The organism is Streptomyces sp. NPDC004284 (genome assembly GCF_042874035.1).
In the GTDB taxonomy this organism is placed as follows: Bacteria; Actinomycetota; Actinomycetes; order Streptomycetales; family Streptomycetaceae; genus Streptomyces.
Window position 1 is genome coordinate 112,038 of sequence record NZ_JBIAMJ010000018.1, and the last position, 55,623, is coordinate 167,660.

At 70.9% G+C, this 55,623-nt stretch carries 52 protein-coding genes and 5 pseudogenes (2 of these 57 running past the window's edge); 31 read left to right on the plus strand and 26 right to left on the minus strand.

The features are described 5' to 3' along the window. From ACFYUS_RS32905 to ACFYUS_RS32915, 3 genes are all read left to right on the plus strand, one after another. On the plus strand, nt 1-2,603 hold the end of the coding sequence (locus tag ACFYUS_RS32905) for a hypothetical protein (RefSeq protein ID WP_388860509.1). Its footprint begins 21,829 nt before the window's first position; the window shows 2,603 of its 24,432 coding nt (coding positions 21,830-24,432); the start codon falls outside the window, past its left edge; the stop codon is at nt 2,601-2,603. A 56-nt stretch (nt 2,604-2,659) separates the two neighbouring features. Continuing rightward, the gene (locus ACFYUS_RS32910) at nt 2,660-3,583 is read left to right on the plus strand and encodes a type VII secretion system-associated protein (protein WP_388860512.1); all 924 of its coding nucleotides are present in this window, start codon (nt 2,660-2,662) and stop codon (nt 3,581-3,583) included. Nucleotides 3,584-3,792: 209 nt separating this feature from the next. Then, nucleotides 3,793-5,385 carry a ricin-type beta-trefoil lectin domain protein gene (locus tag ACFYUS_RS32915; protein WP_388860515.1) on the plus strand — a complete coding sequence of 531 codons (1,593 nt, stop codon included), beginning with the start codon at nt 3,793-3,795 and terminating at the stop codon, nt 5,383-5,385. Nucleotides 5,386-5,469: 84 nt separating this feature from the next. On the opposite strand, the gene ACFYUS_RS32920 is transcribed toward ACFYUS_RS32915, so the two are convergent. Beyond that, on the minus strand, nt 5,470-5,916 hold the full coding sequence (locus tag ACFYUS_RS32920; RefSeq protein ID WP_388860518.1) for a DUF6924 domain-containing protein: 447 nt from the start codon (nt 5,914-5,916) through the stop codon (nt 5,470-5,472). Between the two features lie 607 nt (nt 5,917-6,523). Here ACFYUS_RS32920 and ACFYUS_RS32925 point away from each other — a divergent pair. Further along, nucleotides 6,524-8,065, plus strand: a complete 1,542-nt coding sequence (locus ACFYUS_RS32925; protein ID WP_388860688.1) for an MDR family MFS transporter — start codon at nt 6,524-6,526, stop codon at nt 8,063-8,065. Between the two features lie 45 nt (nt 8,066-8,110). Here ACFYUS_RS32925 and ACFYUS_RS32930 read toward each other — a convergent pair whose 3' ends face one another. After that, the gene (locus ACFYUS_RS32930) at nt 8,111-8,440 is read right to left on the minus strand and encodes a hypothetical protein (protein ID WP_388860706.1); all 330 of its coding nucleotides are present in this window, start codon (nt 8,438-8,440) and stop codon (nt 8,111-8,113) included. On the opposite strand from ACFYUS_RS32930, the gene ACFYUS_RS32935 reads away from it, so the two are divergent. The 5 genes and pseudogenes from ACFYUS_RS32935 (at nt 8,360) to msrA (ending at nt 11,841) form a co-directional block, all read left to right on the plus strand. Then, complete coding sequence (locus tag ACFYUS_RS32935; protein ID WP_388860521.1) at nt 8,360-8,932, plus strand: response regulator transcription factor; 573 nt, start codon at nt 8,360-8,362, stop codon at nt 8,930-8,932. The two genes, ACFYUS_RS32930 and ACFYUS_RS32935, sit on opposite strands and share 81 nt — an antisense overlap. A 47-nt stretch (nt 8,933-8,979) precedes the next feature. Then, a pseudogene (locus ACFYUS_RS32940) lies at nt 8,980-9,740 on the plus strand (aromatic prenyltransferase); the annotation flags it as partial. A 175-nt stretch (nt 9,741-9,915) separates the two neighbouring features. Next, nucleotides 9,916-10,596 (plus strand): class I SAM-dependent methyltransferase, encoded by a 681-nt coding sequence (locus tag ACFYUS_RS32945; protein ID WP_388860524.1) that lies wholly within the window; start codon nt 9,916-9,918, stop codon nt 10,594-10,596. 89 nt (nt 10,597-10,685) lie between these two features. Beyond that, nucleotides 10,686-11,234, plus strand: a complete 549-nt coding sequence (locus tag ACFYUS_RS32950; RefSeq protein ID WP_388860691.1) for a CGNR zinc finger domain-containing protein — start codon at nt 10,686-10,688, stop codon at nt 11,232-11,234. Nucleotides 11,235-11,328: 94 nt separating this feature from the next. Next, nucleotides 11,329-11,841, plus strand: a complete 513-nt coding sequence (gene msrA, locus ACFYUS_RS32955; protein ID WP_388860527.1) for a peptide-methionine (S)-S-oxide reductase MsrA — start codon at nt 11,329-11,331, stop codon at nt 11,839-11,841. 5 nt (nt 11,842-11,846) lie between these two features. On the opposite strand, the gene ACFYUS_RS32960 is transcribed toward msrA, so the two are convergent. Next, on the minus strand, nt 11,847-12,593 hold the full coding sequence (locus ACFYUS_RS32960) for a hypothetical protein (protein WP_388860530.1): 747 nt from the start codon (nt 12,591-12,593) through the stop codon (nt 11,847-11,849). Between the two features lie 289 nt (nt 12,594-12,882). On the opposite strand from ACFYUS_RS32960, the gene ACFYUS_RS32965 reads away from it, so the two are divergent. Next, a complete protein-coding gene (locus ACFYUS_RS32965) occupies nt 12,883-13,389 on the plus strand; it encodes an SsgA family sporulation/cell division regulator (RefSeq protein ID WP_388860532.1) in 507 nt (168 codons plus the stop codon). 116 nt (nt 13,390-13,505) lie between these two features. On the opposite strand, the gene ACFYUS_RS32970 is transcribed toward ACFYUS_RS32965, so the two are convergent. Further along, nucleotides 13,506-14,282: a GNAT family N-acetyltransferase gene (locus tag ACFYUS_RS32970; RefSeq protein WP_388860535.1), complete on the minus strand. Its 777-nt coding sequence runs from the start codon at nt 14,280-14,282 to the stop codon at nt 13,506-13,508. A 220-nt stretch (nt 14,283-14,502) separates the two neighbouring features. After that, nucleotides 14,503-14,706: a hypothetical protein gene (locus ACFYUS_RS32975; RefSeq protein WP_388860538.1), complete on the minus strand. Its 204-nt coding sequence runs from the start codon at nt 14,704-14,706 to the stop codon at nt 14,503-14,505. Nucleotides 14,707-14,969: 263 nt separating this feature from the next. Here ACFYUS_RS32975 and ACFYUS_RS32980 point away from each other — a divergent pair, with 263 nt between their 5' ends. Then, nucleotides 14,970-15,227 carry a WhiB family transcriptional regulator gene (locus ACFYUS_RS32980; protein ID WP_388860541.1) on the plus strand — a complete coding sequence of 86 codons (258 nt, stop codon included), beginning with the start codon at nt 14,970-14,972 and terminating at the stop codon, nt 15,225-15,227. Nucleotides 15,228-15,411: 184 nt separating this feature from the next. Here the strand turns inward: ACFYUS_RS32980 and ACFYUS_RS32985 are convergent, their stop codons facing one another. From ACFYUS_RS32985 to ACFYUS_RS33000, 4 genes are all read right to left on the minus strand, one after another. Then, complete coding sequence (locus ACFYUS_RS32985; RefSeq protein WP_388860544.1) at nt 15,412-16,344, minus strand: alpha/beta fold hydrolase; 933 nt, start codon at nt 16,342-16,344, stop codon at nt 15,412-15,414. Nucleotides 16,345-16,563: 219 nt separating this feature from the next. Then, complete coding sequence (locus ACFYUS_RS32990) at nt 16,564-18,261, minus strand: amidohydrolase (RefSeq protein ID WP_388860547.1); 1,698 nt, start codon at nt 18,259-18,261, stop codon at nt 16,564-16,566. A gap of 211 nt (nt 18,262-18,472) precedes the next feature. Then, a complete protein-coding gene (locus ACFYUS_RS32995; protein WP_388860549.1) occupies nt 18,473-19,132 on the minus strand; it encodes a hypothetical protein in 660 nt (219 codons plus the stop codon). Nucleotides 19,133-19,424: 292 nt separating this feature from the next. Beyond that, on the minus strand, nt 19,425-19,988 hold the full coding sequence (locus ACFYUS_RS33000) for a CGNR zinc finger domain-containing protein (protein WP_388860552.1): 564 nt from the start codon (nt 19,986-19,988) through the stop codon (nt 19,425-19,427). 132 nt (nt 19,989-20,120) lie between these two features. On the opposite strand from ACFYUS_RS33000, the gene ACFYUS_RS33005 reads away from it, so the two are divergent. From ACFYUS_RS33005 to ACFYUS_RS33015, 3 genes are all read left to right on the plus strand, one after another. After that, nucleotides 20,121-20,843 (plus strand): molybdopterin-dependent oxidoreductase, encoded by a 723-nt coding sequence (locus ACFYUS_RS33005; protein ID WP_388860555.1) that lies wholly within the window; start codon nt 20,121-20,123, stop codon nt 20,841-20,843. Beyond that, nucleotides 20,830-21,456: a cytochrome b/b6 domain-containing protein gene (locus ACFYUS_RS33010; RefSeq protein ID WP_388860558.1), complete on the plus strand. Its 627-nt coding sequence runs from the start codon at nt 20,830-20,832 to the stop codon at nt 21,454-21,456. Before ACFYUS_RS33005 ends, ACFYUS_RS33010 begins: the two co-directional genes overlap by 14 nt. Before the next feature lie 162 nt (nt 21,457-21,618). After that, a complete protein-coding gene (locus tag ACFYUS_RS33015) occupies nt 21,619-23,241 on the plus strand; it encodes a tannase/feruloyl esterase family alpha/beta hydrolase (RefSeq protein ID WP_388860561.1) in 1,623 nt (540 codons plus the stop codon). A gap of 308 nt (nt 23,242-23,549) precedes the next feature. Here ACFYUS_RS33015 and ACFYUS_RS33020 read toward each other — a convergent pair whose 3' ends face one another. Continuing rightward, nucleotides 23,550-24,014 carry an SsgA family sporulation/cell division regulator gene (locus ACFYUS_RS33020; protein ID WP_388860564.1) on the minus strand — a complete coding sequence of 155 codons (465 nt, stop codon included), beginning with the start codon at nt 24,012-24,014 and terminating at the stop codon, nt 23,550-23,552. Between the two features lie 152 nt (nt 24,015-24,166). On the opposite strand from ACFYUS_RS33020, the gene ACFYUS_RS33025 reads away from it, so the two are divergent. After that, nucleotides 24,167-25,525 carry an FAD-binding oxidoreductase gene (locus ACFYUS_RS33025; protein WP_388860567.1) on the plus strand — a complete coding sequence of 453 codons (1,359 nt, stop codon included), beginning with the start codon at nt 24,167-24,169 and terminating at the stop codon, nt 25,523-25,525. Nucleotides 25,526-25,626: 101 nt separating this feature from the next. On the opposite strand, the gene ACFYUS_RS33030 is transcribed toward ACFYUS_RS33025, so the two are convergent. Then, nucleotides 25,627-26,529 carry a TIGR03619 family F420-dependent LLM class oxidoreductase gene (locus tag ACFYUS_RS33030; RefSeq protein ID WP_388860570.1) on the minus strand — a complete coding sequence of 301 codons (903 nt, stop codon included), beginning with the start codon at nt 26,527-26,529 and terminating at the stop codon, nt 25,627-25,629. A 272-nt stretch (nt 26,530-26,801) separates the two neighbouring features. Between ACFYUS_RS33030 and ACFYUS_RS33035 the strand changes: the two genes are divergently transcribed. After that, entirely contained in the window at nt 26,802-27,674 is an 873-nt protein-coding gene (locus ACFYUS_RS33035) for a Bax inhibitor-1/YccA family protein (protein ID WP_388860573.1), read from the plus strand. A 94-nt stretch (nt 27,675-27,768) separates the two neighbouring features. Next, complete coding sequence (locus tag ACFYUS_RS33040; protein ID WP_388860576.1) at nt 27,769-28,719, plus strand: RNA polymerase sigma factor; 951 nt, start codon at nt 27,769-27,771, stop codon at nt 28,717-28,719. A gap of 527 nt (nt 28,720-29,246) precedes the next feature. Here the strand turns inward: ACFYUS_RS33040 and ACFYUS_RS33045 are convergent. After that, nucleotides 29,247-30,149 carry an SGNH/GDSL hydrolase family protein gene (locus ACFYUS_RS33045; protein WP_388860579.1) on the minus strand — a complete coding sequence of 301 codons (903 nt, stop codon included), beginning with the start codon at nt 30,147-30,149 and terminating at the stop codon, nt 29,247-29,249. A 386-nt stretch (nt 30,150-30,535) separates the two neighbouring features. Between ACFYUS_RS33045 and ACFYUS_RS33050 the strand changes: the two genes are divergently transcribed. The 3 genes from ACFYUS_RS33050 to ACFYUS_RS33060 all read left to right on the plus strand — a co-directional run bounded on the left by ACFYUS_RS33050 (nt 30,536) and on the right by ACFYUS_RS33060 (nt 32,971). Continuing rightward, complete coding sequence (locus ACFYUS_RS33050; RefSeq protein ID WP_388860582.1) at nt 30,536-31,426, plus strand: alpha/beta fold hydrolase; 891 nt, start codon at nt 30,536-30,538, stop codon at nt 31,424-31,426. 54 nt (nt 31,427-31,480) lie between these two features. After that, entirely contained in the window at nt 31,481-31,927 is a 447-nt protein-coding gene (locus tag ACFYUS_RS33055; RefSeq protein ID WP_388860585.1) for a VOC family protein, read from the plus strand. A gap of 414 nt (nt 31,928-32,341) precedes the next feature. Next, the gene (locus tag ACFYUS_RS33060) at nt 32,342-32,971 is read left to right on the plus strand and encodes an HAD family hydrolase (RefSeq protein ID WP_388860588.1); all 630 of its coding nucleotides are present in this window, start codon (nt 32,342-32,344) and stop codon (nt 32,969-32,971) included. 168 nt (nt 32,972-33,139) lie between these two features. On the opposite strand, the gene ACFYUS_RS33065 is transcribed toward ACFYUS_RS33060, so the two are convergent. From ACFYUS_RS33065 to ACFYUS_RS33095, 7 genes are all read right to left on the minus strand, one after another. Continuing rightward, entirely contained in the window at nt 33,140-33,511 is a 372-nt protein-coding gene (locus tag ACFYUS_RS33065; RefSeq protein WP_388860591.1) for a S8 family serine peptidase, read from the minus strand. Between the two features lie 1,541 nt (nt 33,512-35,052). Then, on the minus strand, nt 35,053-35,298 hold the full coding sequence (locus tag ACFYUS_RS33070; protein ID WP_388860709.1) for a hypothetical protein: 246 nt from the start codon (nt 35,296-35,298) through the stop codon (nt 35,053-35,055). Further along, entirely contained in the window at nt 35,295-35,999 is a 705-nt protein-coding gene (locus ACFYUS_RS33075; protein WP_388860594.1) for a hypothetical protein, read from the minus strand. Before ACFYUS_RS33075 ends, ACFYUS_RS33070 begins: the two co-directional genes overlap by 4 nt. Then, complete coding sequence (locus tag ACFYUS_RS33080; protein ID WP_388860597.1) at nt 35,996-38,275, minus strand: hypothetical protein; 2,280 nt, start codon at nt 38,273-38,275, stop codon at nt 35,996-35,998. The genes ACFYUS_RS33075 and ACFYUS_RS33080 overlap by 4 nt, the downstream gene beginning before the upstream one ends. Before the next feature lie 73 nt (nt 38,276-38,348). Beyond that, nucleotides 38,349-39,179 carry a hypothetical protein gene (locus tag ACFYUS_RS33085; RefSeq protein WP_388860600.1) on the minus strand — a complete coding sequence of 277 codons (831 nt, stop codon included), beginning with the start codon at nt 39,177-39,179 and terminating at the stop codon, nt 38,349-38,351. Nucleotides 39,180-39,284: 105 nt separating this feature from the next. Next, entirely contained in the window at nt 39,285-39,923 is a 639-nt protein-coding gene (locus ACFYUS_RS33090; protein ID WP_388860603.1) for a Crp/Fnr family transcriptional regulator, read from the minus strand. A gap of 63 nt (nt 39,924-39,986) precedes the next feature. Continuing rightward, on the minus strand, nt 39,987-40,400 hold the full coding sequence (locus tag ACFYUS_RS33095) for a hypothetical protein (protein WP_388860606.1): 414 nt from the start codon (nt 40,398-40,400) through the stop codon (nt 39,987-39,989). Between the two features lie 280 nt (nt 40,401-40,680). Between ACFYUS_RS33095 and ACFYUS_RS33100 the strand changes: the two genes are divergently transcribed. Next, the gene (locus tag ACFYUS_RS33100) at nt 40,681-40,830 is read left to right on the plus strand and encodes a hypothetical protein (protein ID WP_388860712.1); all 150 of its coding nucleotides are present in this window, start codon (nt 40,681-40,683) and stop codon (nt 40,828-40,830) included. A gap of 123 nt (nt 40,831-40,953) precedes the next feature. On the opposite strand, the gene ACFYUS_RS33105 is transcribed toward ACFYUS_RS33100, so the two are convergent. Together ACFYUS_RS33105 and ACFYUS_RS33110 are read right to left on the minus strand one after the other, a co-directional pair. Continuing rightward, the gene (locus ACFYUS_RS33105; RefSeq protein WP_388860609.1) at nt 40,954-42,003 is read right to left on the minus strand and encodes a protein kinase; all 1,050 of its coding nucleotides are present in this window, start codon (nt 42,001-42,003) and stop codon (nt 40,954-40,956) included. A 318-nt stretch (nt 42,004-42,321) separates the two neighbouring features. Next, entirely contained in the window at nt 42,322-42,759 is a 438-nt protein-coding gene (locus ACFYUS_RS33110) for a hypothetical protein (RefSeq protein WP_388860612.1), read from the minus strand. A gap of 1,191 nt (nt 42,760-43,950) precedes the next feature. Between ACFYUS_RS33110 and ACFYUS_RS33115 the strand changes: the two genes are divergently transcribed. Continuing rightward, nucleotides 43,951-44,487, plus strand: coding sequence for a hypothetical protein (locus ACFYUS_RS33115; RefSeq protein ID WP_388860615.1), 537 nt, complete (start codon nt 43,951-43,953; stop codon nt 44,485-44,487). Nucleotides 44,488-45,364: 877 nt separating this feature from the next. Here the strand turns inward: ACFYUS_RS33115 and ACFYUS_RS33120 are convergent. Continuing rightward, the gene (locus ACFYUS_RS33120) at nt 45,365-45,610 is read right to left on the minus strand and encodes a WhiB family transcriptional regulator (RefSeq protein ID WP_388860618.1); all 246 of its coding nucleotides are present in this window, start codon (nt 45,608-45,610) and stop codon (nt 45,365-45,367) included. Between the two features lie 125 nt (nt 45,611-45,735). Further along, a pseudogene (locus ACFYUS_RS33125) lies at nt 45,736-45,840 on the minus strand (GvpL/GvpF family gas vesicle protein); the annotation flags it as partial. Between the two features lie 210 nt (nt 45,841-46,050). On the opposite strand from ACFYUS_RS33125, the gene ACFYUS_RS33130 reads away from it, so the two are divergent. Next, the gene (locus ACFYUS_RS33130; RefSeq protein WP_388860621.1) at nt 46,051-46,200 is read left to right on the plus strand and encodes a hypothetical protein; all 150 of its coding nucleotides are present in this window, start codon (nt 46,051-46,053) and stop codon (nt 46,198-46,200) included. 219 nt (nt 46,201-46,419) lie between these two features. Continuing rightward, nucleotides 46,420-46,893: an SRPBCC family protein gene (locus tag ACFYUS_RS33135; protein ID WP_388860624.1), complete on the plus strand. Its 474-nt coding sequence runs from the start codon at nt 46,420-46,422 to the stop codon at nt 46,891-46,893. Nucleotides 46,894-47,003: 110 nt separating this feature from the next. Here the strand turns inward: ACFYUS_RS33135 and ACFYUS_RS33140 are convergent, their stop codons facing one another. After that, complete coding sequence (locus tag ACFYUS_RS33140; protein WP_388860627.1) at nt 47,004-47,366, minus strand: ROK family protein; 363 nt, start codon at nt 47,364-47,366, stop codon at nt 47,004-47,006. 88 nt (nt 47,367-47,454) lie between these two features. Beyond that, nucleotides 47,455-48,066, minus strand: a pseudogene (locus ACFYUS_RS33145) (transposase family protein); the annotation flags it as partial. 320 nt (nt 48,067-48,386) lie between these two features. On the opposite strand from ACFYUS_RS33145, the gene ACFYUS_RS33150 reads away from it, so the two are divergent. From ACFYUS_RS33150 to ACFYUS_RS33180, 7 genes and pseudogenes are all read left to right on the plus strand, one after another. Further along, entirely contained in the window at nt 48,387-49,331 is a 945-nt protein-coding gene (locus tag ACFYUS_RS33150; protein WP_388860630.1) for an ABC transporter substrate-binding protein, read from the plus strand. A 2-nt stretch (nt 49,332-49,333) separates the two neighbouring features. After that, a complete protein-coding gene (locus ACFYUS_RS33155; RefSeq protein ID WP_388860633.1) occupies nt 49,334-50,296 on the plus strand; it encodes an amino acid ABC transporter permease in 963 nt (320 codons plus the stop codon). 8 nt (nt 50,297-50,304) lie between these two features. Then, nucleotides 50,305-51,057, plus strand: a complete 753-nt coding sequence (locus ACFYUS_RS33160; protein WP_388860695.1) for an amino acid ABC transporter ATP-binding protein — start codon at nt 50,305-50,307, stop codon at nt 51,055-51,057. Further along, complete coding sequence (locus tag ACFYUS_RS33165; RefSeq protein WP_388860636.1) at nt 51,054-52,268, plus strand: M20 family metallopeptidase; 1,215 nt, start codon at nt 51,054-51,056, stop codon at nt 52,266-52,268. Before ACFYUS_RS33160 ends, ACFYUS_RS33165 begins: the two co-directional genes overlap by 4 nt. A gap of 159 nt (nt 52,269-52,427) precedes the next feature. Continuing rightward, complete coding sequence (locus ACFYUS_RS33170) at nt 52,428-53,300, plus strand: MurR/RpiR family transcriptional regulator (RefSeq protein WP_388860638.1); 873 nt, start codon at nt 52,428-52,430, stop codon at nt 53,298-53,300. Nucleotides 53,301-53,575: 275 nt separating this feature from the next. Further along, nucleotides 53,576-54,023, plus strand: a pseudogene (locus ACFYUS_RS33175) (hypothetical protein); the annotation flags it as partial. A gap of 305 nt (nt 54,024-54,328) precedes the next feature. Then, a complete protein-coding gene (locus ACFYUS_RS33180; protein ID WP_388860641.1) occupies nt 54,329-55,180 on the plus strand; it encodes a universal stress protein in 852 nt (283 codons plus the stop codon). A 361-nt stretch (nt 55,181-55,541) separates the two neighbouring features. Here ACFYUS_RS33180 and ACFYUS_RS33185 read toward each other — a convergent pair. After that, a pseudogene (locus ACFYUS_RS33185) lies at nt 55,542-55,623 on the minus strand (transposase) (its annotated part continues 65 nt past the right edge of the window); the annotation flags it as partial.

Here is a 55,623-nt window from a genome sequence, read left to right on the forward strand (position 1 = left end):
TCCTCGTCCAGTTCGAGAACGGTGCCACCCGGAGCCTGTCTCCGCAGGAGTTCGCCGTTCGCGTCGCGGACGCCATCCCGTCCGTCGCCCCGGCCGGGCCCCTTGTCCTGCTCATCCCGCACGGTGGCGCGGGCCACCTGGAGATGCCCCGGCTGCTCGCCGCACGCACCGGACGACGGGTCTGGGCGTTCACGGCGGACCTCGACGTGCTGCGGGACGGCGGACGGACCAAGTACGTGACGGTCTTCCCGAGCGGATCACTCCCGTGGGAGGGCCTGTGGGTACTCAGCGAGCCCGACGACCTCCGAAAGGCCGCGACACGGAACTCCACGCCCGACGTGGTCATCACGGACACGGGCCGCGTGCTGCCGGACGACTATCTGCAGACCACGCCGATCCCCGATGCGGAGACGTTCCGGCCGATCGGACGGACGGCGCTTGCCGGAGACGAGCTGCGGAACGTCGAGCTCCACCAGACGAGGGCGGCCCGGCTCACCACGTTCGGCCTCGACTCGGGACACGGGCAGCCCGCGGGGCCCGCCCACGCACTGCCTTGGGCTCGCATGGACATCCGACGCGCGCCCTACTTCTGGCAGGGGCACGGGGGCGACGACGGCGGGTTCGTGCTGCCGCTTCACGACGATCTCCACGACGATCTCCACGACGACGAAGAGGTGAACCTCGATGCCGGTGAGTTCGGCAGGTACCTACGCCGACGGCCCAGCGCGGAATCCATGAGCGTCGTCCTGGTCGCATGCGACGCCGGCAGGCAGCACGGCGACGGCATGGAACCCGCACAGGCCGTGTCGGACATCATCGGAACCACTGTCTTCGCCCCGAGTTCGCTCGTCGACGTCCACCTGGACCTCGTGAGCCGGGGCGACGGCGGGCGGGCCGAGTGGCTGAGGTTCGCCCCCCGGCCGGACGCGTCCGAGCCGTCCCCGCAGACCCTCCGCGACCTGGTCGACGGCGTGACCGAGAGCGTGTTCCGGGAGCTCCACGAGCAACGTCCCGGAACCGGCGAGCCGCACCTGGAGCTGGGTGCCCGGCTCGGCCTCGACGAAGACGGCCAAGCGGATCTGCGGCTGTGCGTCGCAGTCCAGGAAGCCTTGCAGGACGCATTCCGTCCCGGGCTCCTCCACGGCACGTCCGAAGGCGCCGGGACCACCACGCGCAGCGCGGACGACGCGGACCTCGGCGGCGGTGCGGGGCTGGGCGGCCTGGCACCGCACCACAGCTGGAGCCGCATCACGGAATGGGACGACGTCACCGATGCGCTGGCGCCCGGCGAGATGGGACTGATCGCCTGGCAGCGCCAGGACCGCCCCGGTCACCTCGTCGCGGTGTACCGCCATGCGTCGGCGGGCCTGCTGTGGCTCGACCCCACCGCACCCGCCGGCGAGCGCGTCTCCAGCAGCAGCCCGGTCTGGCACGCGGTCAGGGCACACGCCGTCGTCCTGCGGCCCGGCGGCACCCCGCGCGCCGATGCCCTGCCCCGTACCGTGGAGTCCGCCTCGACCGCTCAGGCCCTCCTCGACGCCCCTGCCGACAGCCGGTACGGCGTTCACTACGCCTACGTCCACCCGACCGACTCGGAACGGATCCGTGAAAGCTCGCCGGACGACATCCTCTGGCGCTTCAGCCCCCTTCCGCCTGAAAAGATCTTCCTCAGAGGATTCGCGGCCCCCAACCCCGAGCTCATCGTCACGCTGAGGCAGTACATGGGGGTGGAGAACGTCGCGCAGTTCATCTCCACGACGCGGGACCGGGACCTCTGGTACAACAACCGCCGGTACCGGTACGAGATCCAGCCCGGCCTGAGTCCGGACCCCGGCGGCAGGACCGGCATCGACACCGGTTCCTTCGAAAGCGAGGTGACCTTCACCCTGCGCATGGAGCCCGAGGTCGTCGTAAGCGTGTACGACCGCGACACGGACCGTACGGGCTTCTGGAATCCCGCGACGCGCCAGGTGGAATGGAGCAGGGGCGACCTCCAGGCAGCCGCGTCGAACCCCTACCGGGCAAGAGGCTCGTCGTCGCAGCACCAGGTGTCCTCGCACCAGGCGTCCTTGCACCAGGCGTCCTCGCACCAGACGTCCGCGCCCCAGCCGTCGTCGCATCAGCCGTTGTCACAGCCCCAGCCGCCGACGTCACACCCCGGTCGTGCCGGAGGCTCTCAGCGCGCCGTGATTCCGCTGGCGATACAGGCCGCTCGTGCCCAGCGGATCTCCCCCTACCAGCAGATGTCTCACAAGCCGCCGGCATCGAGCTTTGGACACGCGACGAACACGACGGCAGGAACGTCCGGCAACGGAACCCGTTTCCCAGGGCTCTACGCCGGAGGAAACCTGTACCAAGGCGGGTACGCGACACCCCCGCGGCAAACCCGTCACCATCAGGCCCTCCCCCAGCAGGTTCCGTCCCTTCAGGCCCCCTTCCAGCAGGTGGCGCCCCCGGCTGTCGACGTGCCGCCGACGGCCGATCCCGCGTCCCAGCAGCCTCCCGCCACGCCCTCCGTCTCTCAGACCCCGGACCCCAACGCGGTCCATGAGGAGAGCAAGAAGAAGAGCCTCATCTCAAAGATCTTCAAGAAGAAGAAGTGACCCCCCTGATGAGCGGACAGGCGCGAACCATCTCATCCCGAAAGGCTGACGACCGGATGGCCGATGTGGCCGAGACACCGCAGCACGAAGAACCGCTGGCCGATGTGCCGGACCCGATCCGGGAGGCCGCGCGGGCGGCCCCCGACCACTGGTTCGGCCTGGTCGACCCCGCCTGGCGGGGCGAGGACGCCCCACCGGACTGGGCGGTGGTCGGACAGTACCGGTCCGACGCCAAGGGGGAGGTGGTCGAGTGGCGGTACAACGACGACTACCGGCCCTCCCCGAGCGCGAACGGCTGGCCCGCCCCCACCGATCCGGTCGACGAGGCGATCCAGCTCGCGGCCGCCGGGTACGGCCCGGAGGACGACGTCTTCCGGCTGCTCGCCGACGCGGAGGTCGGCATCATGCTCGCGCCTGACGGCAGCCCCGTCCAGGCATGCAGTCCGGACGGCACTCCTGTCGTTCCGGTCTTCACCTCGGACGCCCAACTCTGGTCCGGCGGACGGTACGCGGGGCGCACCCTCCCGGTACGGGAACTCGTACGTGATCTCGGCGACGCCACGTACCTCTACGTGAATCCCGCGGGCGCGGTCAGCCTGACCGTCTCCCCAGAGCAGCTGGCGACGGACCCGGCGCCCGAGCAGCCCGCGGAGAGCACCGCGGCGGCCCCCCGGACCGAGCCGGACACCGCTCCGGACGACGACGGCTCTCCCGCGGGCGAAGTCCCCGAGAGCGATCCTCCCCACCAGCCCCCGGTCGAACGGGACGACCCCGTACGACGCGTGGAGACCCTCAGCCTGCCCGACGCCGCTCCCGAGGCGGCCGGCGAGCAGGCCCCCGAAGCGGCCGACGAGCACGACACCGAGGTGGCCGCTGAACAGGGCCCCGATCCGGACAGCGACGACCGAAACGTAAGTACCCCATCGGTCTCCTCCACCCAGGAACACCTCGTCAACATCCTCAGCGGTGGAGCCGGCTGACGCTCCGCTCCCCGCACGTTCGACGGAGAACTGCCAGGAGCGATCGGCATACACCAAGGGCGTGAGAAAGGCGTCCACGTGCTGAACACACCTACCCAGGCATAGGTGTGTTCAGCGGAGAGCCCTCGAACCCTAGAATTGAGACTGAACGCCCGCACGTCATCGATCACAGGTGTTCTGAGACAAGTGGCACACCAGGCCGTCCGACCGTGACGTCACACCAGAATGCCGTGTCACGTGTCACACCGAATCATCGGAAAGGTGTCATGACGACTTCCCCATCGAACGACTCTCCCGACGAACCGGCAGCCGTGGCATCCGAGCCGGCCGGGGCAGAGGGCATCGCCGAGACGGAGGGTATCGCCGAGGCCGAGGCGCAGCCGGAGAGCGCCGCCTCGATGGCGGAACGCATCCTGACCCCGGCGCGACCCCAGGGTCGTTCGGCGGTGCCTGCTGCCATGGCCGAGCCCGAGGCCGAAGAACCCGAGCAACAGGAGGGGGAACAGGAGACCGAGGAGGCCGAAGCCGATCCCCCGGCTCTCGACGTGCTCGCGCTCGCGTCCGCCTCCGGGCCGTCGACGAGCACGTCCGAGCCTGCCGCCCGAACGTCCGCCGACCCGAGCGCGACCCCGTCGCCGGACGGAGAAACGTCGAACGCGGACACCGCGAACGCGGAGACGAGCGCGGAAGCAAGTGCGGAAACAAGCGCGGAGACGGCCGCGGAGAGCGCCACCGAATCCGACGACGCCACCGGCGGCTCCGACACAACGGCGGCAAAGGCCGACCCCGGCCGGCCGCACAAGAGCCTGCTCGCGGGTGCCGCCATCGTCGGCGCGCTGCTGATCTCCGTACCCTTCCTGATCAGTGGCGGAGACGGCGACGACAGCCGGTCCTCCGCGAAGCCCGGCGCCACCCCGGGCACGGTCCTGGAAGGCATGGCAAGCGCGGTTCCCGGTGTGGTCGGCTCCGAATCGCCCTCTCCGTCCGTGTCCCCTGCGAAGGGCGGTGCCGGGCCGAAGGGCGTCACCATCACCGGCCCGAACGGCAAGCCCATCGCCGTGACGGGACCGAAGGCAGGGGCAGGTGACGGGAAGAAGCCCACGGGAGGGGGCGGGCCGGTCCGCGTGAACGAGGAACCGGGCAAGCCGCCATCCGGCTCCGGAGGCGCCTCGGGCGGCACCACCTCCGGGTCCGGAGGCACGTCGAGCCACACCTCTTCCAGCTCCGGAAGCACGTCGGGCGGCACCTCCTCAGGCTCGGGAAGCACGTCGACCAGTACGTCCTCCGGCTCGGGAAGTACGTCGGGCGGGACCTCCTCAGGCTCGGGAAGCACGTCGGGCGGGACCTCCTCCGGCTCCGGGACGAAGTCGGACAGCACGTCCCAGACGGCCCCGGGGGAGTCCTGGTCCGGCGGGGTGCAGATCTACGGCCACGCCTCCGGCCGCTGCATCGGGATCGCCAACAGCCCCGGCGCGCCCGTCGGCTCCAAGCTGGTGATCTGGGACTGCTACAACGAGTCCTACCAGCGGTGGAAGTTCGTCAACGGCACCGTGCAGTCCGAGGGAAAGTGCATGAACGTCAGCGGTGGCGCGACGAACAACGGCGCCGTCATCAACTGGACGACATGCAACGGGTCGGGCGCGCAGCAGTTCCGGCTGAACTCGTCGCACGACCTGACCAACCCGCAGTCCGGCAACAAGTGTGTCGATGTCGTCGATCAGCGGACCGACAACGGTGCGCGTCTGCAGTTGTGGCAGTGCGCCGGATCGCCCAACCAGAAGTGGAGCACGCGCACTCCGTAGGCGGCCGAGCCGCCCCGCGCACGTGGGGTGCCCGCTCCCTTGAAAGGGCGGGCACCCCGGGCGTACCGGCGGGGGCCCGGTGGGTCAGAAGCCCCGGAAGACACCGTCCTCCTCGGCGGCGTCGACGAACTCCTCCCAGTCCATGTTGGCGACCGAGATGTTGTTCTCGACGGACCACAGCACCTCCGCGACGACACGCAGTTCCTCGACCCTCGGCCGCGCGTCCCGGTCCTCCCCGTCCTCCTCGTCCTCCCCGCGCACGTGGACGGCCAGCAGAGGCATCCCGGCCTCGGCCATGGCCACCCCGTCCGCCACGATCAGCAGATCGTCCTCGTCGGGCGCGAGCGCGACGAGCTGCTCCGTGGTCAGGCCGCTGTAGGAGGCGTCGTCCACGATGTGCAGACAGGCCAGGTAGGGATCCTCGCCCTCGGCCGGAGTGGTGACCGAGGTGCGCAGGGCCCGCCAGGCCGCCTCGTCGGAGAAGTCGGTACGGATCAGCAGGGTGTTGTCGCTCTGCGGCAGCCTCTTCACGGCCTGGTCTCCTTGTGCGTGAGCGGTGATCACCGGGACGGGCGAGGCCCGGCATACGTGTTCTATACATGCTATGCGCGACAGGTCTTTTCCCATGTGCCTGGTGTGCGCCGCCGCCCCGGAGCCGACAGTCGTCCGACCCAGCACGGAACGGCTCCCGGCACCGGAGACGCAGTCATTCGACGGATGTGTGGGGCGTACAGGTTCCTGGAGACTGAGCGGAGATCGAGCGGGCGCTCGTCGGCCCCGGGCAACCTCCATATGATCGACGGGCTCTTCGGCGTCCAGCGCAGCCGGGTTCCGGCGCTCGCCGCGGCGAGCTGTTCACGCTCCGGCGGAACGCCCTGCCCGCGAAGATCGCCGTCTTCGACAACGGGGCGCTGAACTTCGGCGAGGGTCGAGGTGATGACCGCCCGCCAGATCCTGCGCCGACCCCACCGTGGCAAGACATGTGTCTCGCCGTCGGTCCCTCTCATGGTTGCCTCAAGCGACTGTCCGGCTCGGGCACACCAGCAGACCCCCGAAGGAAGAGATCCTCATGACATCCACCCCGCACGCCGGCGCGCGGGCCTCCACCCACCACGGAACCGGGTCCGCCCACGAGCCCATGACGCACGCACAGATCATGCGCGCGCTGTCCGGGCTGCTGCTCGGCCTGTTCTGCGCCATCCTGTCCTCGACCGTCGTCACGAACGCGCTGCCGAGGATCATCAGCGACCTCGGCGGCGGCCAGTCCGCCTACACCTGGGTCGTCACCTCCTCCCTCCTCGCGGTCACCGCGTCGACCCCCTTGTGGGGCAAGCTGGCCGACCAGTTCAGCAAGAAGGTCCTGGTCCAGTCGGCACTCGTCGTCTACGTCGTCGGCTCCCTGGTGGCGGGCCTCGCGCAGAATCCCGCGACGCTGATCTCCGCCCGGGTCATCCAGGGGCTGGGCGGTGGCGGCCTGTCCGCCCTCGCGCAGGTCGTCCTGGCCGCGATGATCTCCCCGCGTGAGCGCGGGCGGTACTCCGGCTACCTGGGCGCGACCTTCGCCGTCGCCACCGTCGGCGGCCCGCTGCTCGGCGGCGTCATCACCGACACCGACCGGCTCGGCTGGCGCTGGTGCCTCCTCGTCGGCATCCCCTTCGCCGTCGTCGCGCTGTTCGTGCTCCAGCGGACGCTGAACCTGCCGGTGGTCGAACGCCGGGTCGAGGTCGACTGGGCCGGTGCCTTCTTCGTCACCGCCGCCGTCTGCGTCCTGCTGATCTGGGTCACCTTCGCCGACGACGAGTACGCCTGGCTGTCGTGGCAGACGTACACGCTGGTCGGCGCGTCGATCGTGCTGACGCTGATCTTCCTGTTCGTCGAGACGAGGGCCGCCGAGCCGATCATCCCGCTGCGGCTGTTCCGCAACGCCACCATCGCGCTCGCCTCGGCCGCCTCCCTGCTCGTCGGCATCGCGCTGTTCGCGGGCACGGTCTTCCTCAGCCAGTACTTCCAGCTGGCGCGTGGCGAGTCCCCGACCATGTCGGGTGTCCTGACGATCCCGTTCATCGCGGGCCTCTTCGTCTCCTCCACCGTCTCCGGCCGCATCATCACCACGACCGGCAGATGGAAGGGGTGGCTGCTGACGGGCGGTGTCCTGCTCACCGCGGGCCTGGCCCTGCTGGGCATGCTCCGCTACGACACGTCGTACCTCTACACGGCCTCCTGCATGGCGCTGATGGGACTCGGCGTCGGCATGACGCTCCAGAACCTCGTGCTGTGCACACAGAACCAGGTGTCCCCGTCCGACCTGGGCGCCGCGTCCTCCACGGTGACCTTCTTCCGCTCCCTCGGCGGCGCGGTGGGCGTCTCGGTGCTCGGCTCCGTCCTCACCACCCGCATCGGCCACTACGCCCGCGAGACCATCACCGGGCTCGACCCGCAGGACCGGGCGACCGCGGCGAAGGCCGCCGACAACGGCCGACTGCCCGACCTGGCGATGCTGCCCGCCCCGGTCCGCACATGGCTGGAGGGCGCCTACGGGCACGCCATCGGCGACATCTTCCTGTACGGAGCCCCCATCGCCCTGCTCGCCTTCCTGGTGACGCTGTTCATCAAGGAGGTCCCGCTGCGCGCCTCCAGCGGCCTGGACCAGGCGGCCCAGGCACCGGGCGCCGCGCCCTGATCCCCTCCGCCGAGGAGACCAGCCGCAGACGCTCCGGCCCACCGCTCACCCCACCTCGCCGCCCACCGCCCTCGTCACCGCGGCCGCCGACGCCCGCATCCCGGGCCCCAGCACGGCGAGGGCGCCGACGACGCCCGCGCCCGCGAACAGTGCCAGCAGGGTCGCCCACGGTACGGAGATCACCGCACCCTGCTGCCCCGCCACCGCCGCCATCCCGGCCGGCCGGCGCCGCACCCTCCGGGCCCCCGCCCGTCGGCGCCCGAACCCACGCTCACCGCCCGCGAGCCGGACGTCGTGCGACTGGTCGCCCACGGCCGTACCAACGAGGAACTGGCGGCCGACCTGTACGTCTCCCTCTCCACCGTCAAGACGCACCTCGGCAGCGTCCAGCGCAAACCCGCCGCCCGCAACCGGGTCGAGATCGCCGCCTGGGCCTGGGAGAACGGCATCATGGGCACACGGCGGGCGGGGGAGGACCCCAGCGGTCCGGAACGACGGCACGGGCCGATGCACGCATGCTGGTCACCGGGTACCCGTCCCCGCAGGTACCCGGTGACACCGGCCGCGGTCTTCGAGTCCCCTGCCGACCGCGGCCGTCCCGGAGCCCCATACATATGTTTCTCTCTCCGGACACACGGCACGATGAAGCAGTCCGGTGCTTCAGGCCGATGCGTGTGGGAAACACCTTACATGTGTTCGATGTGGAAACCCGGTCCAGGTGTTTCCTCGGACCCATGTGCGCAGGCCCCGAGGCCGGCTCCCGCAGTTCGTCGATCGCCGTCTGCGCGATGTCGATCGACTGATCCCTCAGGTCGGTCGCGGACGGTTCCGTGTCGGGGAGCAGCTCACGGGCGAGCCGCAGGCTGATCATCTGCCGCTGCCGCCGCCCCGAGGGCCGGTCGTACCACCGCGCGGTGCTGGAGCACGGTGAAGACGGCACACAGCGCGGTCGACGCCGCGAGCCCGACGGTGGCGGGGTCGCCGACCCTGGTGTCCCCGCCCTGCGTTCATGGATTGCCTGCCCCCGACAGCCCCAACAGTTCTCCGCAACACGATTCCTGGAAGACGTCCGCACCACGGCGGAGGCGATCGGCGCCCCCTACCCGGAAGCCGCCACCCGGGCCGTGCTGGAGGCGTACGGGCCGGCGTTCGCCGAGGGCGCCGTCCTGTGGAGGGCCACCGACCGCAGTGGCGACGGGCTCAACTACCGCTTCTACGCACGCCGGCCCATGGACAGGTGACCGTGGCCAGGCGGGCGGGGTTCATCGGTGCCGACGATCCGCTCGGCGACCTGGTGCAGGCATGGAACACGCTGTACGACGGCACACCGGAGCAGTCGTGCGACTTCGACGCGGCTCGCGGACTCACCAAGACCCGGCTCTGCCTGGGCGGCACACGGCCCCTGGACGACGTACTCGGCGTCGCCGCCGTACCGGACCCCGTCCGGGAGCACGGCCCCCGTTTCCACCGGCTGGGGCTGGACTACGTACGCCACGTCTGCGTGGACTACAGCCACGGGACGGTCAACCTCTACTTCCGCGCCCGAGGGCCCCTCACCGAGACACAGTGCCGCAGCTTCACCGAGCTCGCCGGCGCCGCCGCTCCGGACGAACGCCTCTACGGGGAGACGACCCGGTTCCTCTCCCAGGGCGCGTACACGTTCTCCGTGACCCTCTCTCCCGACGACGGGACGATCGAGCGGGTCGCCTTCTGCGCGCTGAAGCTCCCCGACGGAAGCCGCCCGAGCGGAGCCACTGCGGCGACCTGGTCTCCCTCATCAAGGGCTGGAACACCTTCTTCAGCCAGTCCGACACCACCGACCCGGTGCTCGCCTCGCGAGGTGAGAAGCGATGACCCGAGCAGCCCGACCGGACTCGGCCCACCTCCTCGGACACTCGCCCACCGAGACCGACCGGCTCGTGCTCCGGGCCCGGCTGTACGACCCGATCACCGAACGGGCCCTGCGGACCGCGGGGCTGCGGCCCGGCACGCGGGTCCTCGACGTCGGCTGCGGTGCCGGGGACGTCACGTTCCTGGCGGCGCGGATCGTCGGGCCCGAAGGCGCGGTCGTCGGAGCCGACGCGGCACCGCGCGCCCTGGAGGTGGCACGTGCCCGCGCCGCCTCCAGAAACCCGGGTCCGGACGGGGAGGCCGAGGCCTCCTTCCGGCAGATGACCCTGCCCGAGGTCGACATCGACCTCGGCGGACCGGTGGACGCGGTGATCGGCCGCCTGGTCCTGGGGCACCTGCCCGACCCGGTCACGGCACTGCGCCGTCTGTCCCGACTGGTGCGGCCCGGCGGGCTCGTCGTCTTCCAGGACTTCGACGACTTCCCGCTGCGCGTGGAACCCCGCACCCCGCTGACCGGCGCCGTCCTGGAGGCCATCGCCGCGGGGCTCACGGGCGACCTCGCGGACACCATCGGCGACGTGGACACCCTGCTCGGCCGCATGCGGGCCGAGACCGCCGAGAAGGACGCGGTGATCATCATGCAGACCGCCGTGACGGCGTGGAGCCGGTCAGAGCGGTGACGGCGATGGAAGCGGGGCCATGGGGGCCCGCCCCTCGAAGGTGCGAGGGCAGGCTTGCATTGTGCGGTGTCACCGTTCAGTATGGTTACGTGAATCATGCCTTTCCCTGTGGGACGCTCTGTCTGGATTTCGTCGGCACGCTGCGGGCGCGGCGCAACGACGCGCCGCTCGAGAAGCTGGCCACGCCCGGACTCCTGGACGACTGGTTCGTGGAGTCGGGGATGATGGATCTGGAGCCCGGCGCGAGCGAGGCCGATGTGATGGTCGCCGTGCAGCTGCGCGAGGCCGTCTACGACCTGGTCGCGGCGCGGCTGGACGGTCGGCCCCTGCCGCCGGAGGCGGTGGCCGAAGTGAATCTGCACGCCTCCGGCCTGCCGGTGACCGTGCGCCTGGGGCCGGACGGCGTCGTGAGCACGGGCCCGGTCGCCCAGGGGCTGGCCTCGCTGGCCCGTGAGACGGTGCAGCTCGTGGGCGGGGACGATGCCGCGCTGCTGCGGGAGTGCGCCCGTCCGGAGTGCACGCAGGTCTACCTCGACCGCTCGCGCGGCCACCGCCGCGAGTGGTGCGCCATGCGGACCTGCGGCAACAGGGTCAAGGCCGCCAACTACCGGGCGCGCCAGCACGCCGAGCAGGCCTGACCACACCGGCCGAGACCCCAAGGGACGGCGCCGACCACCCGAATCGCGTGGTCGGCAGAGGCGATGCGATACGTGAAGAGGAAGGTGACGGACGATGGCCGGCAGTGAGGAAAGGGCCGTACTGGCGGGCGGTTGCTTCTGGGGGATGCAGGAGCTCATACGCAACCAGCCGGGCGTTCTGACGACGCGGGTGGGGTACAGCGGCGGTGACCTGGCCCACCCGACGTACCGCCACCACCAGGGGCACGCGGAGGCCGTCGAGATCGTCTTCGACCGGACGGCGACCGACTACAGGACTCTCCTCGAGTTCTTCTTCCAGATCCACGACCCGAGCACGAAGAACCGCCAGGGCAACGACATCGGGGACAGCTACCGCTCCGCCGTGTTCTACCTGAACGACGAGCAGCGGCAGGTGGCCCTGGACACCATCGCCGACGTCGACGCCTCGGGACTGTGGCCGGGCCCGGTGGTCACCGAGGTCACGCCGGCCGGCACGTTCTGGGAGGCCGAGCCCGAGCACCAGGACTATCTGAGGCTCTACCCGGACGGCTACACCTGCCACTTCCCGCGCCCCGGCTGGCGACTGCCCAGACGAGAAGAGTCCTGACCCGCTCAGCGCGACAGCGAGGCGACGTCTCCCATCACGACGACGGGCGCCTTCGCGGGGTCGAGTGCGCGAAGCAGCTCCTTCATGTGCCGCTTCGCGATGCTGACACACGCATGGGTGGGGCCTCCGTGGTCGACGTGCACCCAGACGCCACCGCCCTTGGCCCTGCCCAGCGGCCGGGTCCAGTCCCGCGGTGACGTGCCGGGCTCGCGGTTGTAGTCGATGGCGACGACGTAGTCGAAGGACCCGGTCAGCGGCTCGCCCTCGAACCCCGTGCCGTTGATCGAGAAGCCGCCGGAGTGGTCGTACGGGAGACGAGCGCCCGGGTCGGGCAGCAGCCCGCCCGCCGCCGTGAGGCCGTAGACCCCCACCGGAGAGCGCAGGTCTCCCAGGCGGTGGTCGCCGGTCCAGCCCTTGAACCCGTTGTGCGCGGGCCAGGAAGCGCCGGCGGGCCGCCACCCCGCGTCCGTACGCTCGTAGAGCCGGGCCGTCGAGGTGGACGCGTCGGCGCCGTCGCCGGTGACGAGCAGGACCTGGCGGGATCCGGCAGGGACGCGGGCCAGCATGGCCGGTCCCACCCCGGGCAGGACACGCGGCGCCGGCGCGTGCTCGACCGTCGTGGCGGGGAACTCCGGGAGACTGACGGCGAGGGGCTTCCGCACGGGCTCGGGGGCCCGGGACGCCGAGCCCGTGCCGCCTCCGACGGCGCAGCCACTCAGCGCGACCACGGAGCCGAGGACCACGCCGAGCACGGGGCCGTAGCGGCTCGACGGGCGGAAGGTGCGGGCGGGACACGGCCGCCGCCTTTGCGGGGTGCGTATGTGATTCACACCTGTGCAACAGCCTGGACCCCGCCCGGGGTTCACTCGGACATGATCCGAGCGTCCCCACCGGTCCGGCGCCCATGGGCCCGGCCGGATGACTGACCGGCAGGCGTCTCGGTGCCGCACCACGCATCAGGGTCAGGTGACGGATGCCGTGGCGGTCCTGGTGCGGGAGGGTCGGAGGGCGGGATCTCGGACCACGGAAGGGAGGACTGCCATGAACGGGGAACAGGCCGGTGTCCGGGCAGGCCGGACGGGGGCGGGGGAGCCGCCGGTGCTCCGTCTGGACGTTCGGCGGGTACTGGACGGTGTGCCGCTGCTGCCCGTCCGGGCCGAGTTCAGGTTCGAGACGTCGTCGCCGATGCTGGTGACGGTGACGTTCACTCCGTGGCGCGGGCAGGGCGTGACGTGGCGCATCGGCCGTGAGCTGCTGTACCTGGGCTTGTACGAGGAGAGCGGCGAGGGCGACGTGCAGGCGTGGCCGGTGCGGGGAGAGGCGGGGGAGACGGCCGCCTGGCTGCTGTTGGAGTCGAGGACGAGCAGCGCGGTGTTCGAACTGCCGGTCGCGGAGGTCGAGGCGTGGCTGGACGCCACGTACGCACTCGTACCGGCGGAGGCGGAGGCCCAGCCCCTGGACTGGGACGCCTTCCTCGGCGAACTGCAGGACGCCGGTGGACGTTCCGGCGACTGCTCCTCAGGCCCGGGCCGGGGCACAGTCACCTGACTGATGTGCGACCGGAAGGGACCGAAGGGACGGGAGATCCGGATGAGGCCCGGGGACCGACACCGGAGCGCACCGGCGGGGGCGGGCCGCCGCCGGCCCGCCCCCGCCGACGGACGTCACGGGGTGAAGGCCGTCCAGGACTCCTCGATGTGGAATCCGGCGCGCTCGAAGAGCGGCACCGCCTCCTCGCTGGAGTGGAGGTATGCCACGCGCGCCCCGGCGTGCGTGGCGTCCCGCACGATCCCGTTGGTGATCGCCCGGGCCAGGCCGAGGCGCCGGTACGCGGGAAGCGTGCCGATGTTGGCGAGCCCGACGTGCTGCTCGGTGACGATTCCCAGCCCGGCCGCCACGGGCTCCCCGTCCACTTCGGCGAGATAGGCGTGGACGAAGGGCAGGCTGAGCACGGCAGGCGTGTAGAGGCTGGTGATGATCGCGGGTGGGGCACCGAACGCGCCACCGAGAACCTCGGCGAAGGTCTGGGACTCGTCGCTTCGCAGGGGCCGCACCAGGCCGGTGGCCCCGCCGCTGCCCGTCACGCCCCGATCGCCCGTCAGCCGGCGCAGCATGAAGGGCTGCTGGGAGACCGTGCCGAGTCCGTGGGCGACGGCCAGCCTGACCAGAGCCCCCTCCGGCTTCCCCCGCAGCCGGATGCTCCAGGGCAGTCCCTGCGCCTGCTTCGCGGCGTTCTCGCACAGCAGGCCGATCTCCGTGGTGTCCGGTGCGGCAGCCACGCTGACGATCCCGTTCAGCGCGGGAATCCGCGAGCGGGTGAAGGCCAGCAGGGCGCCGCCGGGACCATGCTCGACGAAGCCGTTCGGAAGCGATTCGGCGAGAGCCTGGACCGCCGCCCGGAATGCTCCGGCGGCCTGGCTCACCACATCTCGATTATCCATATGTGTGAGTGTAGCCCGACACACATGTTTCTTCTCGGGTGGCCGAAACATATCAGTGAGCCCACGCCCCGGTCGGGGGATGCCGGAGCGTGGGCTCACGCCCGCGCCTCGTCGCCGAGGCGCGGGAGTCTCACCTGCCTGGTGAACGAGGGACGGAGCCGGCGGGTTCACGCGAGATCGCGGAGCCCTCGCCTCCTCGACGCCCCTTGCGGATCGTTCCTCAGAAATCCGTTGCCGCCGGTCCGTACCCCCACATCGGCACCGTCGCCGACCAGGCCCAGAGGCGCGTGGCGTCGAGCCGTGTGTCGGCACCGAAGGCAGGGGCAGGCCCGTCGGGGGCCGTACGACGCGTGTCGTCATCGCGGCCGGCGATCGACAGCCGCTCCTCGGCGTCGCCTTCCTCGGTGTACGTCGTGAGACCCATGTTCTCGCCCGTCTGTCCGGTCGGCCCACCCCTGGTGAGCGACGCCGATGTCTGCCGTGGCTGCGGGAAGCGGGTCCCGTGCCGGGGGAAGTGGCACGGGACCCGCCGTTCGCGGGGTAACCCATCTAACTGGTTACGCATTGATGGTAGACACGGGACTGGTAACCCGTCAAGACGGTTCCCTTGACCCGAGTGGCCGACTATTGTGCCTTGTGCGCACACGTATTCCTGAAAAGGGTGACTGCCCGGCAGAAGGAGCAGCTATGAACACAAGCACAGTCCCCGTCTTCACGACCACGGGCGCCGAGCCATGTGTGGGACTGGACGTCTTCTTCCCCGACGACTACCACGACAACCGAGAGGTGATCCGGGCCAAGGCGCTCTGCCGAACCTGTCCTGTCCTGCGGGAATGTCGGGCATGGGCCCTCGACAACCCCGCTCTCGCCTCGCACGGGATCTGGGGAGGGCTGACGCCGAAGCAGCGCAGTGCCTATCGCCGCCCTGTGCCGGCCCGCACCTGACGTCCCCTCGGCCCCTGTCTCCGAGAGCACTCGATTTCCCGGTTCAGAGCCACGGCGAGGCCTACGCGAGGGACCGAAGGGACCGGAATCGTCCATCGTGACGCGCACGCGGGTCCGCCGACCGAGGCATGTCGGTGCCAGACCCGGCGCACACCCGTCGGCTGCCGACACATGGGAGACTGTCTCACGGCCCGCACATGCCGTCGGTGGCGATCACGAAATCGAGAACCGCGTCTCGGAAGAGCTCGGGCTCCTCGATGTGGCCCAGGTGCCCGCTGTTCTCCAGGACGACCAGCCGGGATCCGTGGATCAGCTCGTGGAGCTCCTGGGACCAGCGCGGACCGCAGATGACATCGTGCCGGCCCACGACGACCAGCGTCGGAAGCTCCAGCCCCTTGAGTGCGGCGCGGTCGTCGACGAGGTCCGGCCAGAGGTCCTCGTCGAGACCCGAGACGAACGTGGCGCGCAACGCGTCCCGGACGGGGCCGAACCGCTCCTCGTCGGCCCAGTAGTCCGCGAAGTACGAGGGCGGCACGCCCCGGGCCACGGCGAGGGTCGAGTCGTCGTCCGCGATCGAGGACATCGCGTCGAACGCCTCCAGAACCCCGGCGAGACCGGGGTGCCCGGCGTGCTCGGCCGCGAACTCCCGCACCCTGCGCCCGGCTTCCTCACCGTGTTCGGGACCGGTGACGGGTGCGCCCCCGTACAGCACGACCCCCGCCAGCCGCTCCGCGCGGTGCAGGGCGTGGTGGGCGGCGACGAAGGCGCCGTGCGAGTGCCCGAGGAGGTACACCTCGTCCACGCCCAGCCGGTTGACCAGCACCTCCAGGAAGCGGCTGTACCGGTCTCGGGTGTATCCGTGCGGGTGGGAGGGGAGCCGCCCGGATTCACCGGTGCCGACGGGCTCCACGTAGACCATGGTCAGGTGCCGCTCCAGCAGAGGCATCCGCAGGTACTCCCAGAAGATGCCGGGGCCGCCGGAGTGGACCACGCAGACGGGGCCGGCGCCGTGCACGTGATAGCGCTGCGCGATTCCGCCGACCTCGAAGGAATGGGTGCCGTGGGACAGCGGGCCGTTCGGCTCCCGGCCGGCGGCGGTGCGCGTCGGGGTGTTCATGGAGGTCTCCCTGCGGTGAGTAGGCGACTGACACCGACAGGACGGAGCGGAGACCCCGAAGTTCGATTTCCTCGGCATGTCCTGCGTCACACCGCGCGGACGGCCGTCGCCGTTCCGTGGGCGGGCCGGAGCCCCCCGTCCGCCGCGCAGGGAGGAGGACGCGGGGGGCGGGGGCGCGGTGGACGGGGGTGCGGGAGGGACGGACCCGGGCGAGGGCCGTCAGGTCACGGGCGGAAGGACGGGGCCGGTGGTGCCGAGCTGCTCGGTGGCGATCACCGGCGGCACCGGCCACGTCACCCCCTCCGGCGGCCAGCTCTGGCCGGTGGCCCTGAGGAAGCGCGCCGGCGGCTCGTACAGGGGCGGCTGGGTGCCGTCGGGGATCATCGAGGCCCAGGAGACGCCCTCGGTGCGGTCCTTGAACTCCTGCTTCATGGCGTCGAGCAGCGCGGGCTGCTCGATCAGGTCGATCGCGCTCGCCGCCAGGTAGCGGGCGGCGGACAGCAGCGCCTGGTGGCCGATGTTGGTGGCCGCCGTGGCGGTGACTCCCCAGTTGTGGTTCGGGATGCCGGGCGGGTACGCGGCGGACAGCAGGACCGCGGTGGGCGCCTGCCAGCTGATGTCGGCCGTGTCGGTGGCCAGACCGCCCGTGTAGGCGGCGGCGGGGGGTGCCAGCGGGGTCAGGCCCGTCGGCATGCCCACCTCGGGCTTGCCGAGCGACTTCTGCACGGCCTTCGCCAGGGCGTGGTCCGCGTCGGTGAACCGGGGGGCGCCGATCTGCCGCATGTTGTCGTTGAGCAGCTCCGCGCCCGCCTTGTTGGCCAGCAGGTTCCAGGTGGCGGCGTGGAACTTGTGCACCAGACGGGTCTGGCTGGCCTGGGCGGCCGCCTTCGCGCACTCCACGATCTTGTCGTACAGCACCCGGGCGCGCGCCGGACTGCCCTCGCGGACGAAGAACCAGATGGAGCACATGTCCGGGGTCACGTTGGGGGCGCCGCCACCGTTGATGATCGCGTAGTGGAACCTGCCGGACGGGGCGACGTTCTTCTCCCGCAGGTACTCCGACATCGTCGCCATCAACAGGGCGCCGTCCAGACCGCTCTTGTTGCCCAGGGGGGTGCCGCCGTGCCCCGAGGCGCCCAGGAAGGTGAAGGTCGCCGATATCAGGGCGCTGGTGGTGTTCCAGAACGGCACCGTGATGGTGAACGGATGCCAGTCCAGGAAGGCGTCCAGGCCGTCGTACACGCCCTCCTTCACCGCGTACGCCTTGCCGACGAGCTGCTCCTCGCCCGCGCTGCCGAACAGCTTGACGGTGGCCTTCAGGCCGTTGGCGCGGATCGCCTGCGCGACGGCGATGGCGGCGGCCGTGCCGCCCGCGCCGAGGGTGTTGTGCGCGTCGCCGTGACCGGCGCCGTAGGTCGGCCCGTAGGCGTCGTAGTGGTAGACCAGCGGGTCGTGCGAGGTGGCGCCCTTCTTCTGGGAGAGTCCGGGCAGGGCGTCGTACTCGGCGTTGAAGCCGATCACGGGCCCCTCGGTGCCGTAGGTGGCCACGAAGGCGGTCGGGAAGCCCGCCGAACCCCACTGGACGGTGAAGCCGTTCGCCTTGAGCAGTGAGGCGGTGGCGAGGGAGGACTTCCACTCGCGCAGGGACAGCTCCGCGTGCTGCCACACGTCGTCGCTCAGCTTGGTGACCGCGCCCTCGTTCGCGCTGATCCAGTCGAGGGCGGTCTGCTTGGCCGCCGTGCTCACGGCCAGTCCCTCGGGCGCCTGGTAGGTGGCGGGGGAGACGCCGGTCTTCTCGTCGTACCCGAGGGTCGCCGCGAGCACCGGATCGGCCTGGAGGATGGCCGCGGTGGTCGCGGTGGCGCTCAGCCCGAACATCTTGAGCAGGCGCCTGCGGCCCATGTCGAGATTGCTCATGCGGTCGTCTCGTTCCTCGCTCTTGGGGGAAGGGCGGCTGACAGTCGGACGAGGAAGACCTCGGACGCTCCCCTTCGGCGGTCAGGGACGACGGCCCGTCACCGGTGCCGATCCGCGAACGAAGGGGACACCTCACAACTCCTGTGCCCCGCACCGGAATTGCCGACCCATATGTGTGCGACGGAGTATGTCACACACATGTGCCGAATCCCTATGATGCCGATGCCGATGCCGATGCCGATGCCGATGCCGATGCCGATGCCGATGCCGATGCCGATGCCGATGCCGATGCCGATGCCGATGCCGATGCCACGTCCGCGCCTCGACCGGACTCGGCGATGGTGTACGTCACGGACCGCTGCCGCTTGTGACGCAGGATCTGCCCCTTGGCCGCGAGTGACTCCAGCGTGTTGCGTACGACCTGCGGGGTGGGGTTGCGGTTCGGGTGCTTCTCCAGCAGCTCGTCCCGCAGCTCCTTCGCCAGGCGCGGCTCGCGGCGACTGTCGAGCAGAGCCATCAGGAGGTCTCCGAGCAGAGGCGGCCGCGACTTCCCCTTCGCGGCGGCTCGTGCCGCCCTTCCGCCGGGCGCCGTGTCCCGTACGGGTGTGACCGGGGGCTCGGCGGATGTCCGGGGCTTCCCCGTCCCGTGGAGTACGGGCTCGGCCTGAGCCTGTTCGGGCAGGGGCGGGGGCTCCGACAAGCCCTCGTACCGTTCGGCCAGGTGGAGGATGTTGATCAGGAGGGTTTCCTCCTGCTTCAGCAGCTCCGTCTTCTTGGCCAGCTCCAGCTGACGCCGGCGGTTCTCTTCAAGATCCGATGCGGCCTGATCGACGAGCCGCGCTCGGAGTCTGGAGGTTGACTGATGGGCCACGACCGTTCACTCCCTGGTAATGGATGGCGCTGCGCATGGTACCCACGCCGGAGTCTCCGCGCAGGAAAGTACGTGTGCGCAGGACGCTTGCGCGGTGCAGTGCCACCCACGACACATGGGGCGGCGCAGCGGGTCCTTCGGAAGGACATGCCCCCGAAACATGTCTGCGAATCCCCGACGCCCGGCTCGGCACGCGGCCTCCTCCACACGTCGGCCGTGGCCTCCGCGGTGACGGGGCTGACGGGTCCCGTCACCGCGCGCGGCTCATGTCGTCCGGCCGGTGCCGGGTCCGTCAGCGAACGGTCAGGACGGGTGCCTGCCTCTTGCGGGCGCGGTAGGCGGCCGCTTTGAACCTGTTCCCGCAGGACTCCATGCCGCACCAGTGCCGTCTCGCGCCCCGCGAACGGTCGATGTAGACCCGCGTGCATTCCGGGTTGCCGCATTCCTTCAGCAAGGGGGCATCAGGGCCGCCGAGCAGTTCGACGGCGCTGCGGGCCACGGTGGACAGGGCTTCTTGCGGGGTCGCCGTCGTCAGCCTGCCGGGCGGGGCGAGTTGCGGCTGAGCGGCCGGCCCGCGGGCCGCTTCGTTCACCACGGAGACCGCGGTCTCGTCGTACGGCCTGCCGTGGCGCCGGTCCGTGACCAACCGGTAGACGGCCTCGCGCACGATGCGTGCCCGTTCGAGGTCGGCTTCCGTGCAGGGGCTGAGGGCGTCCACGAGTCCGGACGCCAGATACCAGGATGCGAGTCGTGCCGGTGCCGTGAGCACCTCGGTTCCGGACGAGCGTCGCGCGCGGAGCGTGGCGGCGAAGTCCAGTGCGGGATCACCACACACGAAGACGTGTCTGAATGTCATGTAACCACTCTGGCAGGTTACTACATGTCGAGCAAGAAGCCGTACGTTGACGCGCATGTCCACACGTGGCAAAATCATCACCGGTTAGAGCGGTGACTAAGGATGGTCGCCCACCCCGAAGGAGCAGCGAACATGGCTGACCAGCCGGAACGACGCGCCAAGGGCGCACCAGTGGGGCGGCGCGCGCTGCTGGGCATGCTGGCCGCAGGAGCGGCGGGACTCGCCGCGGCACCGCCCCTCCAGCGCGGCTGGGAGAGCTTCCTCGGCGCCGCCTCCCAGAAGGACCCCACCGGACTCACCGGACTGCTGCCCAATCCGGGCGGCTTCCGGTACTACAGCATCGTCGGATCCGTGCCCCGCAAGAACGAGGGCAACTACGCGCTGACGATCAGCGGCCTGGTCGACCGGCCCAAGACCTACACCCTCCCCGAACTGCGGGCGCTCCCGCAGACGCGGGTCATCGGCGACGCGGTCTGCACCGACGGATGGCGCGTGGACAACGCCCCGTGGGAGGGGGTCAAGCTGGCGGACCTGCTCGACGCCGCCGGCGTGCGCGACAAGGGCACGGCAGTCCGGTTCACCTGCTTCGACGGCGCCTACAGCGAGAGCCTCACCCTGGAGCAGGCCCGCCGCTCGGACATCCTCGTGGCACTGAAACTGCAGGACAAGCCGATCAGCCATGTGCAAGGCGGCCCGGTCCGCCTGTACGTGGCGCCCATGTACTTCTACAAGTCGGCCAAGTGGCTGTCCGGCATCGAGGTCACCGAGCAGGTGGTCCCCGGCTTCTGGGAGGAGCGCGGCTACCCGGTCGACGGCTGGCTCGACGATGCGGACCGGACCGATGGCGCAGCCTGACCAGGACGGCCGCGTCCGGCGCTTCGGCCGACCCCAGCGGATGGTCCACCGGGCGACCGGATGGCTCATGCTGATCTGCCTGGCCACCGCGGCCTGTCTCTACCTGGGCCCGCTCGCCCAACTCGTCGGCCGGCGCCACCTCATGGCCACCCTCCACGAGTGGTCCGGCATCCTGCTCCCGGCCCCCGTCCTGCTGGGCCTGCTGTCCGCCGAATTCCGCGCCGACCTGCGTCGCCTGAACCGGTTCGCCCCGTACGACCGGGAATGGCTGCAGGCCGTCCGCAAGGGGCACAACTGGCCCGGGGCGCGCCCGGCCGGCAAGTTCAACGCGGGACAGAAGCTCTATGCGGGCTGGATCGCCGGTGCCGTGCTGGTCATGATGTTCACCGGCCTGCTGATGTGGTTCATGGACCTCCTGCCCTTCATCTCCCGCACCAGCGCCATCTTCATGCACGACGTCGTGGCCTGGGCGATCACCATCGTCGTCATCGGTCACATGCGCAAGGCGGCCGCGGACCCGGAGTCACGCCTGGGCCTGCGGACCGGTTACGTCAGCAGGTCCTGGGTCGAGCGCCACCACTCCCGATGGCTGGACCGGGACAGGTCGCAGTGACGGTCCCGCCGGAGCGGGAACTGACCGTCAACTGACTGATGTGCCGCAGCGAGAGCGCGACCACTGTGAACACTGCTGATTCGGACGCCTCCGGGTGCGCGCCCGGCCGACCGATCACCCTTCCCTCTTCCTCGTGACCCGCCCTCTCCTGATAGGAAATCCATGAGACGACGCCTTCTGATCGCGGTCGCGGCGGGGGTCCCGCTGGCCGCGTCGGTGTACCTGCCGACCGCCTGGGCGGGAACCGAGAGCTCCGCCGCCCAGTCCCTCGACTGCTCGACCGTCACGGTGCCGGCCCCGGCAGGCACCGAGGTGGAGAGCGTGGTGGCCGTCGAGCGGCCGGCCGGGACAGTCGACGTACCGGAGATCACACCCCTCCCCGCCGCGCAGATCACCGATGTGCCGGCCTACTGCGACGTGACGGTCACGCTGACCCACCCGGGCGAGGGCGACCACGCCAAGGTGAAGGTCTGGCTGCCCGAGGACACCTGGAACGGCCGCCTGCAGACCGTCGGCGGAAGCGCCTTCGCCGCCGGCGACTACGGCACCGCCCTCGCGGGCGCCGTCAAGAACGGCTACGCCGCCGCCACCACCGACGCCGGCGTCAAGACCTACCTCGACAACAGCTGGGCCCTGAACACCGAGGGCCAGGTCGACACCCCGCTCCTGAAGAACTTCGCCTCCCGGTCCGAGCACGAGGCGGCCGTCGTCGCCAAGCAGGTCATCAACGGCTACTACGGCCGGGCGGCCTCCTACGCGTACTTCAACGGCTGCTCCACCGGCGGCCGCCAGGGCTACGCGGAAGCCCAGCGCCACCCCGACGACTACGACGGCATCCTCGCCAACGCGCCGGCCATCAACTGGGACGAGTTCGAGGTCGCCACCCTGTGGCCGCAGGTGGTGATGAACAACGAGAAGACCTACCCCAGCGGGTGCGAGTTCGACGCCTTCAACACCGCCGCGGTCAAGGCCTGCGACCCCCTCGACGGCGTCAAGGACGGCCTCGTCGAGAATCCGGCCCGCTGCGACTTCGACCCGCGCCGACTGATCGGCACCACGGTCGTGTGCGAGGGCAAGGAGCTGACCATCACGGCGGCCGACGCCGCCGTCGTCCGCAAGATCTGGGACGGCCCGCGCACCACCTCGGGCGAGAAGCTGTGGGCCGGCGTCCCGATCGGCGCCGACCTGAAGTTCCCCTACCTGGCGGGCACGCTGCCGGACGCGAACGGCGACCTCAAGGGCGTTCCGTTCCCCGTCCCGTCCGCCTGGGTCGCGTCCTGGGTGAAGAAGCAGCCCTCGTTCGACGTCTCGACGATCACCTACAGCCAGTTCACCGATCTGTTCCGGCAGTCCCAGGCCGAGTACGACGAGGTCATCGGCACCGACAACCCGGACCTGTCCGCCTTCCGCAGGTCCGGCGGCAAGCTCCTGACCTGGCACGGCCGGCAGGACCAGCTCATCCCCACCCGGGGCACCGTGGCCTACCGCCAGCAGGTCGAGCAGAAGATGGGCGGCCCCGAGCGGGTCGACGACTTCTACCGCCTCTTCCTCGCGCCCGGCACCGCCCACTGCGCCCTCAACGGTCAGACCGACGACCTCGGCGCCCTGCGGGCCTGGGTCGAGCAGGGCAAGGCGCCCTCGACGCTGACCGCCACCCTGGTCAACTCCACCGGCAAGCAGGTCACACGTGACCTGTGCGCCTACCCCAAGGTCTCCCGCTACAAGGGCTACGGCGACCCGGCCGTCGCCGACAGCTTCCGGTGCGTCCTTCCGTACCAGTACTGACCGCCCCCGCGTCACGGCCTCGGCCCGCTCCCCACAGGGAGCGGGCCGAGGCCGTCTTCGTGCGCGGGACCCGAAGGCTGAGGCAAGAGGGGGAGACAAAACGGCCGCCCCGCTCCCAACCGAGAGCGAGGCGGCCACCCGTTCCCGCCGTCGTCGATCAGCGATCAACCTCTTCCTGACGGCGAGAGCACCCCCTGGTACAACGCGAGGGGCGGCGCCGGGGTTCACGGGACGGGCAAGGACGGGAAGACAAGGACGGGAAGACAAGGACGGGAAGGCGGTGTCTGCGTACGGCTGGCGACGAGCCGTCAGTCCGACGGCACTTCGCCCCCGCGCAGAATGGAGGCGGCGACGGCGTCCCAGTCCACGCCGTCCAGATCGGACCCAGCGGGGACAATCCGGTAGCCGTGTTCCAGCCACGCGGCCAGCGGCAGGACCGGGAGCTCGAACAGGGCCGGCATGCCGTAGGGGCGGAGCCGTAGCCAAGCAGTCGGCTCTCCGCCCGGATGCGCGGGCCACACCTGGACGTCACCGAGACCACGGGGGGAGAACAGGCCCTCGTACAGCAGGTCGCGGCCGACGCACCAGGTCACGGGAGGCTGGCACGTGCTGATGAAGGTGATGGTCACCACGAAGGGGCGAGCGGGGTCGAATCCGAACTCGATCCTCAGGTCTTGATGACCCTCCTGGTCCTGCTGGACGTCCACAAGGAGCGGGGGAAGTCCGTGCGCTGCCGTCCGAGGACCCCGTCTGTCCGGGTCATTGCTGCTCATGACAGGTGTTCCTTCCACGTGCGGGAGCCGTACGACCACTGTCACCCGCAGGACAGTGCGACACATCCGTCACTTGACTGCGCGGTGACACATGTTTTGTCCGGTCCTTCCGTCGACCGCGCTACCGCGGTGCCGTTCGACGGACTTGACCTATGCCATCGTTGAACGGCCCGGTACTCACACTGGGGTCCCAGCGCTACGACGCCGAGTGCGCCACGTCCGACCTGAGCGCCGGCCTGGAACCGGCCGTGGTCGTCGGTGCGGTCGACGACCGGGACGCGCGTGCCGCGGTCGGTTTCGCCGACCGGCACGGCCTGCCGGTCGCGGCGAAGGCCACCGCCCATCAGGTCGTCTCGCCGGCCCGCGGCGAACTCCTGATCACCACGACGCGGACGCGGGGCGTGTCCGTCGAGGCGGAGCGGCGGACGGCCCGTGTCGAGGCGGGAGTGCGCTGGCGCGAGCTCCTCCCGCATCTGACCGAGGCGGGCCTGGCGGCGCTCGTGGGCTCCGCGCCGGACGTCGGGGCGGTCGGCTACACGCCGGGCGGCGGCCAGAGCCCGCTGCTGGGCCGGACGCCGGGCTACGCCGCCGACCACGTGCGCCGGTTGAGCGTGGTGACCGCCGACGGCGAGCTGCGCCGGGTCACCGCTGACGCCGAACCGGACCTGTACTGGTCCCTGCTGGGCGGCAAGGGCGACTTCGGCGTCGTCACCGAGATTGAGTTCGACCTCTTCCCGGTGACGCGCTTCTACGGCGGAGGCCTCTGCTTCCCGGGTGAGCGGCTGGCTGAGGCCGAGGCGTTGGAGGCCTGGAGGACCTGGCTGCCGACAGCCGGCGAGGACATGACCTCGTCCGTCGGCATCCAGCGGCTGCCCGACGTGCCCGTGCTGCCCGAGCCGCTGCGCGGTGCCTTCGTGGTGTACCTGCGGATCGGGTACCTGGGCACGGCCGAGGACGGTGAGCGGCTGATCGCCCCGCTGCGGGCGGCGGCACCCGTGCTGGTCGACCTGGTGGGCGAGAAGCCGTTCGCCGCCATCGGTGGGATCCACCTGGACCCGGTCGATCCGATGCCGTACCACGACCGCAGCGTCTGCCTCGGCGAGTTCACCGAGAAGACGGCGCGGGCGCTGGTGGAGCCGACCGGCCCCGACTCCGGGTCGGCGCTCGCGAACGTGGAGATCCGGGCGCTCGGCGGAGCCTTCGACCGCGAGCCCGCGACCGGCAACGCCGTATCGACCCCCGGTGTTTTGGTCGTCCTCTTCGGCTTCAGGGTCGGCGGATCCGACCGGGCGGGGCTGTTGCCCGGACAACTGGCGGACGTGGTGGACGGGCTGGCGCCGTGGGCCGCGGACCGCGGCATGGCGAACTTCCTGTCGCCGGACGAGGCGACGGACGAGCACGGGATGCGGAACGTCTACGGGCCGCAGCGGTACGCCAGGCTGGCCGAGGTGAAGAGGCGCTATGACCCGGCCAACCTGTTCCGTTCCAACCACAACGTCAAGCCCGCCTGACAGCAGGAGGCAGGAGGCAGGAGGCAGGAGGCAGAAGGCAGGGGGCAGGGGGGCAGGGCGTCGGCGGGAGGGCACCGGTTGCCCGCCCGTCCACCCCCGGATCAGCCCTTGGCCACGCGCTTCAGCAGGTCGTGGGCGTGGGCGATGGAACCGTCGACGGTGTCGACGTCGTACATCGAGTCGATCATGAAGTGCTGGATGCCGGTGCGTTCGTGCACGCGCCGGACGGTGTCGGCGACCAGGGACGTTGCGGTACCGGCGTCGATGTTCACGCGCAGCACCGTGTCGATGGCCTCAGGGTCGCGGCCGGCCTCGCGGGCGAGCCGGTCCAGCTGCGCGCGCTGTGCGACGAGGCCGTCGATGTCGACGTGGCTCGGAACGACGCACAGCGGGAGCCAGCCGTCACCACGCCGCGCCACCCGGTGCAGAGCGCGTGCGGACAGGGCGCCCAGGTAGATCGGGGGCCGGGGGCGCTGGGCCGGCTTGAGCGGCGAGTGGTGTGCCGGGATGGACAGTTGAGCTCCCTCGTACCGCGCCGGGTCCTCGGTCCACAGGACCTCCAGGGCGTCGAGCAGCTCGTCCATACGGGTCCCGCGGCGGGTGAAGTCGAGCCCGGCCGCCTGGTACTCCTCGGGGGACCAGCCGATGCCGAAGCCCGGCAGGAGGCGGCCGCCGCTGATCAGGTCGATGGTCGTCAGCGACCGGGCCAGCTGGACGGGCGGATACAGCGGGGCGACGAGTACATGGCTGCCGAGGAGCACGCGCCGGGTGGCGCTCGCGGCGACGCCGAGCAGTACGAACGGGTCCGCGGCGGGGTTGAGTTCCCCGGGAATGGTGGTGCCCCGCCCGCCGTAGCCGACGATCGGGTCCACCGCGGCCAGGTTCCGGTCGCCCACCCAGAGGCTGTCGGCTCCGGCGTCCTCGACGGCCGCGGCGAACTCCGCGGTCCGGGCGACATCGAAGGCCTGGTGATGGAACTGGGGCAGCGCGAAACCTATCTTCATGACGCCCTCCGGCGGTGGTGAGGTGTGGGGTGGCATGTGAGGTGCGCAGTCTTCCACACGTCGCACCCGGCATCGGAGAGGTCGATGCTCCGGTGATGGAACGACCTCGTCACCTAGAAACCTATTTAAAGGGTTACTAGAGCTTGCGCGTTACAGAGTCACCTGTCAAAGTGGTTACACGCTCGCTGAGGGGAGTGGCCGCGGGCCATCCCCCCAGCGAGCACTCCATCCACGCCAGGGACCGCACGGGGTGCGGCCCGGGAGGGAACGACATGCGCAGCAGCAACCCGGTCTTCGCGTGGCGGGGTTTCCGCCGCGACAACGGCTCGGACGGGTCCGCCGTCCGCTACCCCCAGCCGGCGGTCGCCGGCGAAGCCCTCACCAACCCCTACGCTTCCCACGCCGACGCGCACACCGAGCCGATCGCCTGGGACTCCAGGGCGGGCGCCCGGGTCGACGGCCCGACGATGACCATCGACGACGTCGTGGTCCGCACCGCCGCCACGCTCGGCACGGTCGTCCTCACCGCCGCGCTGTCCTGGATCCTGCTGCCGGTCGACAGCACCGGCATCGGCCGCTCCTACGGCATCGGCCTCGGCGCCGCCCTGGTCGCCTTCGCCCTCTCCATGGTCCAGGCGTTCCGACGCGCGCCCTCCCCGGCGCTGATCCTGGGCTACGCGGCCTTCGAAGGCGTCTTCCTCGGCGTCGTCTCCAGCGCCACCTCCACATGGATCTCGCCGGGCGTGGTGATCCAGGCGGTGCTGGGCACCATGGCGGTCTCCGCGGCCGTGCTCATCGCGTACAAGATGCGCTGGATCCGTGTGACCCGGCGGTTCTACGGCTTCGTCACCGCGGCGGCGATGGGATTCCTGCTGCTGCTCGCGGCGGACGCGCTGTTCTCGCTCTTCGGCGCCGAAGGCGGTCTGGGCTTCAGCAGCGGCGGTCCCGGCATCGCCTTCGGACTCGTCGGCATCGTGCTCGGCGCGGCCTTCCTGGCCCTGGACTTCAAGCAGGTCGAGGACGCCATCGCCTACGGCGCTCCCCGCCAGGACGCCTGGCTCTCCGCCTTCGGCCTCGTCACCACTCTGGTGTGGATCTACCTGGAGGCCCTCCGCGTCCTGACGATCCTGCAGAGCGACAACTGACACGACCAGAGCGACGACTGGAACGACGCTCCCGGGCAACTGCGCGGTCGACGAACCCGCCGGCCACGGGAGCGTCGTGCAGGAAGGGCAGGCCATGACCATGGTGCCGGACATCGAGCACGCCGAGGACGCGGCACTGACCCGGGCGGCCCAGCGGGGCGACGTCACCGCGCTGGGGCTGCTGCTGGAGCGCCATCGCCCCGGCATGCGAGCGGTCGCGCTGAGCCTGCTGGGCCCCGGACCCGACGTGGACGACGTGATGCAGGACGCCGCCCTGGTGGCGCTGCGCCGTATCGGCGACGTCCGCGACCCGGCCGCCGTGGGCGCGTGGCTCCGGATGGTCGTCCGCAACGGCAGCCGCTCGGTGCTGCGCACGGCCGGCAGGACGGAACCGCTGGCGGACGTACCACTGCCACCGACCTCGACCACCCCCGAGGGCGTACTCGACGGACACGCGATGCGCGACTGGATCTGGGAGGCCGTCGAGGACCTGTCCCCGGCTCTGCGGCTCCCCGTCGTGCTGCGCTACTTCTCCACGGGCCTGACCTCCTACCGGCAGATCGCCGAGGCGTGCGGAACACCCGTGGGCACGGTCCGCAGCCGACTCCACCAGGCCCGCGCGAGCCTCGCCAAGGCCCTGGAGGCCACCGCGTCCGGCACCCACGAGGATGTCCGGCGCAGGACCGAGCAGAGCTGGCTGGACGTGCGCGACACCCTGGCCGCCGCGGAGCGCGGGGAGTACGACAAGGTGGTCGCCGACCGGTACACACCCGGCGTGACCCTGCTGAGCGCCGGACGGCGCATCGGGGGGAGCGCACTGCTGGTGGCGGGCATGGAGGGCGATCTGTCCGCCGGCGTCCGCCAGCGCCCCGCCCACGTGATCGCCGGGCGGTCGCTCGTCGTATGGGAGATGGACCTCGTCAACCCGGCGGACGCGCCCGACCACTGTCCGCCCGGAGTGGCATGGGTCATGACGCTGGAGGGCGGCCGGATCGACCGGGTGAGCCTCTATTACACCCCGCGCCCCGCCCCGGCAGCGGGCTGACCTTCCCGCACCGCGAGTACGAGGACGGCGTCGACGTGCCCGCCGGTCGGCACGCCGCCCGGGTAACCGGCCCGGCCGCCAACCGGATCGGCGTGGGCCTGAAGGACTTCGTCTACGACTGCCCGGACGACAAGGGCGTCCGGGCAGTCGGCGTGGTCTGCGATCCCCGGCTCGTCCAGGCGCCCGGCGACGGGCACCCGGAGGACGGGAAGAGGGCTGCCTGTCGATGCCGACCGCCTTCGCGGAACCGCCCCATCCCCACGGGACGGAGGCGACCGGCCAGGACGAGCGGGGCAAGCCCAGCAAGGTGCGGGGCGCCGGCATCTGGCGCGCTGCCTCCAGCACGAGATCGACCGTCCGTATGGTCGCCTGTGCGTCGACCGGCTCTCGGCCGAGGCGCGCGAGGGCGCACTGCGACAGACGGCCGAGAACGAGCCGCCCGTACCCGTGGCGCCCGACGGCTGACGACGATGAAGAACCCGGCCGGACACCGTCCGGCCGGGTTCTCGTCATGCGCGCCGCTCGGGTCAGCGGCGGTGGGCCAGAGCCCGTTCCACCGCGGTGGCCATCGCACTCTCGCCCTGGGCGTCGGGGTGCAGCGGAGCCGCCGGGCTCTGCGGGGCGAAGCTCTCGATCCACCGCTCACCGGTGGGCGCGCACAGGTCGTGCCCGACCGTCGGGGCGTAGGTGTTCCCGTACGTCGCACCGCCTAGCCGGGTCTGGCGGGCGAGCGTGGAGTTCAGCTCCTTCTCCTTGTCCCGCAGATAGGCGAAGCCACCGGCCGCCGGCGGCACGGAGGCGCTCGTGCAGCCGACACCGTCCTCGGGAAAGACGTCGGGGTAGCCGACCACCACGACCTGCGCGCGCGGCGCGCGGCGGTGGACGCCGCGAGTCACCTCGGCGACCTTCGGCGCGGTCGCGGCGATCGACTCCGTCACCCGGTCGGTGCCGGAGCCGGCGAGGTGGTCACGGCACGGGGCGCCGACCGGGTCGGTCGCCGACAGCTTCGCGCACGTGCCAAGGATCCTGGTGGAGCCGATGTCGTTTCCGCCGATGGTGAGGGTCACCAGATCGGTGTGCCGGTCCACCGCGTCCAGCTGCGGCGCCGCCGTTCCCTGCGGCGCGGTCATGGCGGCGGTGGTCGCCCCCGAGCAGGTGACGTCCGTCAGCCTCGTCGCCGTCGAAGAACGCGCGACCAGCGACGGGTAGTTGTTGCCGCTGCGCCCGCAGGAGGCGTCGACCTGGTCGGGGACCAGGGGCGCGGAGGCATAGGAGTCGCCGAGGGCGACGTAGTCCACGCGGTGCGGGTGGTGTGCGGTCGTGCTCGCCATCGCCGGGTGCGCCGTGACCAGGGCGGTGGCACCGCTGATCAGTGCGGCACCTGTCACCGGGGCGCGCTTCGCGCCCGAGGTGGGAAGTCGTGTCGCCAAGATCTTTCCTCTCGTCGGGGTGATCCCCGGCCTCCGTTCGGCCGTGCGTGAAGTGCCGGGCGGACGGCGGCAGTTGGGCCCCGCTTGTCGTACGCGTCGAGCCCCGTCCGGGGATCACCGATCCAGGTGGCGAATCGGCCGAGGCGCGGTCGTCCGGTGAATGGCTTAAGCCCGGAGGTGTGTGCCGGCCCCGGCGCCCCTTGCCGAACCGTCAAGTGACTGATGTGGGGCGGCGGATGCATCGACCAGAGTGGCCGAGCACACACATGCGCGTGAATCGTCACCGTCTTGACAGGTGATGAAAGGCCTGACAGGTTAATCACCATGCAAACAGGTGACGGCCGTATGGCGTGCTTACCGATTCACTGTCGAAAGGACTAGTCGTGATGAACAGCAAGGGTGCGGGCAAGCGGCGGGTGCTGACCGGGGCCGCGGCGGCCGTCGTCGCGGGGGCCGCGTTCGGGGCCCTCGCCCTGACCGGCACCGCCAGCGCCGGCCCCGGCGTGACCACCGGCGCCACCGTCGACGTCACGGCCGACGTCATCTCCCAGGGCGACAAGCGCGAGCCCAAGCCCACGATCGTGCTGGAGCACGGCGCGTTCGCGGACTCCTCCAGCTGGAACGGCGTCGTCTCCAGACTGCGCACCGACGGCTACCCCGTCGTCGCCGCCGCCAACCCGCTGCGCGGCCCGCACGACGACGCCACCGCCCTGCGCGGCCTGCTCGACCACATCAAGGGCCCGAAGATCCTCGTCGGCCACTCGTACGGCGGTTCCGTGATCAGCGAGGCCGCCGCCGGCGACCCCGACGTCAAGGCCCTCGTCTACGTGGCGGCGTTCCTGCCCGCCCCCGGAGAGACCGCCCTCGAGCTGACCAACAAGTACCCCGGCTCCACCCTCCCCGGCACCCTCGACCCGGTCGCCATCACCAACCCCGACGGCACCAAGGGCACCGACCTCTACATCCAGCAGGACAAGTTCCGCCACCAGTTCGCGGCTGACGTCCCGCGCAACGAAGCCGCCCTCGCCGCCGCCGGCCAGCGCCCCATCGCCCAGGCCGCCCTCGAGGAGAAGGCCACCGTGGCGGCCTGGAAGACCATCCCCAGCTGGGCCGTCGTCACCACCCAGGACCTCAACATCCCCGTCGCCGCGCAGCGCTTCATGGCCGAGCGGGCCGACGCCCACATCACCGAGGTCGCCGCCTCGCACTCCGTCGCCGTCTCGCGCCCCGGCATCGTCACCCGCGTCATCGAGGACGCCGCCCGCGCCACCCGCTGACCCCGGCACCCGCTGACCCCGGCGAACCCCACCCCCGAAAGCGAGAGCTCTGCCATGGACCTGAAGCTCGAAGTCCTCGTCATCCCCGTCTCCGACGTCGACAAGGCCAAGGAGTTCTACATCGACACCCTCGGATTCCGCGCCGACGCCGACTTCCCGATCCACGACGGGTACCGCATCGTCCAGGTGACGCCCCCCGGCTCCGCCTGCTCGATCATCTTCGGCGAGGGCCTGACCACCCTCCCCGCCGGTTCGGCCCAGGGGCTGCACCTGATCGTGACCGACATCGAGCAGGCCGTGAAGGAGCTGACCGGGCGCGGAGTCGCCGTCGACGGCCCCTTCCACGACTCCACCGGCGCCTTCCACCACGCCGGCGGCACCCACCGGGTGCCCGGCGTCGCCGAAGGCCGCCCCAGCTACGGCACCTTCGCCAGCTTCGCCGACCCCGACGGCAACGAGTGGTTCCTCCAGGAAGTCACCGTCCGCGCCCCCGGCCGCTGACCACCCCGTCCCACACCCCGGAGGCGGCCGCCCGGCCGCCTCCGGCCCGCCGTGCCGCCCCGGAACCAGCCGACGAGAACGACGCCGACCACCGCACCGTACGACTCGAAGCGCGGCACACCGCAAAACGGCGCACATCGGCATCCACGCGCCCCTGCCCGGCCTCGACGAACGACGCCCTGCCGGGCGATACCCGGCCGGGGCGGTCACCCCGGTTGCACGCGGTGCGGTGACGACCTGCGAGGACGAGGCGGTGGCCGGAGACGCGGCTACGGCTGATGAAGACGCATCGGAGCCGACACTCCCGAACGAAAGGGTCGACACCGCTGACACACCCACCGACCACATACGTGCCCGCAGTCATGTGCCACCCCGGAGCCCCCCGCCGTGTGGACCGCCGTCTAGAGTCGGGCCATGACCAACCGCATGGGCCTCGTCCTCGACTTCGGCGGCGTACTCACCACACCCCTGATCCCGGCGGCGCTCGCCTTCGAGCAACGGGAGTCACTGCCCGAGGGCACCCTGCTCAACGCCCTCTACCTCGACGACGAGATGATCCGACACACCGAGGACCTGGAACGCGGCGGCATCACACAGGACCAGTGGAACGCCGCCGCCGCCCACCGCATCGGCCTCCCCCACGACAACCTGATGGGCCGCATCTTCGCCGACCTACGTCCGGAGACAGCGATGTTCACCGCCGCCGAGGCCGCTCGCCAGGCCGGCATCAAAGTCGGCATCCTCTCGAACTCGGTCGGCACCGACCCGTGGAACCTCTACGCGGGTCACGACCTCGACCACCGCTTCGACGCGGTGGTGATCTCCGAGGACCACGGACTGCGCAAACCGGAACCAGAGATCTTCCAGCTCGTCCTCGACAGCCTCGGACTACCCGCCGACACCTGCGTCTTCGTCGACGACACGGAGCGGTACCTCCCACCCGCCGCGGACCTGGGCTTCGCCACCGTGCACGCCAAGGAGCCCCGGCAAACCATCGCCGAAATCGAGCGACTCCTCGGGGTGCCACTGACGGCGATGAACTGACCGTCCTGGCTCAGCCCACCTCGTCAGGTGAAAGCGGTTCAGACGGAACTGAACACACGATAGAAGTGCAGCTCACGGAGTCTGCTCCCCGCCCGCGCGGGGATGGCCCTCTGGCGGATATGCAGAAGAGTCGGTGGCGCCGACCGCGCCCACTCAGCGCCTCGGCGGTCACCCCTGGGGCACCCACGGTGCAGCCGTCAGGGCCGGAGTTGCCCGCGGCCACGGTGAACAGCGCGCCCGTCTCCGGCTGAGCCGGTCCACGGCCAGGTTGAGCGGGTCGGAGCCGTCAGTGGTCGGTCCGCCCAGACTCATCCCGCACCGTCCTCGGAGAGCACCTTGCCGATGTGCAGCCGCCCCCGGTACGACACCCTTCTTCTGGCCGCCGGAGGACGCTCCTGTCCCGGCGACGGTGGAAGCCACGTGCGTGCCGTGATCATTGGCGTCGGCCACCGACTCACCCGGTACGAAGCCCGCGGTGGCGGCGATTCGCCCGGCGAGGTCGGGATGGGGGGCGTCCACCCAGGTGTCGAGCACCGCCATGTCCACGCCCTCGCCGGTGTTCCCTGTGGCCCAGACCTTCGGGGCGCCCACCTGGCCGTGCTCTCGGCCAGGCTGACCTTCACCTTGCCGTCCAGCCAGATCTTGGCGATGCCTCCCTGGAGACGGGGCCGAGTGCTCGTGTCCCGCTCGGGTGCCCCGCCGGTGACCGACGTCCAGAACGCCGCCGACCGCTCCACGGACAGCGCCGCGCCCCCGATGCTGCCCAGGGTGCGTACCGCGCGGGCGCCGTAGCCTGCCACCAGGCTGCCGGAGTCACGGGCTGGGTCGGTTGCAGGACACGATCAGTGGGAGACGGTCCCTGTGCGCGTCGTCGTAACCACCCGCCAGCAGCCGTGTGATGTCGAACAGTTCACGGCCCAGCAGACCCGCATGCACGTACGCAGCGCGCCTCGCAGATAGATGCAGGTGTTCGGGCCGCTGCGGCCGTGGTCACGGTGACCGTGTCGCCTGCCACCGACACACTTGTGTCATGCCGCCATGTGGGCAGTCCTGATCGGGGTGTCGCCCGGGGAACTGGCATCTCGGCAAGAGGAAGGGGCACGTGGGCGCATCCAGCGGACCGCTTCGAGACGTGCGGGGACTCCTCCTTGAGGATGCCGATCGCCTGGGCCTTGTTGTCGGCGCCCCCCAGACCCGACAGGTGGTGGAACGCCCCCACTCGTAGTTGGTGTTGTTGACCACTGACGAAACATTGTTCCGCAGGCTGTCGGGCAACTTGACGTACCCGTCGGCCTGGCCCCACGCCACCTTGTAGCTGGCACCGCCGTACCAGGTGTTGGCGTACGCTCAGAACTCGTACAGGGCGGGGTCACACCCACCGTCAGTCGCCGAGGCCGGAGTCGTCGTCCCGGTCACGACCGCACCGGCCGCCATGAGGCCAACGGACAGTGCGGCCAGACGTCTCTTGAAGGTAGTCAACGGGAATGCCTTTCATCGGTGCTGAATGAAGAGAGCCTCAGGCCCTACTCGTCGCACAACGGTGCAAGGGACGCGCAAGGTTCACACGGCACCATGCGGTCGGCGGAGCCCCTTCCGCACCCCAGCGCCCGGCGGTCAGGGTCGGAGGCAGCCCGTGCCGACATGGCGTGCCAGGGCGAGGCACGGTGTCCAGATGCGCTCTGGGGGCAGTACCACCGGGCCGCCCCCGAGCTCCCGCTCCTGGCGCCCAGACGGGCCATGACCTGCCGACGCGTGGCCAGAGGTCCCGAGCGGCAGGTGTCGTCTCATCACAGAAAGCCCCACAAGGTTCACGGCCTTCTTCGCCCTGAAACGCGAGAAGACGGGCAGCGGTTCGGAGGGGGACTTCGCGACCACGGCCCGCGCGGTCTTCGACGCCATGGACGGCTTCCACAATCCGGCGCACGCCGCCGGCTGGTCGGCCCGGACGTCGAGGACGCGTTCACGGCGGTCGTCTCCCTCGTACAGCGAGCGGTCCGGGCGTGAGAGGCAGGTTTTTCGCCGGTCGCGTACGGCGTCGACCAGTGCGGCCCGGGCCGGCCAGGCGGCCCGCGGTGTGTCCATCACGGGCGGGGTGAGCCGGCCTGAGGCCCTGCCGGACCGCCTTCTTCCCCTCGCTTCTCCTCCTGCCCTACGGAGAATCGGTGGCCGTGCATCCGGTACACCATCTCGTCCGGCGCGGTGAACATGCGTGCCTGGCGCCAGACCGCGTCGTAGGACAGGCGGTCGGCGGCCGGTTCGCGCCGCATGCGGAGTGCGCGCCAGCTGGTGCGGGGGTCGAGCAGGAGCCGTATCAGCGTCAGTCTCATGACACCGGCCCCTCCACGACGGCGGGGTCGGGCGGGGACGGGGTCTTCGTGGACCGAGGGCTCGGCGTCTCCTCGCCGCGCAGGGCTCCGAGCGCGTCGTGGAGGGCGATCATGGCCCGGTTCTGCAGTTCGACGTCGGTGAAGCCCCGGCCGACGCTCTGCCACTGTTCGAGCAGGGGTTCCCACCAGCGGCCGGACGCGGCGATCGACCGGGCCAGACGGTGCCAGTCCGCCACCTGCTCAGGCCCGGGACAGCCCGCTTGCCGTTCGATCCTGTCGAGTACGAACAGGTCCGGATGGTCGTACAGGTGGGCACGTAGGAAGCGCAGGCGCCGTACGCGCTCCTCGTCGGCCTGCCGCTGGGCCATGGTCGCGCGTGCTTCGGCCGACAGGCCGAGTTCGGCGCGGGCGGCCAGGCAGCGGTAGGAGGTGCCGCGCGTGTGCTGCGCGGCGCCGAGCTCGGCGTTGATGGTGTCCTGCGCGGTGCGGACCTCGATGGCCGTGAAGTGCCGTGCGATCTCGCCGGCCCGTGCCACGGTCCGGCTGACGACGAGGTCTTCGAGGCTGGGGCGGGTGCGCAGGGCGGGGCGCCATTCGACGGTGAACGTCGCCTCGAAATGGATGCCTGGTGTGGCGCAGGGCAGCATCCGGGGCTGGGTGCAGTGGGCGACGCGGGCCGCGCGTTGCCAGGGCCACCTCATGCCGAGGTCCCGGTGAGCGGGAACATCTTGCGTACGCGCGGATCGACGAGCCGGCCCCAGAAGTCCTCCGCCGCGTTCGCCCCGTCTTCGAGGGGAACCCCGTCGAGAGCCTCCATCAGCTCCCTGACGGCCTTGAACAACTTCTGTTCGCGCAGCGCCGGGAGCAGCCGGTCCCGGATCCGGGCATAGGAGGCGGGGTCGGTGGCCGAGGCGCCGACCCAGTCCGTGATCCGCTCGATGGTGTCCGGCGCCGTGGTGATGTCTCCGAGCAGGGTCTGCAAGGCACGTTCCACGTCCACGCTCGGCGGCACGCCTTGCGAGAGCAGCCACGGTCCGGTGTCGTCCCGTACCGACATCAGGGCGAGGAAGGCCAGAGGGCCTCCCTTGCCGGGCTTCCCCGACTGCTGCCAGGCCTGGACCTCGGAGACCAGCAGCTGCAAGCCCCTGGGCCGGGGCACCAGCTTCTCGAAGGCGTCGAGGACTTCGTCCAGGACCGATTCGTCACGGGTGTGCTTGGCTACGCGGCGCAGCCGGACCATGGCCATCCTGGCCTGGGACGGGGTCACGTCCGTGGTGTCGAGAACGCCGCGGCAGGTGGCGACGACCGTCGAGGCGTACTCGGCGGCCTGCGCCCACCCGTACAGCGTGCCCCAGGCGTGGCGGCCCGCGTGCTCGTCCTGCACGGCCTGCACCATCACCGCGCTGAGCAGGGCCTTCTTGCCGGTTCGGGCGAGGGTGCCGAGCTGTTGGAAGTGGGGGGTGTTCCCGTGTCGCAGGGTCAGGACGGTGAGTGCTTCGACGACGCGTTCGCCGTCCCCGGCGCCTTCCCCGCCGTTCACCAGCCACTTCAGCAGGGGTTCGCGCATGATCTCGTAGTTGTCCCAGACGTAGGTCAGGACGGCCCTGCCGTAGCCGGGCTGGTCGAACACGACGTTGTCGTGGGTGTCGACCCCGGCGCCGGCGTCGACGACGCGGCGGCGCAGCCCCCGTCCCGCGAACACGGCCTCGGGCGTGGAGGCGAAGCCGCCCTTGGCCGCGTCGTTCGTGCTGATGATGTTCTGCAGGGTGCGGGCGGCCTTGGCCACCTGGGGCATGGGGGCGGACTGGCGTACGGCGAGGGCGAGCAGCAGGCAGCGGTCTTCGAGGGGCAGGGAGGTGTCCTTGCCGCGGTGTGTCGGGGTTGTCTCCCCGAACAGGATGTCGAGCTTGTCCCGCCAGTCGGACAGGGCGGCGGTGATGCGCGCCGAGAGCTCTTCGTCGATCGTGGGTCGCCAGGACGTCTCGTCCATGGGCAGCGCGGTGCCCGTCAGGCGTACGTGCTCCTGCCAGGCGTCCTCGATCGCGTCGGTCGCGCGGACCGCCTCCACGGCGTCCCGGCCGTTCAGCGAGTCCTCGGCCGTACTGCCGGAACGCAGGTAGGAGACGAGACCGGGTACCTTCCGCGCCCGCAGGTGGGCCTCGACAACCTTGCGTGCGGGCGGCGGCTCGGTCAGGTGGACGACGTGGATTCCCGTACGGGTCGGTGCGGGGAGGCCGCTCCAGAGCTCCTCGGCCACGGTCAGCACCAGAGTGGAACCGAGACGTCCCAGCTTCTCGGCATGGTCTTCGAGATTGTCGAGGAAGTCCGTCGAGATGCCGTCCGCATCGGGGTCCTTGAGATCGAGCTGGTATGCGTGACGGAGTTCCTGGGGGAGCCGCCCCACCTTGGGGGTCGTCCAGTCGGCGTCCAGTTTGACGATGGGGGTGAGGTCGTCGGTGGTCTCGGCGAGCAGGTGCAGGGCGAACGTGGTCGACCCGTACGAACGGGGGGCCACGACGATCAGCACCGGCTTGCGCAGACGCGCCGGTGTCGTCCCGGGGGCCAGCGCCCGCGTCCACGCCTCGGTCCACTGCCCCGAGCGGACCATCGGGGTCTGTTTGATGGCGTCGCGGGTCAGGACGGGACCCTCGAGGATGTCCCCCTTCCTGACCTCGAAGTTGAGATTGCCGGCGACACTGCCCACGACCACGTCGGGGTTGTTCACCGTGACCGGCACCTGTCCCGGGCCGGGATCGAGGGGAGGCATGACGATCACGCGCGGATCGGAGTGTTCACCGACCGGGGTGTCGGCGGGCCACGAGGGGGCGGGCGGTGCGATCGGGGGCCAGGCAGGAGCGCTGCGCGGGGCCGCCTGGTCGGCGAAGTCGCCGACATCACCGAAGCCACCGACGGGGAAGCCGCTCTCGGGGCTGGGCGGGACGGAGTCGGGAGGTACGAGCGGATCATGCGAAGTCATGCGCAGAGTTCCTTTCCGCACGGGCGACGGGGAGGGGAGGAAGGAGGCATGGACGGGATCAGGGCCGGCGGGGTCAGGCCCGTCCCCGGCCGATGCGCACGTCTCCGACGATCTGGTTGATGAGCGTCGGGTCGGTCATGGCACCGTTGATCTGGAAGGCGGGCGACGCGGCTCCAGCCGGCGCGGGCGGCATGGCGGGCGGCACGTCCGTCCCGGGAGCCCGGGTGGCGCCGGGCGTTGCCTCGGCGGCCTTCGCGGACATCGCCAGGCCGAGGAGGTACGGGGTCAGCCCCGGCACGTAGAGCCGGCACCCCTCCTCGAAGTGCGGCTTCCCCTCGACCCGCGCCACCGCCGGCAGGAAGTGCTCCTCGGCCGGCTCCGTCGTCCGTCCCGCACGCACGGTGCGGCGGTACGCCGGCTCCGAGAGGACGGCCGCCAGGAAACCGTTCTTCTGTTCTCCGGCGGCGGCCAGGGCCTGACGGACGGCATCGCTGTCGAGAAGTCGGCACACCTCGTTGATGGCGTCGCCGCGGTGGTCGGGCAGGGTCAGCGGTCCGATGTGTACGGCGGCGCGCAGCCGGATCGACGGAGCGTCGGCCAGACGCCCCTGGTCGTACCGGACGAGCGCCGCGTGCAGATGGCCGAGCAGCGGATCGATCAGCCGGGCGGTGTCCTTGGCCGGCAGTACGAAGATCGCGCCGTCGCCGGTGTCCTTGTACGCGCCGGGCACGGCCCGGGGGTCCTCGAAGCCGCTCTGGGCCAGCACGGTTGTGAGGACGTCGTCCAGGTCTGACCGCACCGGCGCCATCCTGGCTTCCGGGATCTTGCTGTAGCCCTGCATGTCGACGGCCAGGAGCGCCTGCTCGGGCGGGACGTCGAGCGACGCGGACGGGAGAGGGGGCATGATGCCACCGACCTTTCGGCCAGGAGTGGGGAATCGGTTGCCCCATGCTCATCGGCCCGTCCGCGCCGTGGTGCCCACTACTGGGCACCGTGCGGGTGTGCCCGGTCACTTCGCGCCGCGGGCCTGGGCCTCGATCGCCGCGATGTCATGGATCAACAGCCCACCGCCGGCGTCGGTCTCCAGCCACCCCCGCTCCCGCCACGGCTTGATCGCCGTACCGACAGCGTTGCGCGAGGCCCCGATCATCTGGGACAACTCGGCCTGCGTTAGGCGCACGACCAGCCCCGGCCGACCCGCCGGGACCGCCCTGGCGAGCCGACTCAGAGCATTCGCCAGACGTACGGGAACACAGGCGGTGGCGAGTTCGAGCCGGACGGCCTCCCCCTCCCGGATCCGCGCGATCGCGTGTCTGAGCAGCGAGTTGACCAGCCCGTTCCCCTCGACGAACCGAAGGAAGTCGGCCGCGGGCACGAGATGGACCCGGCACACCTCCGCCGCGATCACCGACGCCGAACGCGGCTTCGCGTCCAGAACCGCCAGCTCACCCAGCAACTCGCCCGCACCCCGTACCGACAACAGCGCCCGCTCCCCGTCGGAACCGGTCAGCGTCACGAGCGCCGACCCCTCCGCCAGCACGATCACGTGCGTACCGGGATCACCCTGCCGGAGCAGCACGCTGCGCGCCGGACGCACCCGCACCGGAGCCAGGTCGCGCAACTGCGCCCACAGCCGCTCGCCCAGCACGGCTCTGTGTGGTTGATACATAACCCCCCAGACGTAGGAGCCCACTCGTGGGGAGGAATGGTTTCAGGGGGTGCAAAGAACGATCAACAGTCCCAATCCGGCCACGGCCAGCGCGGCGACGACGAGATCGACGGACCAGCGGACCGCGCCGAACTTCCGCCGCACGAGCTCCTCGAACACCGCCATCCGCCCGGCCTCCTGGCGTATCAGGCCCTCAAGGTCGCCGCCGCCCTCCCACCCGAACCCGACTCCCCGGGGCAGAACGGGGCGCAGAGCCATGAGCGCCGCCCCCACGGCGGCCCCCAGCAGTACGGCCACGACGACCAGGACCGGCCCGACCGGACCGCCCACCGGCGACGACACCCACACCCCCGCGACCAGTGCCAGCAGCCCCCCGGCCACCCCGCACAGAGCCGTCGCCTTCGTATCCGCCCGCTGCACCTCCACGAACAGCTCGGCACTCCGCGCACGCAGCACCTCCAGCGAAACCTCACCCTTGCGCGCGGCACTTCGACTCCACCGTGTCCCCACAGCGAACCCCTCCCATCGACGGACGACCCCGAACCCCACCCTCGCCCGCCGGCCGTGCCGCTTCCGCCCTCCGCTGGGCAGAGACCACGAGCGCTTCCTCACACACGAGCGAAAAGCCCCGTGCGTCGGGGCAGGGGAGACGGGCAGCATGGCGGGGTGGCCGACCTGCTGTGGGATGACGTGAGCTGTTTCTTCGACCCGGACACGATGGGGGGCGCTGCCGGACGTGCGTGTCCCGGACGTCTCGGTGGAGGGCTGGCAGACGGTCCTCGACCTTGTGGTGGAGAAGGGCTGGAAGCACGAGTACACGGAGGGGGAGACGATGTCGGTGGAATCGCCGCCGTTCTCCCACACCGTCGTTGAGGCCCAGCAGTGAGGAACATGGTCTGGGCTTCAGGGTTGAACGTCACCTGTACGCCCCCGGACAGTCCCCGTTCGTCGTGAAGGAACGCCTTGGGCTCCTCGTTGATGGCGGTGGCGATGCCCCGTTCGGATGCTGTCATGGCGTCGCGCGCGGCTGACCATTCCCTGAGGGTGGGCTCCGCGTAGTCGCTGCGGGTGTACGCCGGCTGCGGCTCGGCCGGCGGCGTGGTGACGGTGGGCCTGCTGACCGCGACGACCGTGGGTCCGGTACTCGTCGGCGTTGTGGATACGGCGGCAGGAGCCGTAGCGGCCGAGGAAGACGGTGATGGAGAAGGAGGAAGCGGATGTTCCGGCGGGCGCGGCAGCGACCGACGGCGTCTGCCGTTCCCGGACTGCGGACGTGTAGACGGCAGCGGTGCTCAGGACGCTGACCGCCGTAGCGGCGATGAAACTGTATCTGCGGGCCTGTCCACCGGGCCGGGGCGCCGGCCACAGGTCCGCATGGGTGGGCGGCATGCTCCGGCGATCGGAGACCAGAACGTCGACCGAAGGGTGCGCCGGATCGTGCCGTGGCAGAACCTGGGCGGTCTGATGCCCGAGGAGCCCTGCGCGTTCCTCGCTCAGAGACGGCGCGGTGGGCCGGTCGGCGGGCTCCTTCGACAGCGCATCCGCCACGAGGAGGGCGAGGTCCTCGGGCAGACCGGCCAGGTCGGGCTCCTGGGACAGCACACGGAAGGCGACCGTGTCCGGGGCCCCGGTACCGAAGGGGGCGGCCGGTCCCGGCGTACGCGATGCCGAAGTCGAGCAGACGCGGACCGCTGGGGGAGAGGATCACGTTGCCCGGCTCGACGTCGCGGTGAATCACACCGGCCTCGTGGATCGACGTCAAGGCAGCGGCGGTGCCGACGGCCAGCGCGTACAGCATCACGTCCTGGAGAGGACCGTGCGCGGATATGCGCTCCTGGAGCGTGCGGCCCGAGATGGAGGGCGTGGCCAGCCACGGACGTTCGGCATCGCAGCCCGCCGCTACCACCGGCACGAGACATGCCCCGCTCACCCTGCTCGTCAGCGCCACCTCACGCCGGAACCGGGCACGGAACTCCTCGTCACCGGTCTGAGCGGGATGGACGACCTTCACCGCCAGACGATTACCGCCGGCGTCCAGGGCGGCATGGACCGTACCCATCCCCCCCGACGCCTAGAGACGGCCCACGATCCGGTACGGGCCGACACGAGCCGGGTCGCAGGGAAGCGCGGGGAGGACGCGGGCAGTCACGTGGGTTCCCTCTCAGGCCGGGCAGCTGGCGACGGATCTTACGTGCCACCGCCGAACGGACGAGCATCCGGTTCACACAGTCCGCGTACGGTGCCCTTCCCCCGTCGATGCCCCTGCCCCGGAGGCCGTGTCAGCGGTACGCATCCGATGCGAAGCGCAGGTACGCCCTATGCGCGAGGTGCTCAAGCCCGTGGCCGTCGGCTGCTTTCCTCGTCCGTGGGGGATCGGTCATCCGTGCAGTGCGGTGTTGGCTCTGGCGACGAAAGCGTCGCAGGCCTGCTGAGCCGCACTGCCGCGCTGGAGCATGTCTGCCCTGTCGTCGGTCCGGATGATCGCGCTGGTGAGTTCCAGCACCGAGTTGGCCTGCTCGGCGAGTTGTTGTACAGCAGCCTGGCTGCTGATGAGCTTGAGGCGGGACGCGCTGCTGCGTGTCTCCACGTAGAGGCGGTAGGACTCGGCCCGTGCGGCCGCCGCTTCCTCGCTCAAGGGGTCGGCATCCCTGCTGGACCATCGGTCGTACTGCGCGCGGCGGTAGTCCTCGGCGAGGGCGACGAAGGCGGCACAGTTGTCGAACAGACGCTCTTGTTGCAGGTGAGAGTGGGCGCGGGCCTCGGCTCGGCGGGCGGACCGCTCCTGGTAGTGGTGCGCGATGACAGATCCCAACAAGGTGCCTACCACTGCTATGGCACCGGCGACGATCCCCTCCACCGTCCTAGCGCATCACGTGGGAGTCCGGCCGCGTGAGCTGGCTTCCGGTCGTTTCTGCAGGTCGGAATTTCGTCGGGGTGACGCGGTTCCCGAGCGTCGCCGGTCTCGTGCCCTGCTCCGGTGGGGCCGATGGGCCGGTACCTGACCGACACAGATCCGCGCGCTCGCGGAGGCACGGCCCCGGCTTCTCGGACGCGGCCGCCTTCCAGGCTTCGGTACGCACGCGGTGCTCGCGTGCGAACGAGCCGTGGGAGGTGTCGTCGATGGAGACGTGGTCGATGGAAGCGTGCGGGACGGTAGGCACGCGATGGAGTGGTGGGGGCCGGCAGGAAACGGGGAATCGGGAGCCGGGTGGTGTGGGTGTCCGCCGTCGCGGTCCTGGTGGTCGGCGCCAGCGGCTGGATGGGACTGTCCGTCGGCTCCGGCTCCGGCTCCGGCTCCGGCTCCGGCTCCGGCTCCGGCGGTACCGGTTCGGCCGCCCTGGCGTCGCCCGAGGGGGCTCTCCAGGCCCGCCTCGACCTGCCGTGGCCACAAGAGGGACAAGCGAGCGTCGTCGAGGCCGAGGGCATCGGCAGCCCGGACAGCGGCGGTGGGCGGGAGCCCGTGCCGATCGCGAGCGTCACCAAGGTCATGACCGCGTACCAGATCCTGAGGGAGCACCCGCTCGGGTGGGCGAGGAAGGCCCGGAGACCACGGTCGACGGGACCGCCGCGCAGGAGTCCCACTCCCGCACCGAGTCTGCCGCACCGGTGCGGCAGGGACCCGGTACACCGGCGCCAGCGGACTCGAACCCACCACGCGCAGCATCGCGGAGGACCAGCTCGTGCTCGCCCGCCGGGCCATGGAGCATCCGGTCCTGCGGGAGGTGGTCGCGATGCGCGAGACGACGGTCCCCGGCCGCGCCGGCACCATGGCCAATACCAGCCGGTTCCTCGAACGGCCCGGCGTGATCGGCCTGAAGACCGGGTCGAGCACCCCCGCGGGAGGCAACCTGATGGGGGCCGCGGAGGTGGAGTCGGGTGCCGCCCGGCACCTGGTGCTCGGGGTGGTCCTCGGCCAGCGGGCCCACACCACGCCCGCCGAGGACAGCCCGCGCGGCGCGCTGCGCCGCCTGATCGATCCGCGCTCCCTACGGTCGCGGCCTGCGCGATGGCGGTCGGCATCGGTGTCCTGGCCCACCGCACCATCGTGGACCGCTCCCCGCACATCAGCGTCGGCTACGTGCTGCGCGAACTGGACATCGCCGTCGACGAGTTCCGGGGCACACGGTCCGCCCCACCGGATCCGGCGAGGAGTCCCGGCTATCTCACGGGCGACGATGTACCGGACCGGCTGCGGAAACTGCTGTCCGGCCGGCTCGCGGACACAACCGTGACCTGGTACGACACGGAGTCGCGCCAGGGGCCCTGGACGTGGGCGGCCCGCCGCGTCGACGGAGAGGTACTGGCGACCAACCTGCACATGGGCGCCGAGCAGCGCAGCATCGAGGCCCTCGACCGGCACATCCGGTACGCGGCCCTGGCCACGCTCGCCGTCGTCGTCCCGCTCACCCTCCTCGCGACCGAACCGATCCTGCGCCGCGTGGCCGGGACCGCCTGCCGTATCAAACACGGCGACCAGGATGCCAGGCCCCTGAGCCGCCGTCACGACGAGATCGACGAGAAGTCCTCGCCCGTGGGCCGCTGACCTGCGCAGACGGCTGTATCGGCCGTGCCGACCTGCGAGTTTGCTCGTTTCCGGGGCTTTCATGGTGACGCCGGTCTACGCGGTCGATTCTCCCCAGCCGCTCCCCAACGGCCTTCATTCTCCCCAGATTCTCCCCAGCGGGCACCACTTCCCGAGGGGCGTCACCGCTGGCGAGAGGCATCATCCGAACCAGACAAGGGACTGCATATCGCAGCGGAAGGCGGGCGGGGCGGATGCCGCCCGCTCGCAGGGTGCTGGGCTGCTTGATCGGAGCCCAGCAGCTTCTTCGTCTGCTGGTGGTACAGGCAGGACGGCCACCCTGACCAGCAGGAATGCTGGAACTGTGCGTGACCGCGGGGGTGCCGGGCCGCGTATGGTCCGGATGTTCGCGAGAGGCGGTGAAGGTGCGGGCGACGCCGGGCAGGGCCGGCGTACGGGGCCTGGGCTCGGGGGCGCTGCCGCTCGCACTACATCCGGCGCCTGTCGGGGGCCGGCGGCGGCGCCTGAGGGGGCGTCGCCCGCGGCGGGCAGGCGGTGGGGTGATGGGCGGGACGGTGCCGATCCGCGGCACCGAGGGATGGCCGGCTCGTTGAGCGGGCACGGACACGGGCGTTCCACGGTTGCCGGCGGGCGCCCGGGCCCCCTGTGCATCTGTCCGTGCCCGGGAGCGCGGACCGACGCCGCGCGGCTTCGTCGTGCCCCCCGCCGAGCGGGAGGGCTCGGACCAGGAAACCCGGCTGCCACCAGTACGGCGACCGCCGCCGCGAGGATGAGAAGTGCGTTCTGGGTCGACATGACTGCCTTCCCTTCCGTCTCGAGCCCGCCGGGTTCGGCTACGCCGCAACCGCCCCGGTCCCCGTGGACGGCTGACGCCCGCTCACCGTGCGGCCGCCCCAGACTCCGTACGGGGCTCGGCCACACTGACGGCATGCTGCAGGCACTGGGCCCGTACGGGGCACCGGTCGCAGACCGCTTTGGCGGCCTCCTCGCGTTTCACCCGGCTCCTGCCGCGCTCACCCTCCGGGTGGAAGAACACCTCGGTGCCCAGACCGCGGCACGCGGCCGCCCTCTGCCAGGCCCACTGATGCTCCGCCCGCCCGGGGAGGTGCGATGTCTTCGACATGTCAGCCCACTCCTTCGCTCCGGTGGCCGAACGGTTCTCTTCTCCCGTCTGGCCGTGAAGCCCCGCGCGAAGCGTGGCGAGGGTTCGTCCGCCTCGTCGGAGTGACGTCGGGCGGGGCCATGTGGTCAATCGGTTTCGACGAAGCTGTACGGCGGCAGCGGCCCGGTCGCCTGGGTCCGGAGGTGCGCGTTCTCCCGGTGGAGGCCGCGCAGCGCTTCCTCGAACTCGTGGCGGCGTTCTCGTTAACGGGACCAAGCTGCGGGACCGCGTCACCCAGCAGTGCCGCGCGGCGGCCGGCGGCCGCGACCCGAACTTCGTCTCGGTCGACTTCCACCGGGTGTCCGACAGCAGCGGCCACACGCCGGCCTCGATCGTGGCGGAACTGAACGCCCGGAACTGAGGCCCCGGCCACCCGCTGCGGGCTGAAGTGCGGTGGGCCCGTGGTCGTCGTGCCGCTGCTCCTGGGTGCCTTCGCGGGCGGTTGGTCCCCGGCAGCCCTGGTGTGGGCGCTCCTGGGGGTCGCCCACTGGCCCTGGCTGTACGAGAGACCGGCCACGCGCCGTACCGAGTGGTGCGCCGCTCCGACGTGACCTCTCCCCGTGCGGTGGACCGCGCCCCGCGGATGTCGGCCGGATCCCGCTGCGGATGCTCGCGGCGCGAGATGCGGATACTGTCGATGGGCGCGCCGCGACCGAGGAGGTGTTCCGTGCGCGACGCGGCGACGGCAGCGCTGGTTCGCCGTGGAGTGGCCCCCGGACTATGGCTCGCTGTGCTGCGGCATCCTCACCTGGTCAAGGAGCGTGGTCGATGTGGCCCGCAACCGCCGTCTGATCCTCAGCTCACCGTCCGAGGTCTGGAACCTGCTGTCCGACGGCCATCGCTACGGAGAGTGGGTGACGGGTACCCAGCAGGTCCTCGCGGCGGACACGCACTGGCCCCAGGTGGGCGCACGCCTGCGCGTCCGGGTCGGCGTGGGTCCCCTCACCCTCGACGACACGTGCGTCGTCCGCATCTGCGATCCGGGACACCGGCTGGAGCTGGAGGCCAGGGCCCATCCGTTCGGCGCGGCACGCATCGCCATGAACCTGATCCCCTGGGGCGACAACACACTGTTCATCCTGGACTGGCATCCGCTCCGCGGTCCTGGTACCCGGATGCATGGACTGCCGGTGGACTACGTCGTCGCGGTCCGCAACGGCATGATGCTGACCAAGCTGTCACGGATCGCGGTGCGCGAGCACGGCGAAGCGGACAGCCTCCTCAGGCAGGACGCGCGCGGCTGAGAGACGCTCGGACGACGGCAGAGTCCGTGCCGGGGTGTGGTCGGCGGGCGACGGTCAGCAGGTCTCTCAGGGACTCGAAGGCGAGCCCGTGCCACCCGAAGACCGCCAGGTCACCGACGCCGGCCGCCCTGGCCTCGGCGCAGAGCTCGGAGGGGCGTGGTCGTGCGTGGTGGGGCCGTCCCGGCGGACGCGCAGTCCGGTCGTCGCGATGTCCGGAGCGTGCGGCGCATGGAGGTCCGTGAGCTTGGCGTACCGGGTGAGGGCTGCCGCAGCGGTCGAGTTGCCGCGCGTCTCCCACGCAGGTGCCCGAGTTCCCCGGCGTATCCTCCGACGGTGACGGTGACGCCGTCACACACGAGTGCGGCGGCCACGCCGGTGCCGATCGCGACGAACAGGGCGTTGCGCGTGCCGCGGGCGGCCCCGTGAGCGTCTTCGGCCATGCCGCCCGCCCGGACGTCGTGCCCGAGGGGCACGCCCGGTCCCGTGCGCCGGGCGAGGTCGCCGGCGAGCGTCGGCGTAGGCGCTGGCAGGGTCTCTGCAGATCACGTCGATCTGTGGGTGCCCGGCCAGCCAGGGGGAGAGCGTTGCAGCGTCGCGGTCCGGAAGCAGATCCAGTACCTGATGGGTGACCGCGTTCGTGATCACCGTGCCGCAGACATGGCCCCGACGCCGTGCGAAGTCGTCGACACCGACCGCCTCGGGGGTGCCGACAGCCGGGTCGGGCAGATCCATCACACGTCGCAGCAGGGTGCTGCGGCTCGTACGGATGCCCGGCAGCACGGCCATCCGCGCGCCGGCCCGTCCCGCCAGAGCCAGGCCGAGGTCCGCGATCGACGCGTGCTGCCGCTCGGTGACCTGGCCGTTCCGGCGGGTCAGCCCGTCCGCCTGCTCGACGAAGGTCCGCCGCGGACACGACGCCTGCCTGCAAGTGAACCGGCGCACCCGCAGCGACACGACCACCGGCCTTCCACAGCTGGGCAGATCCGACGGATACCGCAGGTAGGAGCCGTGTACGCGCTCCGACCACACCCCGCAGCCGGGGCACACGGCGCCCGACGTAGCGAGTCTTGCCTCGACCCTGACCACGAGACCCGGCGTTTCGGCATGGACGACCTCCACCTGCGGCAGCGAGGAGAACAGCAACTTGCCGAGCCACGACCATGATTGCGACACGACCGCCGACGGTCAGCCATCTGGGGTACGGCACCCTCGAGATCCGGACGATCTCTCCACGCTGCCGACCCCGAGAATCCGTCACCCAGCGTCACCAACCACAGAACCTGGGCCAGACCCCCAAATGACCCGGCGAAATCAGCCTCGGACCGCGTCGGTCATCCGGTGTGGTGGCGGCGGCACGGCTCGGCGCGTCGCACGATGGACGTCCGCGCGTAATGGACGTTACATCTAGCCATTGCGAGCATTGATGTGTAACTTCTGAAACGTCGGCGGAGGTGATTCCGCTCGCTTCGGACGTCCGAGAGGGAACGACGTTGATGTACATCTCTGTGCCCCGCCGCGGGGCGACTGCCGTGCTGGCCTGCGCGGCTCTGGCGGTGGTCTCCGGCTGCGGCGCGAGCGATACCGGTGGTGAGCCGGCGGCCGTGGGCAGGGTCGCCGGGGTCACGGTCACGCGGGACGCGGCCCTCCATGAGGCCCTGCCCGAGCAGATCAAGAAGGCAGGTGCCGTGCGCGTGGCCACGGACGTCCCCTACCCGCCGTTCGCGATGTTCGTCACCGAGGGGAAGGAGGAGCTGACCGGCCTGGACTACGACCTCGGCCAGGCCCTGGGTGCGAAGCTCGGCGTCAGGTTCGCCTTCACCCCGACGAAGTTCGACGGCATCGTGCCCGCCCTCCAGGCCGGCAAGTTCGACGCCGCGATGTCGGCGCTGACCGACAACAAGGAGCGGCAGAAGGTCGTCGACTTCGTCGACTACTCGCGCTCCGGCTCGGGCATCCTGGTGGCCGAGGGCAACCCGGCGAAGATCAGCACGCTGGACGACCTCTGTGGCCGGAAGGTCGGCGTCCAGGCGGCGACCAACCAGTACAAGCTGCTCGAGGCCCACCAGGCCACCTGCCGGGCCGTCGGCCGGAAGGTGGCCGACGTCCAGACCTTCCCCAAGGACTCCGACGCCCAACTCGCCCTGCGCTCCGGCAAGGTGATCGCGGAGGTCGTCACCAAGCCCGCCGCCGGCTGGTCGGCCAAGACCGCGGACGGCGGCAAGGCCTTCGACCTGGCCGAGGACCCCGAGGCGCCGGCCGGCTACCGTGCCTCGCCCAACGGCATCGCGGTCGGCAAACGGCTCCCGCAACTGACCGACGCGATCAGGCGGGCGCTCCAGGCGCTGATCGACGACGGCACCCTCACCAGGATCTGTGACAAGTACGGCGTCGCCTCCATCGCCGTGAAGGAAGCCACCAAGAACGCGGCGGTGGACTAGAGATGACCACCACCCCCGTGGGCACCCCGCACACCGGCGACCCCCTCGCACCCGACACCTTCGAGATCGTCCCCGTCCACCACTGGGGTCGCCGGCTCTCGGCGGTGGCCGCCGTCGCCGCGCTGGCCGGCCTCATCGGCTCGCTCGCGAAGAACGGCAACCTGCACTGGGACGTCGTCGGCCACTACCTGTTCGCCGGGCTCGTCTTCGACGGCCTGGCCACCACCCTGTGGCTGACCGTCGCCGCGATGACCCTCGGCCTCGGCCTCGGCATCCTCGTCGCCGTCATGCGTCTCTCCGACAACCCGGTCCTGTACGCCCTCTCGTCGCTGTTCGTGTGGGTCTTCCGTGGCACCCCGCTGCTCGTACAGATCATCTTCTGGGGCTACGCCGGAGCCCTCTACCAGCACGTGATGATCGGCGTCCCGTTCACCGGCGTCACCTTCCTCCAGGCCGACACCAACACCCTGCTCACCCCGGCCGTCGCGGCCCTGCTCGCGCTCGGCCTGAACGAGGCCGCGTACACCTCCGAGATCGTCCGCGCCGGGATCCGGTCCGTCGACGCGGGGCAGACCGAGGCGGCGCACTCGCTCGGCATGCGCCCGGCACTCACCATGCGGCGGATCGTGCTGCCCCAGGCGATGCGGGTGATCATCCCGCCGCTGGGCAACGAGACGATCAACATGCTCAAGATGACCGCCCTCGTGTCGGTGATCGCAGCGCACGACCTGATGTCCAACATCCAGGACGTGTACGGGCAGAACTACCAGGTCATCCCGATGCTCGTGGTGGCGTCGCTCTGGTACCTGGCTCTCGTCAGCGCCCTGAGCGTCCCGCAGGCGTGGCTCGAACGCCGCTACGGGCGCGGCACGGCCCGCAGCGCCGAGGCCTCCCCACTTCGACGCCTGTGCGCCGGACCCCTCACCGCCCTGCGCGGCCGCACACACAAGGAGGAGGGCCGTTGAACACGCCCATGGTGCACGCCGAGGGCGTGCGCAAACACTTCGGGAAGCTCCAGGTCCTCAAGGGCATCGACCTGACGGTCGAACGCGGCCAGGTGTGCTGTCTCCTCGGACCCTCCGGCTCCGGCAAGTCCACGTTCCTGCGGTGCATCAACCATCTGGAGAAGATCGACGGAGGACGGCTCTCCGTCGACGGCGAACCGGTCGGCTACCGGCCGCAGGGCACCCGTCTCCACGAGTTGCGCGAGCGCGAGGTCGCCGCCCGGCGGCGCGACATCGGCATGGTGTTCCAGCGGTTCAACCTCTTCCCGCACATGACCGCCCTCCAGAACGTCATGGAGGCCCCCGTCAAGGTCGCCGGCACCGCCAGGGACCGGGCCCGCGACGAGGCGAGGGCCCTGCTGGACCAGGTGGGGCTCGCCGACCGGGAGGGCCACTACCCGGCCGAGCTCTCGGGCGGCCAGCAGCAGCGCGTCGCCATCGCCCGCGCCCTCGCCATGAAACCGAAACTGATGCTGTTCGACGAACCGACGTCGGCGCTCGACCCCGAACTCGTCGGCGACGTCCTCGACGTCATGCGCCGGCTCGCGGACGACGGCATGACGATGGTCGTCGTCACGCACGAGATCGGCTTCGCCCGCGAAGTCGGTGACCTGGCCGTCTTCATGGACGAAGGCGTCGTCGTCGAATCCGGTGACCCCCGACGGGTCCTGGCCGACCCGGAGCAGGAACGCACACGCGCCTTCCTCTCGAAGGTCCTGTGAGCGCCCCGCCCCGGCAGCAGCCCCTCGAAGAAGCGCTGCTGTCCCTGTCCCGCGCACACCAGGCGCGGTACCTGGAAGACCTGGCCGAACTCGTCGCGATCGACTCCGGCTCGTACAGCGCCGACGGCGTCAACCGGGTCGCCGACCTGGTCCGGGCCCACTTGGAGCGTCTGGACTTCTCCGTGGAACGCGTCCCGCTGCCACCGGCCCAGGGACACCGCACCGGAGATGTGCTCATCGGCCGCAGACAAGGTCGCCTCGCCGTCGCCGACGGAGGCCGCAGAATCCTTCTCGCCGCGCACATGGACACCGTCTTCGACGACGGGGCCGCCGCCGAACGCCCCTTCTCCCTCAGGGGGCCCCTCGCCCACGGACCCGGCGTCAGCGACGACAAGGGAGGCCTGGTCGCAGGCCTCGCAGCCCTCGAGATCCTCGCCTCGGCAGGCATCGAGGACTACGCGGAACTCGTCTTCCTCGCCACGCCCGACGAGGAGATCGGCTCACCCGTCAGCCGGCCGGTCACCCGGCGGGCGGCCGAAGGGGCGCACTACGCCCTCGCCCTCGAATGCGCCCGGGAGAACGGCGACCTGGTCATCGCGCGCAAGGGGGTGGCCGACTTCAGGCTCACCGTCACAGGCCGCGCCGCACACGCGGGCATCGAACCCGAACGCGGAGCGAACGCGGCTCTGGCCGCCGCCCACCTCGTCATCGCCCTCCAAGCGCTGAACGGCACGTGGGAGGGCGTCACCCTCAACGTCGGCGTCGTGCGCGCGGGCAGCCGCTTCAACATCGTCTGCCCCGAGGCGGAACTCCTCGTCGAGATCCGCTCGGCCACGGACAGCGGCCTGCGCGCGGCCGCTTTCGCCCTCGAAGAGGCCGCCTCGCGGCCCGTCGTTCCCGGCACCTGCGTCACCGTCGAGGAACTCGCGTCCTGCCCGCCGATGGAGGACACGGCCGCCTCCCACCGGATGCTCGACCGGGCCCAGGACATCGGCGAACGCCTGGGCCTGACCTTCGGCGCCACGGCGACGGGCGGCGTCGGGGACGCCAACACCATCGCCGGCGCAGGGGTCCCGACACTGGACGGCCTGGGACCGGTCGGCGGCGCCGACCACACCCCCGAGGAATGGCTCGACGTCCGTACGGTCCCGGTCAGGGTCGCCCTGCTCGCCTCCCTCATCGCCGACCTCGGCGACAGCCGCAGCGACTGACGCTGCCCCCGACGCTCCCGCACCGGTTCATCGCGCCGTTGCCCGGTGCGGGAGCACCCGTCACTGCCCCCGAGGTGGCCTGGAACGCGGCTCAGATGATCGGCATTAGGCTCGGCACGCGGGCCGCACGCCCGCCGACGACCGAGAAAGGAACCCGCGATGGCCTCTGGCGCACTCGCCGACGTGATCCGGCACAAGCTGGGCGACCTCAGCCCGGCCGAGCGCAAGGTCGCCCGCGTCCTCCTGGCCAACTACCCCTCCGCCGGCTTCGAGACCGTCGCCGTCCTCGCCGAACGGGCGGGCGTCAGCGCCCCCACCGTCATCCGCTTCGTCAACCGGATCGGCTACCGGGGCTTCCCCGACTTCCAGACCGCCCTGCGCGAGGAACTCGACGAACGCAACGCCTCGCCCCTGTCCCTGTTCGAATCCGCCGACCGCGCCCGTACCGACGAGGCGGCGGACGGCGAAGCGTCCCTTCTCGGGCAGGGCAGCAGGCTGTTCAGCTCCGCCGTCGCGCAGACCCTCACCGAACTCCCGCCGCACGACCTGGAACACGCCGTCTCGCTCCTGGCCGACGGCAGACGGCGCATCACCCTGGCCGGCGGCCGCTTCACCCATCTCCTCGCCCAGTACCTCGGACTGCACCTCATGCAGTTGCGAGGCGACATCCGCCTCCTGCCCGCGGGCGACGTAGAACGGACCGCGGCGCTCGGTGCGCTCACACGCCGCGACGTCCTGGTCGTCTTCGACTACCGCCGCTACGAGCAGGACAAGGTCACCATGGCCCAACTCGCCCTGGAACAGGGGGCGAAGGTCGTCCTGTTCACCGACCGATGGCTGTCCCCGGTCTCCGCGCACGCCGAGGTCGTGCTGACCAGCCTGGTCACGACGCCGTCGCCGTACGACAGTTTGGTGCCCACCCTCGCCGTGGTCGAGACCGTCGTCGCCGGAGTCGTCGCGGCGCTCGGCGAGGAAGCGTCCGCGCGTCTGCGGCACACCGAAGAGATCGCGCGGCGCATCGGTCTGCAGTGACCCGGGGCATCGGCTCGCGGTGAACGGACGGCGCCGGCAGACGCACACGGGCCTGCCCGGTGCTTCCAGGACGAGGCCCACCAGCGAGGGACCCCGCCGTGGAGGGCGGCGGCGATCCGCTCGTGCTTCAAGCGGTCCCGGCAGCGGGAAATCCCCTGCCCGAAGGCAGCCAGGACCACGCCGGTCGTGGCCGGCGCCACATCGTCGTGCCGGTCGGTGACCACTGGAGCCTTGCCCCCGGAACTCGTGGACGACCACCACGATGCCGGGCTGCGCAGGCGGAGTCCGTCGTGCACGGGCGGACCTGCGTCCTCGGACGTGTGTACGCGGGCGTCGACGCGGTGGTGGCCAACCGTCAGGCCAACGTCTCCCGCGTGCTGCGCGGAGCCGCGTCGAACTACCCGGGCGGCCTGCGGGCCTTCGTCCCCTCGAAGTCCGCCACGTGCCGCATCACCACAGACGGGGTGCGACACGGGCGCACCGGCTGCACGGGGTCGTGGTGAGCTCAGGACGGGCGTGCACGTGAACAGACCGGAGGTCGAGATCCTGCGCGGCAAGGAGATCCTCATCGAAGCGGACCGCCCCCTCCCGGAGGGTGTGGGCGGCGAGGTCGGCGCGGCCCTGCCGGTGACTCTCAGGGTGCGGCCTGCCGCTCTTGCACGTCCTGGCCTGACCAGATCGTCCGTCGATACGTCGGGGACATGGCCGGACGTCGGCTGCTGAGTCCTGCGGATCGGGTGCTCCACCGTCGAGGTCGGTGCTGAAGGCCCCACCGACCTCGGCCGAAGGATCCTCGTCCTGCTCCTGGCCGGCCTGACGGATCTGACCGCCGCGACACGACTCGGTCTGCGAAAGGGCGGCCATCCCGGTGCCTCCGCCGGACGGGGTACTTCGGCAGCGTCGTCGAACACTGCGCACACCATTCCTTCGGCGACTCGGTAGCTTCTCGACGAGGTGCTCTCGCACAAGGATGCCCAGCGGCGCCCCGTGAGGGCCTGTCGGCGATGGCCCGAGGTGAGGAGAGCAGCATGTCCCGACCTGTCACTGTGGGAGTGGACGGCTCTGAAGGAAGCGTGGCGGCGGTGGACTGGGCCGCCGACGAGGCGGCGCTGCGCGGCGAGGATCTGCGACTGGTGTACGCCACGCGGTGGGCGGAGCATCAGTTGGGGGCGATGAAGGTGTCGCACGAAGATCGTGCCGGCGCGGCGGAAGGCGTGCTGGCTGAGACCGAGCGGCGTGTCGGGTCCCGGCAGCCGGGCCTTTCCATGACCGCTGACGAAGTCGAAGACGCGCCCGTCAGCGTGCTGCTCGCCGCCGCTGCCGAGGCGGAGCTGCTCGTCGTCGGCTCTCATGGGCTGGGTGGCGTCCGCGGGTTCATCGTCGGTTCGGTAGGGCAGGAGGTCATCGCGGAAGCCGAGCGTCCAGTGGTTCTCGTTCGCCCCGGATACGAGAAGGACAGCTCCGGTGCGTCCGAGAGGAGCAGCCGCCGGAAGGTGGTGCTCGGTCTGGATGTGAACGAAGTCAAGGACGAGCTCCTGTCCTTCGCGTTCGATTTCGCCGGGCGGCACCATGTCCCGCTGGAGATCGTGCACACATGGCATGAATCCTTCGTTCACCACTCCAGCGCGGCCGCGAAGGACGAGAGGGCGGCGGCGCTTGCCGACGCGGTACGACCGTTTCGGGACAGGTTTCCGGCGACGGAGGTGGCGGAGGTGTCCGCTTCGGGACGGGCAGCCGAGCATCTCATCGAGGCCGCGTCGGACGCTCGCCTCGTGGTCGTCGGCCGGCGGAGGGCAGCCAGGGGCGCTCACATCGGATCGGTCACCCACGCCGTCATCCACCACGCCTCCTGTCCTGTCGCAGTCGTACCGCACACCTGATGGATGGGGACATCGGACGTTCGGGTAGGCAGGACAGCGTCCACGTTTCACTGTCCGCGGGGCAGCGGAGCCGGAAGAGGACCGTGTCGTGAAACCGACTGAGCACCGCGCCGAAGGCGCAGGGCCGTTCACTCCCGGCTCATCTGGCACCGTACGGAAGGGCGGACGGTGGTAGGGGAGTCATAGCTCGCTCGCACGTGGGGGCGCTGTCCGTCCTCGGCCCCGGGGCCCTATCCCCTTCGTCAAGCAATCGTGATGATGACGGGCATGACGGATGAGGATCGGGGCTTGGATCGTGAGAGCCGCCGGGACTGGACGCAGCTGCACTTCGCCGCGGATGAAGCAGGGTGCCGCAGCTGTCGGCTCGGGCGGCGAGGTGGCCGGCGGTGGGGAAGGGGCTGCCGTTGCCGCCCTCGATCAGGATCCGGGCTCCGGTCCTGACG

What these genes read in the sequence shown, in the direction of transcription:
- ACFYUS_RS32910 (WP_388860512.1), top strand. Translation starts at nt 2,660, where the DNA reads ATGGCCGATGTGGCCGAGACACCGCAGCACGAAGAACCGCTGGCCGAT.
- ACFYUS_RS32925 (WP_388860688.1), top strand. Translation starts at nt 6,524, where the DNA reads ATGACGCACGCACAGATCATGCGCGCGCTGTCCGGGCTGCTGCTCGGC.
- ACFYUS_RS32945 (WP_388860524.1), top strand. Translation starts at nt 9,916, where the DNA reads ATGACCCGAGCAGCCCGACCGGACTCGGCCCACCTCCTCGGACACTCG.
- msrA (WP_388860527.1), top strand. Translation starts at nt 11,329, where the DNA reads ATGGCCGGCAGTGAGGAAAGGGCCGTACTGGCGGGCGGTTGCTTCTGG.
- ACFYUS_RS32965 (WP_388860532.1), top strand. Translation starts at nt 12,883, where the DNA reads ATGAACGGGGAACAGGCCGGTGTCCGGGCAGGCCGGACGGGGGCGGGG.
- ACFYUS_RS32970 (WP_388860535.1), bottom strand. Translation starts at nt 14,282, where the DNA reads ATGGATAATCGAGATGTGGTGAGCCAGGCCGCCGGAGCATTCCGGGCG.
- ACFYUS_RS32975 (WP_388860538.1), bottom strand. Translation starts at nt 14,706, where the DNA reads ATGGGTCTCACGACGTACACCGAGGAAGGCGACGCCGAGGAGCGGCTG.
- ACFYUS_RS32980 (WP_388860541.1), top strand. Translation starts at nt 14,970, where the DNA reads ATGAACACAAGCACAGTCCCCGTCTTCACGACCACGGGCGCCGAGCCA.
- ACFYUS_RS32985 (WP_388860544.1), bottom strand. Translation starts at nt 16,344, where the DNA reads ATGAACACCCCGACGCGCACCGCCGCCGGCCGGGAGCCGAACGGCCCG.
- ACFYUS_RS32990 (WP_388860547.1), bottom strand. Translation starts at nt 18,261, where the DNA reads ATGAGCAATCTCGACATGGGCCGCAGGCGCCTGCTCAAGATGTTCGGG.
- ACFYUS_RS33000 (WP_388860552.1), bottom strand. Translation starts at nt 19,988, where the DNA reads ATGACATTCAGACACGTCTTCGTGTGTGGTGATCCCGCACTGGACTTC.
- ACFYUS_RS33005 (WP_388860555.1), top strand. Translation starts at nt 20,121, where the DNA reads ATGGCTGACCAGCCGGAACGACGCGCCAAGGGCGCACCAGTGGGGCGG.
- ACFYUS_RS33010 (WP_388860558.1), top strand. Translation starts at nt 20,830, where the DNA reads ATGGCGCAGCCTGACCAGGACGGCCGCGTCCGGCGCTTCGGCCGACCC.
- ACFYUS_RS33015 (WP_388860561.1), top strand. Translation starts at nt 21,619, where the DNA reads ATGAGACGACGCCTTCTGATCGCGGTCGCGGCGGGGGTCCCGCTGGCC.
- ACFYUS_RS33020 (WP_388860564.1), bottom strand. Translation starts at nt 24,014, where the DNA reads ATGAGCAGCAATGACCCGGACAGACGGGGTCCTCGGACGGCAGCGCAC.
- ACFYUS_RS33025 (WP_388860567.1), top strand. Translation starts at nt 24,167, where the DNA reads ATGCCATCGTTGAACGGCCCGGTACTCACACTGGGGTCCCAGCGCTAC.
- ACFYUS_RS33030 (WP_388860570.1), bottom strand. Translation starts at nt 26,529, where the DNA reads ATGAAGATAGGTTTCGCGCTGCCCCAGTTCCATCACCAGGCCTTCGAT.
- ACFYUS_RS33035 (WP_388860573.1), top strand. Translation starts at nt 26,802, where the DNA reads ATGCGCAGCAGCAACCCGGTCTTCGCGTGGCGGGGTTTCCGCCGCGAC.
- ACFYUS_RS33040 (WP_388860576.1), top strand. Translation starts at nt 27,769, where the DNA reads ATGACCATGGTGCCGGACATCGAGCACGCCGAGGACGCGGCACTGACC.
- ACFYUS_RS33050 (WP_388860582.1), top strand. Translation starts at nt 30,536, where the DNA reads ATGAACAGCAAGGGTGCGGGCAAGCGGCGGGTGCTGACCGGGGCCGCG.
- ACFYUS_RS33055 (WP_388860585.1), top strand. Translation starts at nt 31,481, where the DNA reads ATGGACCTGAAGCTCGAAGTCCTCGTCATCCCCGTCTCCGACGTCGAC.
- ACFYUS_RS33060 (WP_388860588.1), top strand. Translation starts at nt 32,342, where the DNA reads ATGACCAACCGCATGGGCCTCGTCCTCGACTTCGGCGGCGTACTCACC.
- ACFYUS_RS33065 (WP_388860591.1), bottom strand. Translation starts at nt 33,511, where the DNA reads ATGGCGGTGCTCGACACCTGGGTGGACGCCCCCCATCCCGACCTCGCC.
- ACFYUS_RS33070 (WP_388860709.1), bottom strand. Translation starts at nt 35,298, where the DNA reads ATGAGACTGACGCTGATACGGCTCCTGCTCGACCCCCGCACCAGCTGG.
- ACFYUS_RS33075 (WP_388860594.1), bottom strand. Translation starts at nt 35,999, where the DNA reads ATGAGGTGGCCCTGGCAACGCGCGGCCCGCGTCGCCCACTGCACCCAG.
- ACFYUS_RS33080 (WP_388860597.1), bottom strand. Translation starts at nt 38,275, where the DNA reads ATGACTTCGCATGATCCGCTCGTACCTCCCGACTCCGTCCCGCCCAGC.
- ACFYUS_RS33085 (WP_388860600.1), bottom strand. Translation starts at nt 39,179, where the DNA reads ATGCCCCCTCTCCCGTCCGCGTCGCTCGACGTCCCGCCCGAGCAGGCG.
- ACFYUS_RS33105 (WP_388860609.1), bottom strand. Translation starts at nt 42,003, where the DNA reads ATGGGTACGGTCCATGCCGCCCTGGACGCCGGCGGTAATCGTCTGGCG.
- ACFYUS_RS33115 (WP_388860615.1), top strand. Translation starts at nt 43,951, where the DNA reads ATGGCGGTCGGCATCGGTGTCCTGGCCCACCGCACCATCGTGGACCGC.
- ACFYUS_RS33120 (WP_388860618.1), bottom strand. Translation starts at nt 45,610, where the DNA reads ATGTCGAAGACATCGCACCTCCCCGGGCGGGCGGAGCATCAGTGGGCC.
- ACFYUS_RS33150 (WP_388860630.1), top strand. Translation starts at nt 48,387, where the DNA reads ATGTACATCTCTGTGCCCCGCCGCGGGGCGACTGCCGTGCTGGCCTGC.
- ACFYUS_RS33155 (WP_388860633.1), top strand. Translation starts at nt 49,334, where the DNA reads ATGACCACCACCCCCGTGGGCACCCCGCACACCGGCGACCCCCTCGCA.
- ACFYUS_RS33160 (WP_388860695.1), top strand. Translation starts at nt 50,305, where the DNA reads ATGGTGCACGCCGAGGGCGTGCGCAAACACTTCGGGAAGCTCCAGGTC.
- ACFYUS_RS33170 (WP_388860638.1), top strand. Translation starts at nt 52,428, where the DNA reads ATGGCCTCTGGCGCACTCGCCGACGTGATCCGGCACAAGCTGGGCGAC.
- ACFYUS_RS33180 (WP_388860641.1), top strand. Translation starts at nt 54,329, where the DNA reads ATGTCCCGACCTGTCACTGTGGGAGTGGACGGCTCTGAAGGAAGCGTG.